The organism is Microbacterium sp. NPDC091676, assembly GCF_044756645.1.
GTDB classification, from domain to species: domain Bacteria; phylum Actinomycetota; class Actinomycetes; order Actinomycetales; family Microbacteriaceae; genus Microbacterium; species Microbacterium paraoxydans_D.
Genome location: NZ_JBIVTI010000001.1, coordinates 1,593,141 through 1,648,425 on the forward strand (window position 1 = coordinate 1,593,141; position 55,285 = coordinate 1,648,425).

A 55,285-nucleotide genomic window follows, 5' to 3' on the forward strand; every position below is an offset into this window, starting at 1 on the left:
GGGCGTCGTCCCCCCCCCCCCGCGCGCCCCCGGGGGGGGGGCCCCCCCCCCCCCCCCCCCCGGGGGGGGGGGGGGGGCCCCCCCGCGAAAGCGGGGTCTCGGGGAATCTACTCGACGAGCTTGCCGGTCGTGTCGACGTCGCGCATGAGCTCGGCGATCTCGTCGGGGATGGCGGGGATCTCCTCGCGGGTCACTCCGGCGGTCGGCGACCAGACGAGGTTCACCTGCAACGTGGGATCGGTGTCCGGGAAGTCGCTGCGGTTGTGGCATCCCCGCGTCTCCCGACGCTCCCGCGCCGCCTCCAGCGTGGCCCGGGCGGCGAGCGCGGAGGCCTTGAGGTCGAACGCGTGCGCGAGGTCCTGGAATCCGGCGATGTCCGGGTGGATGCCGATGTCCTCCATCCGCCCCTCGATCATGTCGAGGTCGGCGAGGCCGGCCTTCAGCCCGTCCTCCGACCGCACCACGCCCGCGTACTCGGTCATGAGGTTGCGGATGGCGCGCTGCAGAGCCCGCACGTTCTCGCGCCCCTCCGCCGCGAGGAGGTCGTCGATCTCGGCACGGGCGGCGGCGACCGCATCGGCCGACCGGCGCTGGGCATCGAGTCCCGCGGCGTGGGCCATGGCGGCCTGACCGACGATCCGGCCGTAGACGAGCAGCTCGATGAGGGAGTTCCCGCCGAGACGGTTCGCGCCGTGGAGTCCGCTTGACGCCTCCCCGATCGCGTACAGCCCGTCGACGTCGGTCTGGTGGTCGTCCGGCCGCACCCACACACCGCCCATCGAGTAGTGCGCGGTCGGCGCGATCTCGATCGGGTCCGCCGTGATGTCGAGCATCTGCAGCTCCATCATCGTCTGATAGACGCGCGGAAGCCGGGTCATGATGGTCTCGCGCGGCAGGTGCGACACGTCGAGCCAGACGCCGCCGTTCGCGGTGCCTCGCCCTTCCTGGATCTCGGTGTAGGCGGCGAGCGCGACCCGGTCCCGCGTCGACAGCTCCATCCGCTCGGGGTCGTACTTCGCCATGAACCGCTCGCCCCGGGCATTGCGGAGGATGCCGCCCTCCCCGCGTGCGGCCTCGGAGATGAGCGTGCCGGCGGCGTTCTCGGGCTCGATGATGCCGGACGGATGGAACTGCACCAGCTCCGGATCGCGGAGTCGCGCCCCCGCCTCGACCGCGAGTCGGAAGGAGTCGCCGGTGTTCTCGTCGCGCCGCGACGACGTGCGACGCCAGATGCGGTTGTGCCCGCCGGCGGCGAGGATCACGGCGTCCGCATGGATGAGGTAGCGCGTGCCGTCCGCCTGGTCGAAGCCGTAGGCGCCGAAGACGACGTTGTCGCGCACGAGCAGACGCGTGATGTAGACGTTGTCGAGGATGGGGACGTCGAGCTGCTCGGCGCGGGCGACCAGCGTCCGCTGGATCTCGAGGCCGGTGTAGTCGCCGGCGAAGGCCGTGCGGCGGTAGGTGTGCGCGCCGAAGAAGCGCTGCGAGATGCGACCGTCGCCTTCGCGGGCGAAGTCCATGCCCCAGCGCTCGAGGTCGCGGATGCCGCGTTCGGCGCCCTGGGTGACGATCTGGACGGTGTGGGGGTTGGCGAGGAGGTAGCTCTCCTTGATCGTGTCCGCGGCGTGCTGCTGCCAGCTGTCCTCGGCGTCCATCGTGCCGAGGGCCGCGTTGATGCCGCCGGCCGCGAGCGACGTGTGCGCGTCCTGCCGGGGGCGCTTGCCGACGGCGAGCACGTCGACACCGTGCTCGGCGACCTCGATCGCGGCGCGGAGCCCGGAGCCTCCGGTGCCGATCACGAGGACCGTGGTGGAGATCTGTCGTTCGGGTGCATTCATGCTCTCGACGCTAGTTAGGCGATCCTAATAACTCCAATGCATAGTTCGTCTGGAAACCATGCGGGTACGCTATGGATATGAACCTCGAGCAGCTCCGCGGGTTCGTCGAAGTCGCCCGCCTCGGCCACTTCACCCGCGCCTCCGAGCACCTCCATCTCGCGCAGCCCTCGCTGAGCCGTCAGATCTCGACCCTCGAGCGGGAGCTCGGCGCCGAGCTGTTCCATCGCGCTCGCGGCCACATCGCCTTGACGGCCGCCGGCGAGACGGTCCTTCCGCACGCGCAGCGCATGCTCGCCGAGGCCGACGCCATCCGTGACGAGGTGGCCGAGCTCGCCGGCCTCCGCCGCGGCCGGGTGCGCCTCGGCGCCCCGCCCACTCTCTGCATCAGTCTCGTCGCGGAAGCCCTCAGCACGTTCCACGCCGCGCACCCCGGCATCGACCTGCACCTCACCGAGGGCGGATCCCGGCTGCTCGTCGAGCAGCTCGCGGTCGGCGCCGTCGACATCGCCCTCGTCACCCAGTCCGAGGGTCCGGTGCCTGCGGGGGTCAGCCTCACCCACGTCCCGCTGCTCGCCGAGGAGCTCGTGGTGATCTCGTCGGCGGCTGCACCTCCGGTCACCCACGGCCCGTCCGTGAGCCTGGCGCACCTCGCCACCCTCCCGCTCATCCAGTTCGACGAGAGCTACGAGCTGCGCGCCGCGATGGACGCCGCCTTCCGCGCCGCCGACCTCACCCCGACCCTCGCGCTGGAGGGTGCGGAGATGGATGCGGTGCTGCGCTTCGTCGAACGAGGCGTCGGGGTCGCGGTGGTCCCCGCGATGGTGCTGTTCGAGCGCCCCGCGCTGCGGTCGGCGCGCCTCGCCCACCCCGCGATGTCGCGGACCATCAGCCTCGCCCACCGCTCCGACGTCACACCCGCGGTCGCGGTCGCGGCGATGCGCACCGCCATCATGGCCACGGCGGCCGACCTCGCCGCGCGCGACCCGGCGATCACCAGCCTGCTCTGACCGGGGCACGGGCCCGGGACAGCGAAAACCCCCGCCGCTTCCGCGACGGGGGTTCCGTACTGTCTCAACACAGTGTGCGCCTCGAGGGACTCGAACCCCCAACCTTCTGATCCGTAGTCAGATGCTCTATCCATTGAGCTAGAGGCGCAGGACCCGCGGTGTTTTACCGCCCAGCGGGCCGACGACCAGCCTACAACAGACGAGAGCGGAAAGCGAAACGAGGGCTCAGTCCGCCTTGGCGGCCGTCTTCTCCTGCTTCTTCCGCCGTTTCTCCTTGGCCCGCTGCTGCGAGGAGAGCGCCTGGAGATCGACCAGTCGCAGCGCCTGCATCCGCGCCTCGCGCATGCGCGCGTAGTCCGGGTCCTGATCCGGTCGCATGCCCTCGACGCGCAGCCGGCGGTCGAGATTGTGCCGCACATCGGCCCAGGCCGCGGCGCGCGCCTCCTCGACGATGCTCTCCAGCTGGGCACGGTCGTCCATCATCTCGCGCAGACGCTGTGCGACGCCGAGCGACTGCTTGGCCCGCCGCCGGAGGTTGCGCACATCGCGGTCACGGTAGTCGTGGGTGCCCACCGGATCGGAATGCCGACCGCGGGCGCGCTTGCGCAGAGCCGTGACCGTGGCGGCGGCCTCCTCCGACTCCGCAGCCATCGCCCCGAGGGCAGCCCTCGCGTCCTCGACGTACTTGTCGAGGTCGAAGACGCCGTCCTCCGCGATGGTGCCGATGAGGATGTGATTCTTCACGGCGAGGCGCGCAGCGGCCGTCGCGATCGCGACGCCTTCGGCGATGGCATCCGCAGTCCGTCCCACCGGCACCTCCTTCTCTCGAGCGTACCGGTATCGATGCCGCGCAGTCTCGGCCGGAATGGCTCCGGAACAGCATGCCGCAGACGTCCGACATCGGCAGGCGGCATCGGACCGTGCTCAGCCGACGACACCGACCCAGATGCCCGAGGCCCAGGCCTGCTGCTCCCCGGAGCACCCCACCGACCCGGGGAAGCCGCGGACCACGGCCATGCAGTTGGCGAGGAACTCCGGATCGCCGCCGAACATCGCCCCGTACGCGCCCGAGGACGTCAGGGTGCCCCAGACCCGGAACTGATAGATGTGAGCCAGCTCATGCGCCATCGCCCAGTTCAGGCGCCCCTCGCTCCAGCCGGTGATGTCGGCGCGGTACTTGATGTAGCCGTTGCTGTTGGCGCAGGCCGGGGCTGTGCCGCCCGCGCACGACGACGACTCGTACAATCCGACGCCCCCGCCACCGACCCTGTCGAGGGCGGCGCGCACCCGCGCGTAGCCGTCCGGCCCACTCGACGCCCAGGCGGGTCCGCCGGGACCGGCGCTCTGCGACGCCTGCCATCCGGCGACCTCGGTGCCGACCTTCTGCGTGAGGGCCTCCACCGTCGCGGTCGCCGCGACCACGGTGTCCGGGTCATGGCGCTCGGCGCGCACGGTCTCCTGAGCCGACCGGGCGGAAGCGAGATGCGCCGCCGTGTCGACCTTGCCGTCCGCGCCCTGGAGGACAGCGGCCAGCGTCGAGAGCTCCTCCAGGAATGCCGGCCGCACCGCCAGGACGGAGGCGCGATCCTCCGCGTCCTGCTCGGCCCGCGCGACGGCGCCGGCCAGGTGGTCGGTGCGCTGTGCGGCGTCGTGCGAGTGGTCGGCGAGGACGGAGAGCTCCGCCAGCGCCTCCGTCCGCTCGTGATCGAGCGCATCGGCGCGTGCGACGACGGCCGCGGCGAGAAGCACGGCCGCGGAGACGGTGACCGCGAGCACCCGACGCCTCACGGCAGGAAGCCCGTCGTGTCGGACAACTCGTCGTCCTGCTCGGCGATGCGGGACCGCAGAGCGGTGAGGCGCTCCGCCAGCTCGAGGTTCTCGGTCTGCGACTCTTCGAGCACCTGCTCGATCCGCGCGATCTCGGCCCTCACGGCGGCGACGCCCGCTGCACGCTCCTGGTCGGCGACCCCCAGGAGGACAGCACCCCCGAGTAGGAGGATCCCCCCGACGACGACAGCAAGACTTCGCATCTCGCTCCCCAGGACAGCGCGAACAGACCGGACCGACTCCGACCGGACAAGGATACAGCCGCCGGTGGCGCGCCTGGGGGTCGTCTTCCTCGCGGACCCCTCAGGAGGTCGCCGTGCGTGCCAGCCGGCGTTCGGCCGCGGAGTGCCCGCTCGCCAGATGCGCAGGGACGATCCGGCGCAGGACCTCGACGTCACGGGCGCTGACGGCCTCGAGGATGACGCGGTGCTCCTCCGCCATCGCCTCCAGATCGTCGTGCTGCCCGAACAGCCAGCGCAAGCGCGTCAGGAAGACGGCGATGAGCTCGCCGAGCATCTCGTTGCCCGCCAGGTCGACGGCGACCTCGTGGAACGCCGCGGCCGCCGTGCGGGCGGCCTCCGCGTCGCCGGCACGGGCCGCCGCGAGCTCGCGCTCGTACGATTCGCGCAGCCTGGCGAGCCCGTCGGAGTCGTGGCGCTCGGCCGCGAACACGAAGATGAGGGTCTCGATCGCCTCGCGCACCTCCGCGAAGTTGCGGATGTCGTCGTGGGTGAACTCGCGCACCACGGCCCAGGTCCGGGGTCGTGCGACGACGACGCCCTCCGCGACCAGCGTGCGGACGGCTTCACGCACCGGGAGCCGTGACACGTTCAGTTCGGCCGCGATGTCGCGCTCCACCAGTCGCGAGCCGGGCGCGCGCCGCCCCAGCACGATGTCGTCTCGGAGGATCCTCGTGACCCTGACCGACTCGAGTTCCCCGCCTACCCCCACAGCCCCCGCCATCCGGGCATTGTCGCACCCCGGGCCGGGATTGGCCAAGTTTGGTATCCCAGACCGGGGCGCGCGCCAGGGTCAGGGCAGACGGTTCGCCCGCGCGACGTTGGCCGTCAGCTCTTCCGCGTTCTGCCGGATGACATACGCCGGACGATCACGCTCGACCCGCCACGACTCGCTGAGCGGGCCGACGTTGACCGTGTCGAAACCGGCCTCGTCGTAGAAGCGGGTGACGAACGCCACGGCCTCCTCGTCGTCCCCGGCCGTGGCCAGCGCGCGACGGTTCGGCGTACCCGCGGGGGTGCCGTCGGTGGTGATCTCGGCGGCGTAGATGTGGTTGAACGCCTTGGCGATCTTGGACTCCGGGAGCTGCGCCTGCACGAGCTCGGACGTGGTGGTCTCGCCCTTGTCGAGGGCCTCGATGTGCCCGTCGCGCTCGAAGTAGTAGTTGTTCGTGTCGAGCACGATCTTCCCGGCGAGCTGCGCGGCGGGAAGCTGATCGATCGCGCGCAGCGGCACCGTCACCACGGCCACGTCCGCCGCGGCGGCCGCCTCCTCCGCCGTCGCCGCCTTCGCGTGCGACCCGAGCTCTGCGACGAGATCGGCCAGGGTCTCCGGCCCCCGCGAGTTCGCGATCACGACGTCATAGCCGTTGGCCACCGCCACACGGGCGACCTGGCTGCCGATGTTGCCTGCTCCGATGATTCCGAGAGTTGTCATGCTCGGGCCAACGCCGGCCAGCCGATGCTATTCCCGTCCAGAGCGCGGTCAGAGGCGTGTGAGCGCGTCCTCCGCCGCCACCCAGGCGAGCATCGCGCACTTCACGCGCGCCACGTACCGCGACACTCCCCCGAGCGCCGCGGCGTCGCCGAGCAGCTCCTCGTCCGGCTCTATCGTTCCGCGGGAGCGCATCGCCTCCCGGAACGCCGCGATGCGCACCTCGAGCTCGTCCACGGTGAGGCCCTCGGCGAGCTCCGCGAGCAGCGACGCGGAGGCCTGGGAGATGGCGCACCCGTGTCCCTCCCACGTGATCGCCTCGACGCCGCCGTCGGCGCCCCGATGCACCTGCAGCGTGATCTCGTCGCCGCAGGTCGGGTTGAGCTGATGCGACTGCGCGGGGATCTCCTCGCGGAGGCCGAAGCCGTGCGGCGTGCGCGAGTGGTCGAGGATCAGCTCCTGGTACAGGCTCTGCAGGTCGCTCATGCGCCCCTCCCGAAGAACGCGATCGCTCCGGCGACCGCCTCGATGACGGCGTCCACCTCGGACGCGGTGGTGTACAGGTAGGTGCTCGCCCTCGTCGACGAGGTCACACCCAGCCGACGGTGCAACGGCTGGGCGCAGTGGTGACCGACGCGCACCGCGATGCCCTGGTCGTCGAGGAACTGCCCGACGTCGTGCGAATGGATCCCGGCCACGTCGAAGCTCGCGAGGCCGACGCGCGGCAGCTCGATGCCCGCGCCCAGGACCCGCACGCCGTCGATCGCCCCGAGCCCTTCGACCAGACGCTGCCCGAACGCGGCCTCGTGCGCGGCGATGCGATCCATCCCGACCGCGGAGAGGTAGTCGACCGCGGCGGCGAGCGCGATCGCCTGGGACACCCGCTGCGTGCCCGCTTCGAAGCGCTGCGGCGGCGGCAGGTACTCGGCCTCGGTCGTGGTGACCGTCGTGATCATGGAACCGCCGGTGAGGAACGGGGGCATCACGGTGAGGACCTCGCGACGGCCGTAGAGCGCGCCGATGCCGGTGGGGCCGAGCATCTTGTGGCCGGAGAGGACGGCGAGATCGACCCCGAGCGCGTGGAGGTCCAGCGGCAGGTGCGGAGCCGACTGGCAGGCATCGAGCAGGGTGAGGGCGCCGACCTCCCTGGCCAGCGCGACGAGGGTCTCGACGGGGTTGATCACGCCCAGGACGTTCGACACGTGGGTGAAGGCCACGAGCTTCGTGCGCTCCGAGATGATCTCCGCGGCCGCATCCAGACGGAGGGCCCCGTCGTCGTCGAGCGGGATGACCCGGAGCGTGGCCCCGGTGCGCGCAGCGAGCTCCTGCCAGGGGATGAGGTTGGCGTGGTGCTCCATCTCGGTGGTGACGATCTCGTCCCCTTCGCGGAGCCGGAGAGGCTCGGCCGCGGCACCACCCCGGCCGAGGGAGGCGTTGGAGAGGGAGTAGGCGACGAGGTTGACCGCTTCGGTGGCGTTCGAGGTCCAGACGATCTCGTCGTCATCGGCGCCCACGAACCGGGCGAGGGTGCTGCGGGCGTCCTCGAAGAGCTCGGTCGCCTCGGCGGCCAGCGTGTGGGCGCCGCGGTGGACGGCCGCGTTCATGGTGGTGGCGAAGCGGCGTTCGGCGTCGACCACGGACTCCGGACGCTGCGACGTCGCCCCCGAGTCGAGGTACGCCAGCGGGTGGCCGTGGACGCGGGTGTGCAGGATCGGGAAGTCCTCGCGGATCCGCTGCACCTCGGTCTCGGTCAGCGGGGTGATCACGTCGACTCCGGGAGAAGCGCTCATCGTTCCAGTCTCCCATCTTCCGGCCGACCGGGGCCCGGCGGAGGCGCGGAAGGACTAGGACATGCGCGCGAGACGGGCGCGCGCGATGCAGAAGGCGCCGTATAGGGCGAAGCCGACGCCGACGGCACCGAGGATGAGCCGCCCGAACGGCAGGCTGAGCAGGCTGTGCAGCGCGGCGTCGAGACCCGCAGCGCGTTCCGGGTCCTGCGTCACGGCCGCCACCACGAACAGCACCCCGGTGACCCCCACCGCGATGCCCTTGCCGATGTAGCCCACGATGCCGAGCGCCATCACCCCGGCGCGGGCGGCTCCTGTCGGCACGTCGATGAGCTTGCGGAAGGAGCGCATGATCCCGCCGATGATGAAGCCGATGCCGACACCGATGACGCTGAGGCCGATCACCACGAGCAGCGCCACCCCGCCGGGCGCGGCGAGGACCACCTGGCTCAGGGTCTTCGACGCGTCGGAGGATTCCGCGCGGCCGCCCACGGCGTAGACGAGCGCCAGACCGGCGATCACGAGGTAGGTGCCGGAGATGCCGAAGAGCTTGAGGCGCTTGCCCCACTTCTTCGTCTCGGCGGGGTCGGCGGCGAGGAACCCGCTCGCCACCTGCCACACGGCGAGAGCGAAGAGGCCGACGGCGATCGCGAGCAGCAGCAGTCCGCCGATCGGGTTGTTGCGCACCTGCTCCATCGCGCCATCCTGGTCGGCGTCTCCGGAACCGCCTGCGGCGATCGTGATGGCGATCGCGCCGATGATGATGTGGATGATGCCGAGGACGACGAAACCCGCGCGGGCGGTCCGCCGGAACGCGGTGGAGTCCTTCGCCACGCGTGCCGCATGCTTGACGGTGCTCATGCTCGAAGAGTATCCGCCGCGCGGGATCCTGATCAGGGGGTTGCTTTCCGGACGCCCGGTGCGAAAGCGCTCAGGTGATCCGCTCGACCGGCTGCCGCAGGATGGTGCGCAGCTTCTCCGGGGCTGTCCGTCGGCGGTCGCTGAGGTAGATCTCGTGGTGCCGCCCGCGCAGCCGCAAACCGTTCTCCGGGACGAAGCGCTCGTGCAGTTCCTCCAGCGCGGGGCCCTCGTCGTCGAACGGCCCGACGTGCAGCGTCTGCACGCACAGGCCCTCGTGGAGCACCTCCCGCCGGACGGCGGCCAGCGTCGGGAGCTCTTCCCCCTTCTTCGCGACCTTGGCTGCGACGGTCTCGACGGCGCGGTCGAAGAGGGCGGGAGTGACGTGGTCGCCCACCATGATCATGAGCGTCCAGAGCCACGTCGACTTGTCGCGTCGGGTGGTGAACGACGCCATGTCGGGCGCATGCCACAGGCCTTCCAGAGGCATGACGACCTGATCGATGCCGAGCTCGGCCCGACTGGCGAACTTGAGCGTGTACGCCAGGGGGTAGAGCGCCGCGACCGCATCGAAGAAGGCCGGAGCGGTGTTCGGATCGCCGGCGCCGTCGACCATCAGATAGGTCAGCGGCGGCACGTCGAGGACACGGAAGGCGCCCCGCTTCGCCTGGTACGCGTCGAGCGTCTTCTTCGGATCGGTCGCCGTCATGGCCTGCCTCCGGGTCGTCGTGCGGTCAGTGTGCCATCGGCCACGGACATCGGGTCGAGCCCCACGGGCCCGACCCGATGCGTGGTCAGCTCTGCTCGACGGGGAGCCAGAGCTCGCAGGACGCCGTGTCGCCGGTGAACTCCCGGTAGCGGACGATCGACGGCCCGGGCCGCAGCCGCCACGGGTTCGACGGGAACCACTCGGTCGCCGTCGCCGCCCACAGATTCTGCAGGGTCTCGGGGAAGGGTCCGCTCGCGCCGAACACGGCCCAGGTGCCCTCCGCCACGCGCAGGGCGTCGAGCTCGTCGGGAACCGCGGTGTCGTCGCGCACGGCCACCCCGTGCAGGTAGGTCAACGGCGTCCCCTCCGGGGCGTCCGGATCGATGTCGGCGGTCACGGCGAGGATGCCCGCGGGCTCCTCGTTCCCGAGGGCCTTGAGTCGGGCGTGCTCCTCCGGCGGGATGCCGGCGATGTGCGCCTGGATGTGCGGATTGACGCCGACGTGGACGAGCGGGACCTCCGCGGCATGGCCGACGAGGACGAACGCGGGGCGGTGGGTGATGGTGACATCCATCGGGGTGCTCCCTTCGACGCTCAGGCGGAACCGGAGCGTGGGTTGTGTGCGGAGAGGACCCCCGTGCCGACGCGCGTCAGCCGGCCCGATGCCGTGCACGGCGCGGAACGCCCGGGCGAACGCCTCGGTCGACCCGTAGCCGTGCCGAACGGCGACATCGAGCAGACTCGGTGCGCCGGCGGCGAGCTCCGCGCCCGCGAGCGTCATCCGACGCCGCCGTACGTACACGGTCAGCGGCATCCCGGCGAGCGCCGAGAACATCCGGCGCAGGTGGTACTCGGTGGTGCCGTGCGCGCGGGCGAACGCGGCGACGTCGATGTCCTGACCGCGGTCTGCGTCGACGAGGTCGACCAGGGCGTTGAGCGTGCCGATCACGGGGGTCCTCCTTTCCCCCTCATCGTCTCGCCGCCGCCCATCCGCGCACCCGACCGTTCCGACCCGATGCGATCGGGTCGGTGATCAGAGCTCGACCGGGACCGCCGGCTCCGTGTCCTCCACCTCCGGGTGACGGGCGAGGTTCACCACGGCCGCAAGGAGGCCGCCCCACACCGTGACCATGGCGATGATCATCATGACGATCGCGGTGGTGGTCATGCGCCCGCTCCCTTCGTCTGCGCCGCCGGGACGGCGATGCTCGTCGTCTCGGGGTCGGCGGCGTACTCCTCCTGGTCCAGGAAGTCGTCGTACCCGACGTCGTCCTTGGCACGGGAGCGCCTGCTCCACGGCACCAGCGACAGCAGCACTCCGCCGACCACCAGGGTGATGACCATGCCCCAGCCGAACACGCCGAGGAACCAGCCGGGGTAGCCGCTGTACGGCTCGGCGATCTTCGTCAGGAGTTCCGTTATCAGCAGGTAGCCGAGCACGAGCGGGGCCAGGACACCCACGAGCAGGCGCCAGAGCAGCCCGACCCGGAAGCTGGACCGCCGGTTGAGATGCTCCTGCAGCTGCGGCAGCCTGTGCAGCACCCACGCCACCACGATCACCGCGACGAGGGCGACCGCCATGATGCCGAAGGCGTTGACGAAGGCGTCGGTGGTGTCGAGGACCGACAGCGCGGTGGTGGTGGAGAACAGGGCCATCGAGATGACGGCGAGCGGGATGGAGACGATGAGCGTGGTGCGCACCCGTCCCCACCCGAGCTTGTCCTGGAGGGCGGCCACGATGACCTCGAGGATCGAGATGAGGGAGGTCACACCCGCGAAGACGAGGGCACCGAAGAACAGCACGCCGATGATCGACCCGCCGGTCGCCTGCGAGACGATCGTGGGGAAGGCGACGAAGGCGAGACCGATGCCCGAGGTCGCGACGCCGGAGACCTCGGTGCCCTGCGCCTGGGCCATGAACCCGAGGGCGGCGAAGACGCCGATGCCGGCGAGGATCTCGAAACCGGAGTTGGCGAACGCGACCACGAGTCCGGAGCCGGTGAGGTCGGTCTTGCGCTTCAGGTAGGAGGCGTACGTCACCATGATCCCGAACGCGACGGACAGCGAGAAGAAGATGTGCCCGTAGGCGGACGCCCACACGGCCGGGTCGGCGAGCGCCTCCCAGTTCGGCGTGAAGAACGCGTTGAGGCCGTCCAGGGCGCCGGGGAGGAAGAGCGCCTGCACCACGAGCACCGCGAACATGAGGGTGAGCAGCGGCATCAGGATCATGTTGGCGCGACCGATGCCGCGCTTGACGCCGAGCGCCATGATGATGATGACGATCAGCCACACCGCGATCAGCGGCAGCCCCACCTGCGGCACGAACTCCCCGGACAGGCCGACCTCCGCGACGTCGGCCGACTGCAGGAAGTCGACGAAGAAGAAGTCGTTCTCGTTGCCCGCACCCCAGGTGAGCTGCGCGGAGAACCAGGTGTACATGCCCGCCCACGCGACGATCACCGCGTAGTACACCGCGATGACGACGCAGATCAGCACCTGCCACCATCCCAGGGGCTCGGCGGCCCGGTGCAGGCGTCGGAACGCGAGGGGCGCGGAGCCCCGGAACCGGTGGCCGATCGCGTAGTCGAGGAACAGCAGCGGGATACCGGCGGTCAGCAGCGCGCACAGGTACGGAATGAGGAACGCACCGCCGCCGCCTTCGTAGGCGACGTAGGGGAAGCGCCAGATGTTCCCGAGACCCACGGCCGAGCCGATCGCCGAGAGGATGAACACGTTCCGCGAGCCGAAGGCCTCGCGCTGCGGGGTCTGGGTCGGTTCAGGCATGCCCGCGAGGATACCCGAACCGGGACACCCGGGCGACTCGCCCGGCCGCGCTCACAGCATCGCGGTCAGCACCCCGCCGTCCGCCCGCAGCGCGGCGCCGTTCGTCGCCGATGCGCGGACGCTGGAGAGGTAGACGACGAGGTCGGCGACCTCGGCCGGATCGAGGAAGCGGCCCAGCAGGGTCGTCGTGTTCTGTCCGATGATCGCCGCCTTCATCGCCTCCTCGGAGACGGATCGGGCCTCGGCGACCGCGGCGACGCTCGTCGCGACCCCCTCCGAGTAGGTGGGTCCGCCCAGGACGGTGTTCACCGTCACGCCGCTGCCGCGGGTGAGCTTGGCCAGACCGTTCCCGAGCGCGATCATCGCCGCCTTCGTCACGCCGTAGTGCACCATGTCGGCCGGGACGTTGACGCCGGACTCGCTGCTGACGAAGACGATCCGCCCCCAGCCCCGTTCCCGCATCCCCTGTAGGAGAGCTCGGGAGAGGCGCACGCCGCTCATCACGTTCACCTCGAAGTAGCGCGCCCAGTCCTCGTCGGTGACGTCCGCGAAGTCGGCGAGTCCGAAGAGGCCGACGTTGTTGATGAGGATGTCGACGTCGCCGAGCCGCTCCGTCAGCCGCGCCACCTGCGACGGATCGGTGAAGTCCGCGGCGATTCCGGACACGGTCACCTCCGGATGCGCGAGGGCCAGGACGCGCACCGCCGCGTCGACGCGTCCCTCGTCACGACCGTTGATCACGACATCGACCCCCTCGGCGGCGAGAGCGGACGCGACCGCATATCCGATCCCCTGGCTCGATCCGCTGATGAACGCCCTCTTACCGCGCAGCCCCAGTTCCATCCGTCTCCCTCTCACTTCCGCGGGCGTCCCGCATGACTTGCCTGAGCAAGTCATACTAGCCACCACTCACTTTCCCAAGCAAGCGAAGAGCGCGGCCGAACCGCTACGGTGGAGGAATGTCGCCGTCCTCCCCCGCTCCCTTGAACGCCGAAGAGATGGACGTCTGGTCGGCACTCGCGACGCTCCTCGAACGGCTCCCGGCGGCCCTCGACGCGCAGCTGCAGCGCGACAGCGGACTGACCCACTTCGAGCACGGCATCCTCTTCGCCCTCGATGCGGCGCCGGAGCGCACGCTCCGCCTCAGCGTCCTCGCCGGCTACGCGAACAGCACGCTGTCCCGGCTCTCCCGCGCGGTCACCCGCCTGGAGGCGAAAGGCTGGGTCCGTCGCGAGGTCGATGCGGAAGACGGGCGCTTCACCCTCGGCATCCTCACCGACGCCGGCCACCGGAAGGTCGAGGAGTCGACTCCCGCGCACCAGTCCCTCATCCGCCAAGTCGTCTTCGACACCCTGACCCCGGCGCAGGCCCGGCAGCTCGGCACGGCGAGCCGGAAGATCTCCGCCGCGCTCTCCCCCGACCCGACCTGGATGCCGGGGACGCCGGCGTGAGGAGGGCCGCCTGCATGCGAGAACACGAAAGCCCCGGCGAGCGGACTCGTCGGGGCTTCTCAGTGCGGAGACGAGGGGATTTGAACCCCTGGTCCCCGTAAGGGGACTCCACCTTAGCAGGGTGGTGCACTAGGCCGGACTATGCGACGTCTCCAGGCATCCGGCTCGAGAGCACGGATGCACCCCACCATCATAACGGGTCCGACGCGTGGTCACGAACCGCCGGTCTCGGATGGTCCCCGGAGCGGCCCGATCGCCCTGCGATACTGGCCGCACGAGGCGGGGTCCTCCCCCGCGGACGAGAGGAGACGCCATGTCCGAGTCATCGGGAGCGCACGTCCGCGCGGGATTCGCCGCCCCGGCCGACCCGAGGCGCGGCGCCCTCGGCTATGCCGCGGTGCTCGCCCTCCTCATCGTGTCGTACGGCCTGTGCGCGGCCCAGCCCGGCACGGTCCCCAGCCCCTGGGCGTTCCTGGCGATGCTGGTCACGGTCGCGATCGTGTTCCGCGTGACCAGGGCGCACGCCCTGGTGCAGCGGGTGTCGTGGGTGGTGCTCTCGGCCGCCGGCCTGGCCGCCCTCCTCGCGGCGTTCTTCGCCACGGACAGCCCCGCCCTCGCCGTGGCGCTCTCCGCCGCCTCCATGATCGCGCTGCTCGTGGCGCCGTGGGCCATCATCGCGCACCAGGTCACCCGCCGAGGCCTCGACGTCGAGGCGCTCCTGGCCGCGGTGACCGCGTACATCCTCGTCGGCATGTTCTTCGCCTTCGTCTACAACCTGCTGTCGCTGCTGCTGCCGACCCCGCTGTTCGGCGATGCGGCGAACGACTCGCTCGGCAATCAGCTCTTCTTCTCGTTCACGGCACTGACCACGACGGGCTACGGGAACCTCGTCCCCGTCGGACCGGGCGTGCAGGCGGTGGCCGTCGCCGAGGGGATCACCGGGCAGCTCTTCCTCATCACCGCCGTCGCCCGCATCATGCGCGGTGCGAGCGCCCAACGCTCCACACCGACGCCGGCCTGATCGCGGTCACTCCCCGGTCGTCGAGCGGCGGGCGACGAGCTCCGGCCGGAACAGCACGTGCTCAGGCGCCGGCGCCACCTCGTCCTGTCCTCGCAGCAGCAGGTCGACGGCGGTCGAGCCGATGAGCGCGGCCGGCTGCCGCACCGAGCTGAGCGGGATCACGGCGGCCGCGGCGAAGTCGATGTCGTCGTAGCCCACGAGCGCGATGTCCTCGGGGACCCGGGCATCGCCGGTCATCACCAGGCTCTGCAGGAGGCCCAGGGCCAGGAGGTCGTTCGCCGCGAAGACCGCGTCCGGTCGATCCCCGGGGGCGCGGTCGAGGATCTGCGTACCGGCCCGGCGTCCCTCCTCGACGGTGAGCGCGGAGGTCGGGATGAACTCCAACCCGATCCCCGCCGCGGCCGCCGCGGCCTGCGCGCCGCTCAGACGGTCGGAGACCTGACGCAACGCGACCGGGCCGCCGACGAAGGCGATCCGGCGACGACCGACCGCCAACAGATGCTCGGTCGCGATGCGCCCGCCCTCGACGTCGTCGACGGCGACGGAGGCGAACCGCTCATCCTGTGATTCCCGGTCGACGAGCACGGCGTGCGTCCCGCGCTCGTGCATCCGCACCAGCCGCGGCAGGGATTCCGCCACGGGAGTGACGAGCACGCCGGTCACCCGCTGCTCCTCGAAGAGATCGAGATGCATCGCCTCCCGTTCCTGCTTCTCGTCGCTGTTGGCGACGAGGACGGAGAGTCCGTGCTGGTCGGCGCGCTCCTCGGCTCCGCGGATCACCTCGGCGAAGAACGGGTTGCGGATGTCGAGCACGACGAGCCCGATGGTCCGGCTGCGCCCCGCGCGGAGCTGCCGCGCCGCGTCGTTGCGCACGAACCCGAGGCGGTCGATGGACGCCTGCACCCGGGCCACGGTCTCCGCGGCCACCTTCTCCGGCCGGTTGAGCACGTTCGACACGGTCCCGACGGAGACACCCGCGTCCTCGGCGACCTCCCGCACGCTGACGGCCATCGCGCCCTCCCTCCGGTTCCCGCCGCTGAAACGACTCATCCGCGGGGATCGCCTCAGACTCTCACGCCGTATTGACACGCGTCAACACAGCCCCTAGTCTCAACTCCATCAGGGTTTGAAACGATTCATTCCCTCAATGGAGAGAGAAATGATGTCCTCACCCACGACGGCGCCCGTGCTCGAGCTCGCCGACGTCCAGAAGGCCTTCGGGTCGGTGATCGCCCTGCGCTCCGGCACCATCGCCGTCCACCCCGGCTCCATCCACGCCCTCGTCGGAGAGAACGGGGCCGGCAAGTCCACCCTCGTGAAGATCGTCGCCGGTCTCTACCAGCGCGACGGCGGGATCTTCCGCCTCCGCGGCGAGGAGGTCGACTTCACCTCGACCGCGCAGTCCAAGGCCGCCGGCGTCGCTGTCATCTATCAGGAGCCGACGCTCTTCCCCGACCTCTCCGTCACCGAGAACATCTTCATGGGCCGCCAGCCGATCGGGCGGCTCGGGCGGATCGACCGCAAGGCCATGCGCCACGAGGTCGAGCGGCTCTTCACCCGCCTCGGCGTCACCATCGATCCCGACCGCCCCGCGGAAGGGCTGTCGATCGCCGACCAGCAGGTCATCGAGATCGCCAAGGCGGTCTCCCTCGACGCCACGCTGCTCATCATGGACGAGCCCACCGCGGCACTCTCCGGCGTGGAGGTGGAGCGCCTGTTCGCGATCGCCCGGAGCCTGCGCGACGAAGGCCGCGGCCTCATCTTCATCTCCCACCGGTTCGACGAGGTGTTCGCGCTCTGCGACACCGTCACGGTCATGCGGGACGGCGCGTACATCGCGACCTCCGCCATCGCGGACACCACGGTCGACGAACTCGTCCACCAGATGGTCGGCCGCGAGGTGTCCGAGCTGTTCCCGAAGCAGGAGGCGGCGATCGGCGGTCCGCTGCTCGAGGTCGAGGGGCTGACGAGTCCCGGCCTCTTCCACGACATCTCGTTCTCCGTCCGTGCCGGCGAGATCGTCGGGCTCGCCGGCCTCGTCGGCGCCGGGCGCAGCGAGGTCGCCCGCGCGGTCTTCGGCGTGGACGGGTACCGCGAGGGCAGCGTGCGCATGAAGGGCCGCCGGATCCGCGCCCGCCGTCCGGTGGACGCGATGCGCGCCGGTCTCGCCCTCGTCCCCGAGGACCGCCGGAAGCAGGGCCTCGTCATCGAAGCCGGCGTCGGCGGCAACATCACCCTCGCGATCCGTCGGCGTCTCGCCCGCCTCGGCCTGCTCACCACCGCGATGGAGAACCGCGCCGCTCGGGAGTGGGCCTCGCGGCTCGAGGTGAAGACCCACGCCCTGGACACCGTGGCCGCGACGCTCTCCGGCGGCAACCAGCAGAAGGTCGTCCTCGCGAAGTGGCTCGCCACGCAGCCGCAGGTGCTGCTCATCGACGAGCCCACCCGCGGCATCGACGTCGGCACCAAGTCCGAGGTGCACCGCCTGCTGTCCCAACTCGCCGGTCAGGGCATGGGCATCCTCATGATCTCGTCCGAGCTGCCCGAGGTGCTCGGCATGGCCGACCGGGTGCTCGTGATGCGCGAGGGTCGCATCACGGCCGAGATCCCCCGCTCGGAGGCCACCTCCGAGAACGTCATGTTCGCCGCGACGCACGCATCGGAGCTCAGCTCGTGACCACCGCCATCCCCGTCTCCGCGCTCACCAAGCGCATCTCCGGTCTCGGCAGAGCCCGCGAGTTCGGCATCCTCCTGGCCCTCGTGCTCGTGGTGACCGCCGCGACCCTCAACAACCCCAAGTTCCTGTTCAGCGCCGACGGCTGGCGCGACCTGCTGCTGACGCCCTCGATCCTCGTGCTCGTCGCCGTGGGACAGGCCATCGTCCTCATCACGCGGAACGTCGACCTGTCCGTGGGTTCCGTCATGGGCCTGACCGCGTACCTGACCGGTCGGCTCTTCATCGACATCCCCGGCATCCCGATCGTCCTGGTCGTGGTCGCCGCGGTGGTGCTCGGCGCCCTCCTCGGCCTCATCAACGGCGCCCTCGTCGCGTACGCCAAGGTGCCGGCGATGGTGATCACCCTCGGCACCCTCTACGCCTATCGCGGCATCAACGTGCTGTGGACGGGCAGCGACCGGGTGAACGCCTCCGACATGCCGCGCGACTTCCTCGCCCTCGGCACGGGACAGCTCCTCGGCATCCCGACCCTCGCGATCGTCGCGGTCCTCGTGCTCGCCGTCGCCGCCTGGTACATGAAGAACACCCGCGGCGGCCGCGAGTTCTACGCGATCGGCTCCGACCCGGCGGCGGCCGAGCTCTACGGCCTGCAGGTCACCCGTCGCGTGCTCACCGCGTTCGTCCTCTCCGGAGCTCTCGCCGGACTCGCCGGCGTCTTCTACGCGGCCCGCTACGGCACCATCAACTCCCAGGCGGGAGCGGGTTGGGAGCTGGACGCGGTGGGCGCGGCCGTCATCGGCGGCGTCGCGATCACCGGCGGCATCGGCTCGGTCTGGGGCGCGGCGATCGGCGCCGTCCTGCTGCTGACCATCAACCGGGCGCTGCCGATCCTCGGGATCCCCGACTTCTGGCAGCGTGCCGTCGTCGGCCTGCTCATCATCGGCGCCATCGTGCTCGACCGCGTGCTCGCGGTACGGCAGAGACGGCGGCTCATCGAGGCGAGGGACGAATCATGACGACCGCGACCGCCACCGCGACCACTCGCGTCATCCGCGACTACGACAAGCCCCTGTGGCGCCGGCTGCTGCTCACGCGCGAGGCCGCGATCGTCGGCCTGCTCCTGCTCGTCGCGATCGTCTCGGCCTCCAGCATCCGCGGGTTCGGACAGCCCATCACGCTGACCTACCTGCTGCTCGACATCGCGCCGATCCTGCTGATCGCCCTGCCGATGACCCTCATCATGATCACCGGCGAGATCGACCTCTCGGTGGGCAGCATGGTCGGACTGTCCAGCGTCGTCACCGGCGCTCTGGTGCAGTCGGGGATCCCGTTCGAGCTCGCGGCCCTCGCCGCCCTCGTCGTGGGCGTGGTCGGCGGAGCGTTCAACGGCTTCCTCGTGACCGTCGTCGGCCTGCCCTCGCTCGCGGTCACGATCGGCACGCTCGCGCTCTTCCGCGGCCTCGCCGTCGGGCTGCTCGGCACGGCGGCCGTCACCGACTTCCCGGAGTTCTGGACGGCTCTCGCCAAGGCGAAGATCACGGGGACCCCGATCCCCGTCATCACGATCCCGTTCCTCGTGCTCGTCGCGGTCTTCTCGGTCCTGCTGCACTTCACGCCTTTCGGCCGCGGGGTGTACGCGATCGGTCTGTCGAAGGACGCGGCGCACTTCTCCGGTGTGCACGTCGAGCGCACGAAGCTCATCCTGTTCGTGCTGTCCGGGGCGGTCGCCGCGTTCGCCGGCATCTTCTACACGCTCCGCTACGGCAGCGCCCGCGGCGACAATGCCACCGGCCTCGAGCTCCAGGTCATCGCGGCCGTCGTGCTCGGCGGCGTGTCGGTGTTCGGCGGTCGCGGCAAGATCTACGGCGTCATCGCCGCCGCCTTCCTCATCGGGGCGCTCGCGAGTGCCCTCCGCCTGGTGAACGTCACCTCCGACGTCATCAACATCATCACCGGCACGCTCCTCGTGATCTCGGTGGTGGCCGCAAGCTTCCTGGCCTGGCTGCAGAAGGCACGCCGCCGACCGGGCAGACCCCCCGCCGGTGCCGCCACAGCGACGAAGGCACCGATGGACGCCGCATCCGCGGCATCTCCCGACGAAAGGAACGAACAATGACGTTTGCACGCAAGCGTGTCACCGCCTTCGCCGCCCTCGCGGTCGCGGCGGCGGTCGCACTGACCGGCTGCGCCGGCTCCACCGACGGCGGAGGAGACGGCGGCGGCGACGGGGCGGACGCCTCGATCACCTTCCTGCCCAAGAACCTCGGCAACCCGTACTTCGACACGTCCAGCGAGGGCGGCAAGAAGGCCGTGGAGGAGTTCGGCGGCACGTTCTCCGAGGTCGGGCCTGCCGAGGCCACGCCCGACGCCCAGGTCAGCTACATCAACACGGCCACGCAGCAGGGTGTCGGCGCCCTCGTCGTCTCGGCCAACGACCCGCAGGCCATCTGCGACGCGCTGAACGAGGCCAGGGACGCCGGCGTCAAGGTCGTCACCTTCGACTCCGACACCAACACCGACTGCCGCGACCTGTTCATCAACCAGGCCGACTCCGAGGGCATCGCGAAGGTGCAGATCGACCTCATCGCCGACCAGATCGGCGGCGCCGGGGAGATCGCCATCCTCTCCGCCTCGGCCAACGCCACGAACCAGAACGCCTGGATCGAGCTGATGGAGGAGTACGTCGCGAGCGAGTACCCCGACATCACGATCGTGGAGACGGTCTACGGCGACGACGACGACCAGACGTCGTTCGACAAGACGGCCGCGCTGCTCCAGACGCACCCGGACCTCAAGGGCATCGTGTCGCCCACCACGGTCGGCATCGCCGCCGCGGCGCGCTACCTGTCGACGTCCGACTTCAAGGGCCAGGTCGCGCTGACCGGACTCGGCACGCCCAACCAGATGCGCGAGTACGTGGAGGACGGCACCGTCACCGCCTTCGCGCTGTGGAACCCGGCCGACCTCGGCTACCTGGCCGCCTACGCCGCGCAGGCCCTGATCGCGGGTGACATCACCGGCGAAGAGGGCGACAGCTTCGAGGCCGGCGACCTCGGCGAGTACACCGTCGGCGCCGACGGCGTCGTCCTGCTGGGCGACCCGTTCGTGTTCGACGCCGACAACATCGGCGACTTCGACTTCTGAGTCGCCCTCCGGCCGGCGCTCCCCGCGAGCGCCGGCCGGACCCCGAGAGGAATCGCATGACCCGCGTCGCCTTCCAGCTCCAGGTGAAGCCCGAGCTGCTGTCCGAGTACCTCGCCCGCCACACGCCGGTGCACGCGGAGATGCTCCGCGAGATCGCGGCCGCCGGACGGCGCGACTACAGCCTCTTCCTCGGAAGCGGCGGCGTGCTCTTCGGCTACTACGAGACCGATGACGACGCGGCCGCGCAGGCGTACCTCGCCGCCTCCCCCGTCGCCGCACGCTGGGAGGCCGAGATGGCCCCCTTCTTCCTCGACCTCGACGGCCGTCCCGATCAGGCCGCCACCCCTCTCACCGAGGTGTTCCACCTCGAAGACCAGCTCGCCGCCGCCGGCGAGAGCGTCACACCCGCCACCGACAACGAAGGCCGTGCATCGTGAGCATCCTCACCCCCGACATCCTCGCCGCACTCGAGAAGCAGAGCATCGAGCTGCCCAGCTGGGCGTTCGGCAACTCCGGGACCCGGTTCAAGGTGTTCAGCACTCCCGGCACGCCCCGCGACCCGTACGAGAAGATCGCGGACGCCGCGCAGGTCCACGCCCACACCGGGCTCGCCCCCACCGTGGCGCTGCACATCCCGTGGGATCTCGTCGACTCCTTCGACGACCTGCGCCGTCATGCCGAGGACCACGGCGTCTCCCTCGGCACGGTGAACTCCAACACCTTCCAGGACGACGACTACAAGTTCGGCGCTCTCACCCACGAGGATGCGGCTGTGCGCCGCAAGGCCATCGACCACCACCTGGCCTGCATCGACGTCATGGATGCCACCGGCAGCCGCGACCTGAAGATCTGGCTCGCGGAGGGGTCGAACTACCCCGGGCAGGCCGACCTGCGCGGGCGGCAGGATCGCCTGCACGACTCGTTGCAGCAGATCTACGCACGCCTCGGCGACCACCAGCGCCTCGTGCTCGAGTACAAGTTCTTCGAGCCGGCGTTCTACCACACCGACGTCCCGGACTGGGGGACGTCCTACGTGCAGGTGACCGCCCTCGGCGACAAGGCGATGGTCTGCCTCGACACCGGTCACCACGCGCCGGGCACCAACATCGAGTTCATCGTGATGCAGCTGCTGCGCCTCGGCAAGCTCGGCTCGTTCGACTTCAACTCCCGCTTCTATGCGGACGACGACCTCATCGTGGGTGCCGCCGACCCGTTCCAGCTGTTCCGGATCCTGTTCGAGGTGATCCGGGGCGGCGGGCTGAACAACCCCGACGTCGCCTTCATGCTGGACCAGTGCCACAACATCGAGGACAAGATCCCCGGACAGATCCGCTCCGTCCTGAACGTGCAGGAGATGACCGCCCGGGCGCTGCTCGTCGACCGCGAAGCGCTGGCGACCGCGCAGCGCAGCGGCGACGTGCTGACGGCGAACGCCGTCTTCATGGACGCCTTCTCCACCGACGTCCGCCCGGCCCTGGCCGCATGGCGAGAGGAGCGCGGTCTCCCCGCCGACCCGATGGCGGCGTATGCGGCGTCCGGGTACGGGCAGCGGATCGCGCAGGAGCGCGTGGGTGGCGTGCAGGCGGGCTGGGGAGCCTGATCCGATGACCGTCGACGACATCCGCGACCACGTCCTCGACGGGCCGCACGGTGCGCTGCGTGTGCGCGTCTACTCCCCGGGGCTGCCGAGCCGTCACGGCCTGGTCTGGGCGCACGGCGGCGGATTCGCGGGCGGCGACATCGACATGCCGGAGGCCGACGCCGTCGCGCGGGCGTTCGTCGACCACGGGATCGCCGTGGTGAGCGTGGACTACGCCCTCGCCCCGGTGACGACGGCGTGGGCCGCACGCCTCGATGCGGACGAGCGCGACGGGGTGCACTACCCCGTCCCCCACGACGAGCTGGTGGCGGCCTTCCTCTGGGCCGCGTCGTCGGGCATCGCCTCCGGGTCGTGGGCGATCGGAGGTGCCAGCGCGGGCGGCAACCTCGCGACCGGCGCGGCCCTCCGCCTCGCCCACGAGGGCGGCGTCGTGCCCGCGCTCGCCGTCCTCGCCTACCCGACGCTGCAGGCGGTGCAGGCCGCCCCCGACCGGGAGCTGCGATCGCTGCTCGACACCGATCCGGCGGCCGACGTGTTCCCTCCGGACTTCGTGCGCGGCATGTACGAGAACTACCTCGGTGGCGACCCGGCGCAGGCCGACGTCTATGCCGTCCCCGGCACCGCTGAGCCCGCGGCGCTCGCCTCCTTCCCGCCCACCATCATGGTCAACGACGAGACCGACGAACTCCGCGTCTCCGGCGAGGCGTTCGCCCGCTCCCTCACCGCCGCCGGCGTCGAGGTGGCCGTCGCTGTCGAGCCGGGCACCACGCACGGCCACCTCAACCGCCCCGAGGAAGCCGCCTTCGCCGCGACGATCGATCGGTTCGCGGCGCGGATCCTGCAACTCCCCTGACTCCCCGGCGTCGACCGGGCTTTTTCACTCACGAACCGAGGACTCGCATGACGAACCCCACCGCCGCCGCACTGATCGCGCGGAGCAACCGCCTGGGCGCCGACCCGAAGAACACGAACTACGCGGGCGGCAACACCTCCGCCAAGGGCACCGAGATCGACCCGGTGACCGGGCAGCCGGTCGAGCTCCTCTGGGTGAAGGGATCCGGGGGCGACCTCAGCACCCTGACCGAGGCCGGCCTGGCCGTCCTCCGCCTCGACCGCATGCGCGCGCTCGTCGACGTCTATCCGGGCGTCGAGCGGGAGGACGAGATGGTCGCCGCCTTCGACTACTGCCTGCACGGCAAGGGCGGAGCCGCCCCTTCCATCGACACCGCCATGCACGGCCTGGTCGACGCCCCGCACGTGGATCACCTCCACCCCGACTCGGGCATCGCGATCGCCACCGCCGCCGACGGCGAGGAACTCACGACGACGATCTTCGGCGACCGCGTGGTCTGGGTGCCGTGGCGCCGCCCCGGCTTCCAGCTCGGACTGGACATCGCGCAGATCAAGGCCGCGAACCCGCAGGCCATCGGCACGATCCTCGGAGGCCACGGCATCACGGCGTGGGGCGACACCTCGGAGGAGGCGGAGGCGAACTCCCTGTGGATGATCGACACCGCCGCCGCGTACATCGCGGAGCACGGGTCTCCCGCACCGTTCGGCAGCACCCGATTGGGCTTCGAGGCCCTGCCGGAGCCGGAGCGCCGCGCCAGGGCCGCCGCCCTCGCCGGGACCATCCGCGGTCTCGCGTCGACGGACAAGCCGATGGTCGGCCACTTCACCGACAGCGACGTGGTCCTCGACTTCCTGGCCTCCGAGAAGGCTCCGGCCCTCGCCGCCCTCGGCACGAGCTGCCCCGACCACTTCCTGCGCACCAAGGTCAAGCCGCTCCTCCTCGACCTGCCCGCGACGGCGACCGTGGAGGAGCAGACGGAACGCCTGCGGGAGCTCCACGCCGCCTACCGCGCCGACTACCAGGCCTACTACGACGCGCACGCGACCGCCGAATCGCCCGCGATCCGAGGGGCGGATCCGCTCATCGTCCTCGTGCCGGGCGTCGGCATGTTCTCGTACGGGGCGAACACGCAGACCGCGCGGGTCGCCGGCGAGTTCTACGTGAACGCGATCAACGTGATGCGCGGCGCCGAGGCGCTGTCGAGCTACTCCCCCATCTCCGACGCCGAGAAGTTCCGCATCGAGTACTGGGCGCTGGAGGAGGCGAAGCTGCAGCGGATGCCGAAGCCGAAGTCCCACCAGGGCCGCATCGCGCTCGTCACCGGCGCCGCGAGCGGCATCGGCAAGGCCATCGCCACCCGCCTGGCCGCGGAGGGCGCCTGCGTCGTCGTCGCCGACCTCGACCTGGACAAGGCCAGGGCCGCGGCCGCCGAGCTCGGGAACGAGGACGTCGCGATCGGCGTGGCCGCCGACGTCGCCGACGCCGATGCGGTGCAGGCCGCGATCGACGAGGCGGTGCTCGCGTTCGGCGGCCTCGACCTCGTCGTGAACAACGCCGGCCTCTCGCTGTCGAAGCCGCTGCTGGAGACGACCGAGAAGGACTGGGATCTCCAGCACGACGTGATGGCGAAGGGCTCGTTCCTCGTCTCGAAGGCGGCAGCCCGGGTGCTCATCGATCAGGGGCTCGGCGGCGACATCGTCTACATCTCCTCCAAGAACTCCGTCTTCGCGGGCCCGAACAACATCGCGTACTCGGCGACGAAGGCCGACCAGGCGCACCAGGTGCGGCTGCTCGCGGTGGAACTCGGCGAGCACGGCATCCGGGTCAACGGCATCAACCCCGACGGCGTGGTCCGCGGTTCCGGCATCTTCGCCTCCGGCTGGGGAGCGAACCGGGCGGCCACGTACGGCGTCAAGGAAGAGGACCTCGGCCAGTTCTACGCCGACCGCACGATCCTCAAGCGCGAGGTCGTCCCGGAGAACGTCGCGGACGCCGTCTTCGTGTTGACCGGTCCGGAGCTGAGCCGGACCACCGGGCTGCACATCCCCGTCGATTCCGGCGTCGCCGCGGCGTTCCTGCGATGACCGACGACCGCTCGCCCGCGACCGCACGGCACGTCCGTGCAGTCGCGGCGGTGGATCTCGGCGCCACGAGCGGCCGGGTGATGATCGGCCGCGTGGGGCCCGGGGTCCTGGAGCTCGAGCCGGTCTCCCGCTTCCCGAACGGCCCGGTCGTCCGCGCCGACGGTCTGCACTGGGACCTCGACGCCCTCGTCGCCCATGTGCTCGACGGCCTCGCCGACGCCCTGCGCCGGGAACCGGCCATCGAGTCCATCGGGATCGACTCGTGGGCGGTCGACTACGGCCTCCTCCGCACCGGCGAGCTGCTCGCCGAGCCGTTCCACTACCGCGACGAGCGCACCGCTCGCGGCGTGCACGAGGTGCACGCCCTCGTCCCCTTCGACGAGCTCCACGCCCGCAACGGCCTGCAGTTCCTCCCGTTCAACACGCTCTACCAGCTCCGGGCGGACGAGCTCCGTCACGACGCCGACACCGCGCTCCTCATCCCGGACCTCCTCGCCTTCCTCCTCACCGGCGCCCGCGTCGCCGAACGCACCAACGCCTCGACGACGGGGCTGCTGGACGTGACGGCCGGCACCTGGGACCGGGCGCTCGCGACGCGCCTCGGCATCGACGCCTCTCTCCTGCCGGACCTCGTCGATCCCGGCACGGTCATCGGTCGGCTGCGCCCCGAGGTCGCGGAGCGCATCGGCGCGGATCTGCCGGTGATCGCCGTCGGCTCGCACGACACCGCGTCGGCGGTGGTCGCCGTCCCGATGACCTCGCCCCGGGCCGCGTACATCTCCTGCGGCACCTGGGGGCTGGTCGGGGTCGAGCGGATCGAGCCGATCCTCACGGCGGCGGCGAGGAACGCCAACTTCACCAACGAACGCGGGGTGGACGACCGGTTCCGCATCCTCCACAACGTGACCGGGCTGTGGCTGCTCAGCGAGACGGTACGGGCCTGGGAGGCCGAGGACGGAGCCCCCATCGACCTCTCGGAGCTGCTCGCCGAGGCCGCCGCCGCGGCGCCGCCGTCGGCGGTGTTCGATGCGAACGACCCCGCGCTCTCGGCCCCCGGCGACATGCCGGTGCGCATCAGCGATCTCCTGCGTGCGCACGGCGCCGCCGCCCCCACCTCGCGGCCGGCGTTCGTCCGGCTCGTCGTGGAGAGCATCGCGGCCGCGTTCGCCGATGCCGTGGGGAAGGCAGGGCGGCTGTCCGGGCAGTCCCTCGACGTCGTCCACCTCGTCGGCGGCGGGTCCCTCAACAGACTGCTGTGCCAGGCGACGGCGGACCGCACCGGGCTTCCCGTCCTGGCCGGACCCGTCGAGGCGACAGCCCTCGGCAACGTCCTCGTGCAGGCGCGGGCGCTCCAGGCGGCGCCGGCCGAGCTCTCGGAGCTCCGCGCTCTCGTGGCGACGACGCACCCGCCGACGGTCTACCGCCCGCGGAGCGCCTGAGGGCCGATCAGCGCACGTTGCCGTTCGAGCAGGTCTGCTGCGCGGCGGAGTTGCCCTTGATCGAATCGGGCAGCGCCACGACGTCCGGAGCGGTCGTCGGGGTCGGCGTCGCCTCCTGCGTCGGCGTGGTGGGCTCGGCGGGCTCGGTCGGAGTCGTCGGGTCCTGCACGACGACGCCGTCGTTGCTGGTGTTCTCGTGGGTGATCTGCAGCTGGGCGTTGGCCTCGATGGCGTCCCAGAGCGCGACGGCGGCCTCCTCGTTCGGCACGACCTTGTTCGGGTCGTTCCAGTCGGTCAGCGTCGGGTACTGCACGAACACGATGTCCTCGAAGGGCACCGACTTCACGGCGAGCGCGATCTGCACGATCATCATGGGATCGGCGAGCGACGTGCTCGTCTCCAGGTTCTGGATGCCGGTGTTGGCGAGCTTCAGCATGACCGGCACGTTGCCCAGCACCTCGCCGCTGATGAGCTTGCGGGCGAGGCTGGACATGTACTGCTGCTGGTTGCCGATGCGGCCGAGGTCGCTGCCGTCGCCGACGCCGTGACGGGTGCGGAGGAACTGCAGGGCTTCGAGGCCCTGCACGGTGTGGGTCCCGGCGGCCATGTCGAGACCGGTGTAGCGGTCGCGGATCGGATTGGCGAGGCAGACGTCGACGCCGCCGATCGCATTGGTGATCTCGATGACGCCGCCGAACGTCACGGAGGCGGCGAACTGCACCTCCTGGTCGGTGAGGGCGGAGATCGTGCGGACGACGCAGTTCAGTCCGCCGTCGGTGTACGCGACGTTCAGGGGCTGCTTGCTCATCGCGGCGGTGGCGTTGCCGTCCTCGTCCTCACAGGACGGGATGGGGATCATCAGGTCGCGGGGGAAGCTGACGACCGTGATCCGCCGCGGCTCCTCCGAGACGTGCACGAGCAGGTTCACGTCGTTGAGGGTGCCCTCGGCGTCGCCGCCCGTGCACCGATCGCCGAAGTACTGCTTGTAGTCGTCCTCGCACGTGTCGACGCCGGTGAGGACGAGGTTGAAGCCGCCCTTGTACTCCCCGATGTCCGGCGGCAGGTCTTCCTGGCCGTCGAGGTCGACGGCGTTCGCCGAGACCGTGCTCGAGAAGTCGAACCAGATGTAGGCAGCGACACCGATGCCGCTGACGAGAACGACCGCCATGCTGATCGCGAGGAGCTTGAGGAGCTGACTGGCGGCGCCGGGCGAGCGCAGCTGACCATGTCGTGCGACGGTGCGGCGGCGTCGGGTGTTCTCGCTCACTCGGGCCCTTTCGAATTCAGCGACGGCGGGGGTACCGCGCTCAGGAAGCGGAGGGTGTGGGATTCGAACCCACGAGACATCTCTGCCCACTGGTTTTCAAGACCAGCTCCATCGGCCGCTCGGACAACCCTCCCGACAGAAACATCTGCCGACCAGGCGCGAGTCTAGCCGAGTTCTATTCTCCTGCGTCGACCTGGGCGGGTGCTGGAAGCGTGTTCAGAGCCGCCGCCAGCCCTCCCTGCTCGACGTCGGCGGTCACCTCGCCCGCGGCGTCCTTGACCTCGGCCGGCGCCTGACCCATCGCCACGGCGCGACCGCCGCCGATGCGCGCCCAGCCGAACATGCCGATGTCGTTGCGTCCGTCGCCGGCGACGAGGACGCGGGCCGCATCGAGGCCGAGCTCGTCGCGCACGCGCTCCAGCGCCGTGCCCTTGTCCACGCCCTGCGGGGCGATGTCCAGCCACGCCGTCCAGCCGATCGCATACGAGACCTCGTTGAGTCCGGCGTCGGCGACGAGACGGTGGAAGTCGTCCTCGTCGTGTCCCGGCGAGACGACCACGATGCGAGAGACGGGGAGGGCCCCGAGCTCCTCGAAGTCGACCTGTCGTCCGCCGTCGAGCGTCCAGTCGTCGAGCTGCTCGGTGAACAGCCGCTGCCCCGACCCGAGCTCGACCATGTAGCGGGCGTCCGGGAGGCGCTCCTGGAGCAGTGCGAGCACCGGCGTCGGGTCGAAGGTCTCGACGTGCCAGCGCTCCCACTCGTCGCCGTCGCGCCGCATCGTCACGGCGCCGTTGGAGCACACCACGTAGTCGGCGGTCAGCCCGAGCTCCTCCACGTAGCGCCGCGTCGCCATCCAGCTGCGGCCCGTCGCGATGGTCACGACATGACCGGCGTCCCGCACACGGGCCACGGCCTCGGGCACGCCGGGGCTCATCGTCTCGTCCTGCAGCAGGATGGTCCCGTCGACGTCGAGGCCGACCAGCCAGGGGGCCGTCATCGGGTGGCCTGCTCGTCGGCGAGCGGGCGGATCACCTCGAGTCCGCCGAGGTAGGGGCGCAGGACCTCGGGAACCCGCACCGAGCCGTCCGCCTGCTGGTGCGTCTCGAGCAGGGCGACGATCCAGCGCGTGGTCGCGAGCGTGCCGTTGAGGGTCGCGACGTGCTGGGTCTTCGCCGCCGTGCCGCCCTCCTCCGCCGCGGGGCGGTACCGCACGTCGAGACGCCGTGCCTGGAAGGTCGTGCAGTTCGACGTGGAGGTCAGCTCGCGGAACGCGCCCTGCGTGGGCACCCAGGCCTCGATGTCGTACTTCCGCGCCGCGCTCGACCCGAGGTCTCCCGCGGCGACGTCGATCACCCGGTAGGCGAGGCCGAGCGAGGTCAGCATCTCCTCCTGCAGCGCGACGAGCCGCAGGTGCTCCGCTTCGGCGTCCTCGGCGGTCGTGTAGACGAACATCTCCAGCTTGTTGAACTGGTGCACGCGGATGATGCCGCGGGTGTCCTTGCCGTGCGAGCCCGCCTCTCGGCGGTAGCAGGTCGACCATCCGGCGTAGCGGAGGGCGCCGGGCGCGAGGTCGACGATCTCGTCCTTGTGGTACCCGGCGAGAGCGACCTCGCTGGTGCCGACGAGGTAGAGGTCGTCGTCCTTGTCGAGGTGGTACACCTCGTCGGCGTGCTCGCCGAGGAAGCCGGTGCCCTGCATGATCTCCGGACGCACGAGCGTGGGCGTGATCAGCGGCACGAAGCCGTTCTGCAGCGCCTTGTCGAGGGCGAGGTTCATGAGCGCGATCTCGAGGCGCGCACCGATCCCGCGCAGGAAGTAGAAGCGCGCGCCGGAGACCTTGGCGCCGCGCTCCATGTCGATCGCGCCGAGCATCTCCCCGAGTTCGAGGTGATCCCGCGGCTCGAAGTCGAACGCCGGCACCTCCCCCACGCGACGAAGCTCGACGAAGTCCGCCTCCCCGCCGGCGGGGACACCGTCGATGACGACGTTCTCGATCCGGGCGAGGGCCGCGGCCGCGGCGTCGGCGGCCTCGTTGGCCGCGTGCTGGGCCTGCTTGACCCGGTCGGCGAGGTCCTTGGCCTGCGCGACCAGGGCGGCCTTCTCCTCCTTGGGCGCCTTCGCGACCAGCTTGCCGAACGCGTTCTGCTCCGCACGCAGCTCCTCGAAGGCGGCCAGTGCCGCGCGGCGCGATCGGTCGGCCTCGAGTGCGACGTCGACGGTGCTCTGGTCGTTGCCACGGGCAGCCTGCGAACGGCGGACGATCTCCGGGTTTTCGCGGAGGAGTGCGAGGTCGATCATTCCGCAAGTCTACGAGGTGCGCGGCGAGGGACCGGGCGGTGGGGTTTTCCCTCCACCGGCGTCCCGCCCCTCGGACGATGCCGGTCTAGAGTAGCGCCATGGCCACGAGTCCTCCCGTTCTGAAGCAGGCGGCGCTCGTGTACAACCCCGTGAAAGTCGACGGGAAGCGCCTGCGGGCACAGGTCCGCGATCTGTCCCGTGAGGCCGGGTGGGACCACCCCGCCTTCTATCCCACGACGGTGGAGGATGCCGGCCAGGGAGCGACGGCCGAGGCGCTCGCGCGCGGTGTGGATGTCGTGCTCGTGGCCGGCGGAGACGGGACGGTGCGCGCCGTCGCGGAGGCGATCGCCGACACCGGGGTCCCCCTCGCCATCCTGCCGAGCGGCACCGGGAACCTGCTCGCCCGGAACCTCGGCCTTCCCCTGGCCGACCCGGCGGAGATGATCCGCGCCGCCCTCGGCGACTTCCGTCACCCGATCGACATCGGCTGGGCGCGGATGACCAGGGCGGACGGCTCCGAGGAGGAGCATGCCTTCGTCGTGCTCGCCGGCATCGGTCTCGACGCCGACATGATCGCGAACACGCGAGCCGACCTGAAGAAATCCGTCGGCTGGATCGCCTACGTCGACGGCGCCGCCCGATCCCTCCCGCGCGCCAAGCCCTTCCGGGCGGTGTACCAGATCGGCACGGGGCGCCTGCACTCCACGAAGGTGCACAGCATCCTGTTCGCGAACTGCGGCACTCTTCCGGCCGGCATCTCCCTCATCCCGGACGCCTCCATCACCGATGCGACCCTCGACGTCGCGGTCATCCAGCCGACGGGCGTGCTCGGCTGGCTCGGAGTCTGGCGCAAGATCTGGTGGGACAACTCCGTGCTGCGTCGCTCACGCGCCGGCCGGTTCGTGCTCGAACGCCGTGGGACGGATGCCTCGGTCCACTACTTCCGCGGCGCTCGTGCCGAGGCCGCTGCGTCGGCGCCCACACCGGTCGAGCTCGACGGGGACGAGTTCGGCGAGGCCGTCCACGTCACCTGTCGGGCCGATCCGGGCGCGCTTCTGCTCGCCCTGCCCACCGGTCACCCGGTGCACATCCTCTGACGAGGGCGTCCGGCTCAGCGGACCTCGACCGTGCCGTCGAGACCCCCGCCGACGAGCGTCAGCTCGAACGGGGCGTCATCGTCGACCTCGTCCTCGGGGAACTGGATCACCGTGGCCCGCGGCGCCATGTCCATGGTGCACACCTGATCCTCGTCCGTGACGAACGTCGCCGTCCCCGTCGTGCCTTCCGCCTCGACCGACTCGACGACCGGAGCGCAACTGGAGGAGCCCCAGGTCAGGAGGACCAGACCGCCGTCGTCGAACCAGGCCGCAGACGGCTGGTACTCGGTGGACGAACCCGGGGTCGCCGTGGCCGCGGGGTCGCCGTCGACATCGATCTCGTCGATCAGATCACCGTAGGTCACCACCAGCGTCACGTCCTTCGTCGGATCGACTCCGTCCGGCAGCGCACCGAGGCTGGCTCGCGGTGCGAGGTCGGCCGTGCAGGCCTGCTCCGTCGCGCCGTCGCCTTCCGGCTCGACGAGCGTCACGGAGACCCGCTGCCCCTCGGCGGAGACCTCGTCCACCTGAGGGAGGCAGGTCGACGACCCCCAGCTCACGACGGCGAACATCCGTCCGTCGTCGAGGAGCGCTCCATCCATGTCGTCCTGGTCGTCGGTGCTCCCGGCGCTTCCCGGGCCGCTGGAGGGGTCGGACGTCGAGTGCGGTGCGGCTCCGCCGGGGCCCACCGTGCAACCGGCGAGGACGAGTGCCGCGGCGAGCGCGGAGGACACGGCGAGCACGAGCCTGCGGGGAGTCATGTCCTCAGGCTAGCGGCGGGTTCCGCTCCCCGGAACCGGGGTTGACGGATCGAGAGATCACTGCAGCGCGGACGTGAGCCGCGCGAGGTTGTCGAGCACGGTGGAACGCAGCGGCTGCTGCAGCCACTCCTCGAGCGTCAGCTCCCGGCTCAGCGACCGGTACTTGTCCTCGACCTCGCGCATCTCGGCGACGAACTCCTCGCCGCGTACGAGCATCGACACCTCGAGGTTCAGGCCGAACGAGCGCATGTCCATGTTGCTGGAGCCGATGACGGCCACCTCGTCGTCGATCGTGAGGCTCTTGGTGTGGAGGATGTAGGGCTTCCGATACATCCAGATCCGCACCCCCGCCCGGAGCAGCGCCTCGTAGTAGCTGCGCTGGGCGTGGTAGACCATCGCCTGGTCGCCCTCTTCCGAGACGAAGAGCTGCACCTCGACACCGCGATCGACGGCCGCGGTGACCGCGAGCAGCAGGGCCTCGTCCGGGACGAAGTACGGGCTGACGATCATGATCTGCTTCTTCGCCGCGTACAGGAGGGCGAGGAAGAGCCGCAGGTTGTTCTCGACCTCGAATCCCGGGCCTGACGGCACCACCTGGCAGTCGAGGTCGCCGGAGCCGATGTTGGCGTGCGAGATGTCGATCTCCTCGAGCACGACGTCCGTCTCGCTGTACCAGTCGCTGAGGAAGATCGCGTTGACGCTCAGCACGACCGGTCCGTCCAGGCGGACCATCAGGTCGACCCAGTGCAGTCCCCGCCGGATGTTCTTCGGCAGGTTGTAGGTCGAGTCCGTGATGTTCTGCGATCCCAGGAAGGCGATGTTGCCGTCCACGACGAGGAGCTTCCGGTGGTTGCGCAGATCGGGGCGCTGCATCTTGCCCTTGAGCGGCTGCACGGGGAGCATCAGGTGCCACTCCGCGCCCATCTCGTTCAGGCGGGCGATGGTCTGGCGATAGCGCGGTTTGCCCCGGTTCGCCCAGTGGTCGAGGAGCACGCGCACGGCGACACCCCGCGCGGCGACCTCTTCGAGGGCGCGGAAGAAGTTGTCCGTCGAGTCGTCGGACTGCAGGATGTAGAACTCGACGTGCACGTAGTCCTGCGCGGTGCGGATGGCCTCCGCCATCTCGTCGAGCGACTCCTCGTAGTCGGAGATGAGATGGGCGCCGTTGTCGCCGGAGAGCGGCAGGGCCCCGAGACGCTGGTTCATCTGCACGATCGGCCCGAACCAGGCGGGGGCGTTCGGCCGCAGCGTCCCGAAGTGGAGGTGCTCGCTCGTCTCCGCGATGTACTGGTTGATCTGCTCCTGCTTGCGGCGCCGTGCCCGCGGCAGGCGCGGGTTGCCGATCAGGAGGAAGAGGAAGACCCCGACCACCGGGATGAAGAACACGGCGAGGAGCCAGGCCATCGCCGCGGTGGGGCGGCGATTGCGCGGGATCACGATGATCGCGGTGACGCGGATGATGATGTCGAGCACCAGGACGAAGGCGGCGACCCACCATCCCCAGGATTCCGCGGTCATCACGCCCCCTCACCCACACCGGGGATCGTCGTCACCCCGGGTCGCGCCGGACCCGGCGCGCTCGCTTCACAGTAGCGGATGGGTCGGACTCAAGCGCGCGGCGGCAGCCCGCGCGCGGCGCGTTCCTCGGCCTCGATCTGCGCGTGCACCTTGCGCTCGGTGCGATCGAACCGGAGGATGCCGCGGAGAACAACGAAGAAGACGATGCTGACGCCGACCGTCGGCAGGAGCGACCATGCCGCGGCGAGCCAGAAGTTGTCCATGCCTCCATCGTACGCGAGCGACTACTCGTGCACAGGCGCCGCTTCCCAGGAATCTCGTCCACAGCGCTCCCCGGGGAGCCCCCGGAGAGCGGGGACCCGCGACCCTCTCCTCATGACAACCGTGCTCCGCGCCTCCGACTCCGCCCAGTTCCTCGGCATCGTGCCCGCCCTCGCCGGCTTCACCCCCCGGGAGAGTCTGGTCCTCCTCCCCTTCCACGGCACACGCAGCGACGGGGCCATGCGCCTCGACCTCCCCGATCACGTCATCCCCGTCCTGCACTACGCCGCGGCGGCGGTCGATCTGGCCGTCCGTGTGCCGGGGACGGACGCGATAGCCGTCGTGGTCTACACCGGCGACGCGGCGCAGCACACGCCCGACGGCCTCGTGCTGCCGCACGCGGTGGCCGTCGACACGCTTCTCGGCTGTGCGGAGGCGGCGGGCCTGCGCGTGGTCGAGGCCCTGTGCGTGACGCCGGAGGGCTGGTGTCGATACGACGAGACCGATCCGCAGCTGCACCCCTTGACGGACATCGTTCCGCCGCCCGGGGCCGCTGCGCTCGGCGACGTCTCGGGCGACCAGTTCGCCGGAGCGGCGCTGCCGGCCGCCTCCGCCGCGGAGGCCCGGCGGGTCGCCCGTATCCTGCGCGGCCTCGACCGCACGCTCGGCCCGGAGCGCACGGCGCACGCCGGCGAGCCGCAGGTGATCGCGGCGGTCGCCCTGCTCGACGACATCCCCGCGTTCCTCGAATCGGTACTCGAGGCACCGGATCCGCTCCCGCCCCTCTCCACCGCGGCACTCGTGTGGTGTCTGGGACGACCACCGGTCCGCGACACGGCGATCGCCCAGTGGGCGACCGATCACCGTCAGGGCATCCGCACCATGGAGGCGCAGCTCGCCTTCGCCGCCGCCGGGTCCCCCGTGCCCGACGACGTCGGGCGCGTGTTCCTCGGTCGCGGCACGGCACCGGACGGCGAGCGGCTCCGCACCGCGCTCCGTACCGTGCGCCAGGCCGCAGCACAGGCGCCGCGGGAGGCTCGCCCCGGCCCGCTGACCGTCGCGGCCTGGTTGTCCTGGGCTCTCGGGCGCGCCACGCATGCGGGCCGCTACCTCGACATGGCGCGCGACATCGACCCGACGTACAGTCTCGCGTTGCTGCTCGACGCCATGATCGGCGGGGCGGTGCTGCCGGAGTGGGCCTTCCGCAGGGGGCGCGGAGAGTGAGCGCCTCGCCGCTACTTGACCAGCGGGAAGAGGATCGTCTCGCGGATCCCCAGACCGGTGATCGCCATCAGCAGACGATCGATGCCCATGCCCATCCCCCCGGACGGCGGCATGCCGTGCTCCAGAGCCCGGAGGAACTCCTGGTCGATCGGCATGGCCTCGACATCGCCTCGGGCGGCGAGCTTCGCCTGCTCCTCGAACCGCTCACGCTGGATGACCGGGTCGACGAGCTCGGAATACCCGGTCGCCAGCTCGAAGCCGCGGATGTAGAGGTCCCACTTCTCCACGACGCCCTCGATGGACCGGTGCTCCCGCACGAGCGGGGAGGTGTCGACGGGGAAGTCCATGACGAACGTCGGCCGGACGAGGTCGCCCTTCACGAAGTGCTCCCAGAGCTCCTCGACGAGCTTCCCGTGCGTGGCCTGAGGCGGCACGTCGACGCCGTTCGCCTCGGCGAAGGCGATCAGGTCCTCGACGGCGTCCGTCGGCGTGACGGTGCGCCCGGAGGCGGCCGACAGCGACTCGTACATCGAGATGCGGTCCCACTCGCCACCCAGGTCGTACTCGGTGCCGTCCGCCCAGGTGACCGTGGTCGACCCGGCCACGGCGATCGCGGCCTGCTGCACGAGTTCCTGCGTCAGTGCCGCCATCTGGTTGTAGTCGCCGTAGGCCTGATAGGCCTCGAGCATCGCGAACTCCGGGCTGTGCGTCGAGTCGGCACCCTCGTTGCGGAAGTTCCGGTTGATCTCGAACACCCGCTCGATACCGCCGACGACCGCGCGCTTGAGGTAGAGCTCCGGGGCGATGCGGAGGTAGAGCTCCGTGTCGAACGCGTTGGAGTGGGTGACGAACGGGCGAGCGGACGCGCCGCCGTGCTGCACCTGCAGCATGGGCGTCTCCACCTCGAGGTAGCCGTGGGCGGCGAACGTCGCCCGCAGGCTCGCGTTCACCGCCGCACGCGCACGCACGGTCGTGCGCGCCTGCTCCCGCACGATGAGGTCGAGGTAGCGACTGCGGACACGTCCTTCTTCGCTCAGCTCGGCATAGGCGTTGGGCAGCGGGAGGATCGCCTTCGACGCGATGGCCCAGTCGTCGGCCATGATCGACAGCTCGCCGCGGCGGCTGGAGATGACCTCACCGTGCACGAAGACGTGGTCGCCGAGGTCGACGTACTCCTTCCAGTCCGCGAGCGACTCCTCGCCGACGTTGGCGAGCGAGACCATCGCCTGGATCCGGGAGCCGTCGCCGGCCTGGAGCGTCGCGAAGCAGAGCTTGCCGGTGTTGCGGCTGAACACCACGCGACCGGCGACACCGACGACGACGCCGGTCTCGGCGCCGGGCTCGAGGTCTCCGTACTCCGCGCGCAGAGCGGGGATGCTGTGCGTCACAGGCACCGCGACCGGGAACGCACCGCCGCCGGCGTCCGCGCGCTTCTCGATCAGACGCTCGCGCTTGGCGAGGCGGACGGCCTTCTGCTCGTGGATGTCCTCTTCGGCGGAAGGGGCGGCCGAGGCCGTTTCGGGCGCGGCGGGCGCGTCAGTCATGTGCGGGGCTCCTTGGAAGTCCTCCCCAGTTTACCGAGATGGCGCGGCGGGCTCCGGACAGGCGGCGAGGACAGGCGCGGGACGTCCTCACCGCGCCACGTGCTGGGTAGCCTCGAGGCATGGCCCCCACTCGGATCCTCCGCGCGAGCGCCGTCGTCGCTCTCGCCACCGTCCCTGTCCTCGCGCCGGAGATCGCCGTCGCGGCGGCCCCGGCGAAGGCGACCACCATCGTCTCCGCCGCCGACGTGGACGAGTTCTCCTACGCCTCGTGGGACGCGGTCTACGACGTCGGGCTCGACGAGGACGGGCGGGCGCGCATGCAGGTGACGGAGACCGTCGTCGCGCGATTCCCCGACGCCGACCAGAACCGCGGCATCGTGCGGGGACTGGCGACGACCTACAAGGACGCCACCCTCGACACCCGGGTGCTGGCGGTGACCGACGAAGACGGAGCCGCCGTCCCGTACGAGACCGACGAGGACGACGGGACGCTCTTCGTCCTCACGGGCGACGACGACTTCGTCCACGGCCTGACCACGTACGTCATCGAGTACGAGATGCGCGACATCATCGTCGGGAGCGCTCCGGACGCGTCGGGTTCCCGCACCGCGGACGAGTTCTACTGGGACCTCCTCCCCCTCGACAGCACACAGCCGATCGAGGCGTTCCGAGCCGACATCCGCTTCGACGCCGCACTCACGGCTCAGCTCACCGGTGCGACGGCGTGCTACATCGGCCCCTCCGGATCCACGGAGCTCTGCGACCTGGAGGGACCGGTCGCCGACGGAGAGGCCGCGGCTTTCCACGTCGAGGCCCGGTCGCTGCCCGCCGGGGACGGGGTGACGGTGGCCATCGGCTTCGCACCGGGGACGGTGACCCAGCCCGCCGCCCGCCTGCCCGATCCCGTCGCCGACCTCGGGCCGGTGCTCGCTGCTGTCGGCGCCGTCGGTCTCTCCGCGGCCGGCTGGGCGGCCGCGGTGGGCTCGGGACGACGTCGGCGTCGCGCCACCGGGATCATCGTGGCGCAGTACGAGGTCCCCGACGACCAGCCGCCCCTCCTCGCGGCCGCACTCCTGCCCGGAGCCAAGAACGTGGTCCCCGCCGAGATCGTGCACCTTGCCGTCCGCGATGCGCTGCGCATCGAGGAAGGTGCGTCAGCCGAATCGCCACGGCTGCGACGACGACCCCACGGCATCGCCCCGAGTCTCCTCGATCAGGCTGCGCTCGACGCGCTCTTCGTCCACGCGGATGCGGACGGCGTCGTTGACCTGCCGACCGAGAGCGAGGCCTTCGCCGCACGGATGACGGGCCTGACGACGAAGGGCGAGGAGGAGGCCGCCCGCCGGGGTCTGACGACCAGGGCGCGCAGCCGCGCGGCCGTCGTCCTGCAGGGCGTGGCCATCGCCGTCGCCGTGGCGGGTCTCGTCGTCGCCATCGTCGCCGTGGCGTCCGGACGGTTGTCCGCCGGCCCCGCGCTCCTGGCCATCTCCGTCGGGGCACTGCTCGTCGCGGCCTCGAGCTTCTACACCTTCTCGCGGCACACGGTTCTGACGCCGGAGGGTGCACAGGCGTACGAGCACCTGCAGGGGGTGCGCGAGTTCATCCGCGTCGCGGAGGAGGATCGGTTGCGGATGCTGCAGTCCTACACCGGCGCGGAACGGCGCACCGAGGAGGGGGCGGACGTCATCCATGTCTACGAGCGCCTCCTCCCCTACGCGATGCTGTTCGGCATGGAGGACGAGTGGGGCCGGGTGCTGGAGAGTGCGTACAGCCGGGCGGCGCACGGACCGACGTGGATCGGCGACCCCACGTCCTTCGCTCTCCGCACGTCACTCGTGGCGTTCATGAGCTCGTCCACGGCGTCCGCGACCTACTCCGCGCCGTCCACCGGCACCTCGTCGGCCACCGGTGGCTCGTTCGGCGGCGGTTTCTCCGGAGGCGGGGGCGGAGGCGGCTTCTCCGGCGGACGCTGAGCCCGAGACGCCGCGCCGGGAAGGCGATCAGACCAGCGGTGGCGGATCCGAGGCGTCGCGCAGCGCCCGCTCGACGGTCGACTGCACGAGCGCGGAGAGGAACCCGCCCGGATTCTCGACGCCGATCTCGCGGAGCCGCGAGGTCGACTGGCCGATGATCGAGCGGGAGAACTCCGTGGCCGTGGCGATCGCATCGGCGTAGGCGGCACGGTCGGCCTCGGCGATGACGACCGGTTCGCACCCCATCTCCACGGCCAGCGCCTGGGCGATCGGGAGCACGGCGGCGGGAGCGGTGACCGCCGCGAATCCCGCCTGCAGCTGCCGGAGGTCGATCGAGGTCCCGGTGAACGTGATCGCCGGATGCACGGCCAACGGAATGGCGCCGCGCTCCGCCGCCGGGCGCAGGACCTCGATGCCCTGTGCCGGATCGGTGTGCAGGACGAGCTGGCCGATCTGCCACCCGCCGACCTCCGCGATGCCCGAGACGAGGGACGGCAGCTCGGAGGAAGGCACCGCGAGGATCACGAGCTCGGCGCGCCGCACGACCTCCTGCGTGTCCAGCACCGGGACGCCCGGGAGAACCGCGGACGCACGCTCGTCGTCCGATCCGCTCGTGATCCCGACGATCGCATGTCCGGCTCCGGCCAACGCGGCGCCGACCACAGGGCCCACACGCCCCGCGCCGACGATGCCGACGCCGAGACGGCCGTCACGCACCACGCTCACTCCTCGCGCGGCGCGTCCGGTCGCGCCGGCGTCGGAGGCACGACCGAGCCGGGCGGCGCCGGCGGGGCGGAAGGGGCCGCCGTCTGCGGCGGTGGCGGCGCCACCGGGGGAACGGAGGGCGGAGCGACCGGAGGCGCCGTGACGGGCGGGACCGGCGGCGGAGCGACCGGAGGCGCCGTGACGGGCGGGACCGGCGGCGGAGCGACCGGAGGCGCCGTGACCGGAGGCGCCGGTGCGCCCGTGGGCGGAGCGGGCGGGACCGGCGGAGCGGCCGGGGCCGACGCCGGACCGCCGAACGCGGGAGACGCCGCCGTCGCGGGACCGCCGAACACCGGCGGAGCGGGCGGCGCCACCGGATCTCCCGCGGCGTGCTCGCTCCAGCGGTGGGTGTGGTCTCGGGACGCCGCCTCGGCTGCGGCGACGCTGACCTCGTTGAGCAGCGCGAGCGCGTCGGCCCGCTCGAGCCCGGAGAGGAGGCCGGTGATCGGCCCGGGCACGGTGTGCACCTGAGCACCGGACACTCCCTGCGCCCGGTCGATGGGCCCCTGACTCAGCGACACGCCCTGAAGACGCGCGAGCGGGAAGACCGCGAGCTTGCGCCACACGATTCCCCGACGCAGCAGCAGTCCGTCCGTCGTCACCGTGTATCCGTGACGCTTCCAGGAGAACGGTCGCCGCCACCAGGCCCGGCGCGGCATCGTCCGGTAGGGGTCGGCATCGGTCGGACCGACGACACCCTGGTCCCACAGCGCGGGGATGCTCTCGGCGGGCACGTCGGGCAGCACGAGCGACAGCACCCGCTCCACGTCCGCGCGCTTGCCGACCGGGAGCACGACGTTGAACTGCTGACCGCTGCTCGACGACTGCTGGGCGGCGCTCTTGCCGCTCATCCGGTTGATCTTGATGGTCCACCACCCGAACGGCCGCCAGAGCAGCGACTGCGACACCTCGACCGCGAAGATGCGGCCGGGCGGGAGGGTCTCGGTGACGGTGGTGAGCAGCCCGTAGGTGATGCGCACGCCGTCGGGAGTGGGCGCGATGGAGTACCGCAGCGACTTGGAGATCTGCGCCCAGGTGATGCCGACCACGGCGATGACCATGGGGACGCCCATGCCGAGACCGATGCCGAGGAGGACGATCCCGCCATCGGGTTCCCCGTCGATGAGGATCCCGATGAGGGTGCTGCCGATCGCGATGGCGAAGATCACGCCGAAGAACACCAGCCACAGCAGTCCGGAGATGAGCTGCGAGCCGATCAGCCGACCGGCCGGGATCTTGACGACGCTCTCGGGCACGACGTCCTGCAGGTCCACCCCGGCGAGCAGGCCGTTGACGCCCTCGTTCATCGAGCCGACGAGCTGTGCGCGGGCGGAAGCCGGAGCGGTCCCGCCGGGCGTCGCTGCGCTCTGCGGATCCAATGCCGCGTGCCGAGCGGCACGCGCCCCGGACGCCAGGCGCAGGATCTCGGCGCGCACGCCTTCGGCGCGCGGCGTCGCCAGGTATTCGAGCGCGACGTTCGCGTCGGTGCCCGCGCCGACGACCTCGAGCTTCGCGAGGCCGATGATGCGTGCCGGGAACGGCCGGGTGAGGTTCACACCCTGCACGCGGTCGAGGGGCGCACGGCGATGGGAACGGAAGATGATGCCCTTGCGCACCTCGACATGGTCGCCGGTGATGCGGAACTGCTGGAAGCGCCAGACGAACCAGAAGATCGCCACGAGCACCACGACGAGCGCCAGGACACCCAGCAGCGCGATCAGGGCGAAGTTGTTCGCGAGCACCCAGTCCACCGGGTCGCCGCCGGTGTAGTCGTCGTAGTGCGCCTCCTCCGGCGCGAATTGCCCCACGAGCCAGGCGATGACCCGATCGCGCATGTTCGCGATCACGATGCCGCCCACGATGATGAGCGCCAGGCCGCCCTTGAAGAGCGGGGTCAGCGGATGCATCCGGTGCCATTCACCGTCCGCGAGGTGCGTCGACGGTGTGCCCGCGGAGGTCTGCCCTGGCGCGGCGGTGGGGAGCTGCGACTCGCTCACAGGCCGGTCCGACGGGTCTCGGCGACCTGGATGAGCGTGTCGCGCAGCGCCTCGGCCGCCGCCTGGGCGAGGCCGGGGATCTGCACACCGGTGGTCGCCGCCGCGGTGACCATCTTGAGCTGGGAGATGCCGAACGCCCGGTCGAGCGGCCCCTGGGTGATGTCGACGAGCTGCATGCGACCGTAGGGCACCGCGATCATGCGCTGCCAGAGGATGCCCTTGCGGAACACGATGTCGTCCGCCCGCAGCATGTAGCCGATCGCCCGGGCCTGACGCGGGAGGATGACCAGCGTCACGAGGGTGATGAGGATGATGACCCCGGCCGGGATCCACACCCAGTCCTGTTCGAGCACGATGTTCAGCACGACGGCCGCCGCCACGACGATCGCCAGGAAGATGACGTTCTGCACGATCTGCGACACCACATAGCGCGGCGAGATCTGGTGCCAGGTGCCGTCGAGCTCGAGGCGGGCCTCGTTGCGCGCCGTGCGCAGGCCCGTGTACGTGCCCTGGTCGAGGGCGCCGAGGTCAGTGCCCTCCGCCGGGTTCAGGGGCGCGGTCTCTGGGTTCTGAGTCATCAGGATCCTTCGGCAGGGTGCAGAACTGTTCGGCGACGAGAGCGGCGACGACGAGCACGACCGCACTCGCGATCAGCGCCACCATGGCCACAGTCGACCCTATCGGGGGATCGATGGGGCGCGTGAGGAGGAAGGCCAGCAGCCCGGCGCCGAAACCCGCCATGATCGCCCCCAGCAGGCTGGACGCCCGCGCGAGGGTCGCGGCCCGGAGGGCACGGAACGGGTCGATGCGCACCCCCGACCGGACGCTGCGCCGCACCGGCCAGGCCACCCCGAGCGACGCACCCGCGATGAGGACGAGCAGCACCGGGAGGAAGAGGGACGGCGTGAACGTGGCCCGCCCCGTCGCCGTCAGCATCTGGTCGAGGACGAAGCCGGCCCCGGCGCCGACGAGTGCGAGGACGGCGAGAAGTCCAGCGGAGGTGCGCTTCATCCCTCGCCTCGCGCGTGAAGGTCCGCCGCCAGATCGGCGACTCGGCCCCGGCCCACGAGCTCGGCGTCGGGGTCGAGGTCGAGCCACGGCTCCAGGACGAACAGCCGCTCCGCCGCCCGCGGATGGGGCAGCTGGATCCGAGGGTCGTCCGACACGACGTCGCCGTAGGCGATGAGGTCGAGGTCCAGGGTGCGGTCACCCCACCGCTCGCCGCGCACGCGGCCGTTCTCGTCCTCGATGGCGTGCAGCATGCCGAGGAGGATCTCGGGAGCGAGCCGGGTGGTCACCAGAGCCACCGCGTTCACATACCCGGGGGCGTCCGGATCGGGGCCGTCCACGCGCAGCGCCACCGTCTCGAACAGGCGCGACAGGCGCACGTCCGAGACGAGCGGGAGCCGTCCGATGCGCGCGGCCGCGGCGCGGATCGTGTCCTCGCGGTCTCCGAGGTTGGCGCCGAGCGCGACCACCGCCACCGTCTCGGGGTGCGGAGGTCGGGGGCCGGGCACCTCCGGGGCCTGCGTGAGGTTGCGGCTCATGTGGTGATGTCCTCCAGCGACTCCGGAGCCCGCGTCCGATGCACCGTCACGGCCACGTCGTCGAAGGTCAGGGCGATCGGCGCCTGCGGCTTGTGCACCGTCACGGTCACCTGCTGCACGCGGCGGTCACCGAGGGCGACGTCCGCGATCCGCTCGGCCAGGGTCTCGATGAGGTTCACCGGCTCCCCCGCGACGACGGCGGCCACCCGCTCCGCGAGCTCGCCGTAGTGCACGGTGTCGGCCACATCGTCGGAGGCGGCGGCCTGTTCGAGGGAGAGCCGCAGGCGGAGGTCGACCGTGAACTCCTGCCCGTTCTCCCGCTCGTGCGGGTAGACGCCGTGGTGGCCGAACACGGTCAGCCCTGTCAGCACGATCTCGTCGAGGAAGTCCATGCCTCTAGGGTACGGCGACGCTCCGACCTCGCACTCAGCCTTCCCAGGCGCGGGTGATCGCGAGGGCGTCACGGGTCGCCGCGACGTCGTGCACGCGCACCGCCCAGGCGCCGGCGCGCATCGCGAGCGCGCTCGTCACCGCGGTGGCCAGGTCCCGGCGCTCCTCGGAGACGCCGTCACCGCCCGGCTCCGCCGCCTGCAGCACGTCGGCGAGGAAGCGCTTGCGCGACGTCCCGACCAGCACGCGGAAGCCGAGGCCCACGATCTCGTCGAGGCCCCGCAGCACGTCCCAGTTCTGGGCACCGGCCTTGGCGAACCCGATACCGGGATCGACGATCAGGCGGGAGGGCGCGATCCCGGCGGCCGCTGCCTCCCCGATGCGCTCGCGCAGCTCGCCGGCCACCTCTCGGGCGACGCGGCGGTAATCGGCGTTCGCGTACATGTCGGCGGAGAAGCCGCGCCAGTGCCCGATCGCGAAATCGGCTCCCGAGTCCGCCACGGCGGCGCGCATGTCCGGGTCGGCGAGTCCGCCGGAGACGTCGTTGACGATGCGCGCCCCCGCGCGGACGGCGGCCGCGGCGGTCGACGCGTTGAGGGTGTCGATGCTGACGACGGCGCCGGCCGCCGCGAGCTGTTCGACGACCGGAAGGACGCGCCGCTGCTCCTCGTCCACCCCGACGCGCTCCGCACCCGGCCTGGTCGATTCGCCGCCGACGTCGAGGACGGACGCCCCCTCTGCGCGCAGGCGGAGGCCGTGGGCGACCGCGCGGTCCGCGTCGAGGTACCGCCCGCCGTCGCTGAACGAGTCGGGCGTCACGTTGACGATGCCCCAGATCCCGGTCATGCGCGCGACGTCCCGACCCCCGGCACGGTCATGCCGATCAGGGTCACCAGCTCCGCACGCGCCACGGGATCCGTGTAGACCCCGCGCGCCGCGATGGTCAGCGTCGAGGCTTCGGTCTGCCGCCCGCCCCGCATCGTCACGCATCCGTGGCTGGCATCGAGCACGACGAGCACGCCGCGCGCGTCGAGGTTCTCGGCGATCGTGTCGGCGATCTGCTCCCCCAGCCGCTCCTGCACCTGCGGCCGCGCGGCGAGGATCTCCACGACGCGCACGAGCGCACCGAGGCCGACGACCTGCTCGCCCGGAAGGTAGGCGATGTGCGCATGCCCCGCGAAGGGCAGGAGGTGGTGCTCGCACACCGAGCGGAAGCGGATGTCGCGCAGCAGCACCGCGCCGGACGGCAGGGTGTCCGGCGCCGGCCCGCGGGTCACGCTGATCGTGTGGGCGAGCGGCTCGGCGGGATCCTCGCCCACCCCGGCGAAGAACTCCGCGTAGAGCTCGGCCATCCGGGAGGGTGTCTGCTTGATCCCCGGACGATCGGGGTCCTCGCCGATCGCCTCCAGGAGTTCCCTGGTGAGCCGCTCGACGCGTCCCTTGTCGACGGTCACGTCACGCCGTCGCGGGACGAGGGTTGCCCGCTCCGGCGGAGCCCTGCTGCGGACGCGGCGGGGCCGTCGGCGCCTCGACGGAGGCGGCGAGCGAGACGTCCTTCTTCGGGACCTCGATCGGCGGCCGCTCCGAGACCGGACGGTCCTCGCTGGACAGCCACAGCGGACGCTCGGGGAGCTTCTTCACCTCGGTGAAGATCTCCGCGATGCGGTTGTGGTCGAGGGTCTCCTCCTCGAGGAGCGCGAGGGCGAGACGGTCGAGGATGTCCCGGTTCTCGCTGAGCACCGCGTACGCCTCGTTGTGCGCCTGCTCGATGAGCGCCCGCACCTCGGCGTCGACGCGCTCCGCGACCTTCTCGGAGTATTCGCGGCCACGGCCCATGTCGCGCGCGACGAACATGTCGCCGCCCTCGGTGCCGAGCTTGACGGGGCCGACCTGCGTCGTCATGCCGTACTCGATGACCATCTTGCGGGCGATCGAGGTCGCCTTCTCGATGTCGTTGGAGGCACCGGTGGTGGGGTCGTGGAAGACGAGCTCCTCGGCGACGCGGCCACCCATCGCGTAGGTGAGCTGATCCTGCAGCTCGTTGCGGGTCACGGAGTACTTGTCGTCCAGCGGCAGCACCATCGTGTAGCCGAGCGCCTTGCCGCGGGGCAGGATCGTGATCTTCGTCACGGGGTCGGTGTAGTTCATCGCCGCCGCCGCGAGCGCGTGTCCGCCCTCGTGGTACGCCGTGATGAGCTTCTCCTTGTCCTTCATCACGCGGGTGCGGCGCTGTGGACCGGCGATCACGCGGTCGATGGCCTCGTCGAGGGCGCGGTTGTCGATGAGCTGCGCGTTCGAGCGGGCCGTGAGCAGCGCGGCCTCGTTGAGCACGTTCGCCAGGTCGGCACCGGTGAAGCCGGGGGTCTTGCGGGCGACGACCTCGAGGTCGACGTTCTTCGACAGCGGCTTGCCCTTGCTGTGCACCTCGAGGATCTTCTGGCGGCCCTTGAGGTCGGGGGCGTCGACGCCGATCTGACGGTCGAAGCGGCCGGGGCGCAGCAGCGCGGGGTCGAGGATGTCGGGACGGTTGGTGGCCGCGATCACGATGACGTTCGCGTTCGGGTCGAAGCCGTCCATCTCGACGAGCATCTGGTTCAGCGTCTGCTCGCGCTCGTCGTTGCCGCCGCCCATGCCGGCGCCGCGGTGACGGCCCACGGCGTCGATCTCGTCGATGAAGATGATGGCCGGGGCGTTCTCCTTGGCCTGGCTGAACAGGTCCCGCACGCGGGAGGCGCCGACGCCGACGAACATCTCGACGAAGTCGGAACCGGAGATGGAGTAGAACGGGGCTCCGGCCTCACCGGCGACGGCGCGGGCGAGGAGGGTCTTTCCGGTTCCGGGAGGGCCGTACAGCAGCACGCCCTTCGGGATGCGGGCGCCGATGGCCTGGAACTTCGCCGGGTCCTGCAGGAACTCCTTGATCTCGTGGAGCTCCTCGATGGCCTCGTCGGCGCCGGCGACGTCGGCGAAGGTGACCGTCGGGGTCTCCTTGTTGACGAGCTTGGCCTTGGACTTGCCGAACTGCATGACCTTGCCGCCGCCGCCCTGCATGGAGGACAGGAGCCACCAGAACAGCAGGCCGAGCAGCACCAGGGGAAGCAGCAGGGAGAGGAAGCCGTCGAACCAGGTTGCGCGCGGCACGGCGTCGTTGAAGCCGTCCTTCGGAGCGGCTGCATCGATCGCGGCGACCACCTCGTCGGCGCGGGCCTCGACGTAGTAGAACTGGACGTTCTCGGAGCCCTCGAACGGCTTCGACAGCGTCATGTCCACGCGCTGATCGCCGTCGGTGGTGACGACCTCGGTCACGGTCTTGCCGGAGAGCAGCTCGAGCCCCTCCTGCGTCGTGATCTGCTTCGGCGCACCGAGGTTCGAGATCAGCAGGAATCCGCCGAAGAGCAGCACGCCGATCAGAGCGACGTAGATCAGCGGATTGCGGGTGAGCTTCTTCACATCCATGGTCGGATCAGCGTATCGCCTCCGTGCTAGGGGGCCGCTGTGCGTTCACCCACGGCGCAACGCCCCCGACGCTGCGGCCTGGGCCGCTGAGCCCACCTGGGTCGCTGAGCCTGTCGAAGCGTCAGCTGTAGACGTGCGGCGCCAGCACGGCGACGTCGCGGAGGTTGCGGTAGCGCTCGGCGTAGTCGAGTCCGTAGCCGACGACGAATTCCACGGGGATGTCGAAGCCGACGTACTTGCAGTCGATCTCGACCTTCGCGGCCTCCGGCTTGCGCAGCAGCGCGAGGACCTCGATCGACTCCGCACCGCGGGACTCGAAGTTCTCCAGGAGCCAGCTCAGCGTGAGGCCGGAGTCGATGATGTCCTCGACGATGAGCACGTGCTTGCCGTGCAGGTCGGTGTCGAGGTCCTTCCGGATCTGCACGACGCCGCTCGACTTCGTGCTGGCGCCGTAGCTCGACACCGCCATCCAGTCCATCGGCGCGTGGAACGGCAGCGCTCGCGCGAAGTCCGCCATGACCATGACCGCGCCCTTCAGCACGCCGACGAGGATGAGGTCCTTGCCCTCGTAGTCCTTCGCGACCTGCGCCGCGAGCTCGTCGAGCTTGGCGTGGATCTCCTCCTCGGTGACGAGGATCTGTGCAAGGTCGTCCTGGATCTCCGCGGCGCGCATGGATCGATTTTAGGCGACGCGGCGGTGTGCTCCGGTCGCGGGCGCGTACCTCCCCTGCGCGGGCGGCACCGCACTACTCTGACGGTGATGCGGGCGCACGCCCCGACGGAAGGAGATCCCCATGGCGACTCAAGACATCCTCAGCCAGGTCCCCCTCGACGACATCGCGCAGAAGCTCGGAGTGTCGCGCGACGAGGCCAAGGTCGCGGTCGAGCAGGGCGGCGCCGTGCTCCTCGGCGGGCTGGCCAGGAACGCGGAGAGCTCCGAGGGGTCGGCGGCCATCGAGAAGGCCCTCGGCAAGCACCGCGGTGCGTCGAGCCCGGCGACGGTCGACGACATCGATCAGGAGGACGGCGAGAAGATCGTCTCCCACATCCTCGGCGGGAAGGAGAAGGAGGTCACGAAGGAGCTGACGGAGTCGAAGGCGACCCCGGGCATCGACTTCGGAAAGCTCCTCCCCATCCTCGCGCCGATCGTGATGGGTCTCATCGCCAACGCGACGAAGGACAAGACGGCGAAGGCGGACGCGGGCACGGAGGGCTCCGGCGGGATCGGCGACGTCATCGGCGGCATCCTCGGCGGCGGCGACTCCGGCTCCGGTGGCGGGCTGGGTGACGTGCTGGGTGGCCTCCTCGGCGGCGGCAAGAGCGGCTCCGGCGGCGGCATCGACCTCGGCGGGATCCTCGGCGGCCTCTTCGGCGGCAAGAAGTAGAACGCGACGCCGCCGCGGCCCGCGATTCAGCGGGTCGCGGCGGTGAACACGATCCGACCGCCCTGGCGCACGGCAGCGCACCCCGGGAGGTCGATCGGCCCTTGACCCGACCAGTCGGTCACGAGGCGGGCGACCTCGATCGTCTGCGCGCGGCTCAGGCTCGCCCCGAACTCGCTGTCGACCACGAGACGGATGATGCGGTTGCGCAGCGCGGCCGGGTTGGCGGCGAGCGCGGCGACGCTCACCGAGATCCCGGCCTCGGCGTGCTCGACGATGTCCTCGATCGTCTCGTGGATCATCTCGTCGAACGCCTCCGCGTCCTCCCGGAGCTGCTCGGCGGTGCGGGCCAGCGCCTCGGCGATACCCGGGCCGAGCTGCGTCTCCAGCACCGGGAGCACGTGGCGACGCACCCGCACCCGCGTGTAGCGGTCGTCGGTGTTGTGCGGGTCGTCCCAGGGCTGCAGCTCCGCCGCGGCGCAGAACGCACGGGTGGTCTCGCGGCGCACGCCGAGCAGCGGGCGCAGCCACCGGAGGCCGTCCTCGTCCTCCCGATCCGGCGCCATGCCCTGCAGGCTCGTCGCCCCGGAGCCGCGCGCGAGCCCGAGCAGGACGGTCTCGGCCTGGTCGTCGAGGGTGTGTCCGAGCAGGACCGCCCGCGCGCCGATGTCGCCCGCGGCGTCCCGGAGCACGCGGTAGCGCGCATCCCGCGCGGCCGCCTCGGGACCGCCGTCGCCGTCGACCTCGACGCGGACGACGAGCGCCTCGAGCCCGAGCCGTCCGGCGACGCGTGCCGTCTCGGCGGCGACCTCGGCGGACCCCTGCTGCAGACCGTGGTCGACCGTCACCGCGGTCGCACGCACCCCGCGTTTCGCGGCCTCGAACGCGGTGGCCGCCGCCAGTGCGAGCGAGTCGGCACCGCCTGACACCGCGACGACGACGGTCGAGCCCTCGGGCAGGTCGGCGAGCGCGGTGCGCACGGCGAGGCGGATCTCGGCGACGGCGGGGTCGAGGGAGGGCATCCCTCCACGCTAGGGCACCGTCTCGGCTGCCATGTCGCCCAAAACCGCGCAGGGCTATCCTGGCGCCGTGACCGGTCGCTCCCCTGCTCCGTCCTTCCGCCCTGAGCGCTTCAAGGCGTTCGTCGATGCGGTCGTGGCGATCGCGATGACCTTGCTGATCCTGCCGCTCACGGACTCGGTCGCCGAGGCGGCCGCCGATCACCTGGATACGGCAGAGTTCCTCGCCGCACACGCCGGCCAGCTTCTGAGCTTCGGATTGAGCTTCCTCCTCATCGCGGTGTTCTGGATGGGGCACCATCGTCAGTACCGGGAAGTCCAGGCGGTCACGCCCGCGCTGCTGTGGATCAACGTGACGTGGATGGCGACCATCGTGTGGCTGCCGGTGCCGACGGCGATGATCGGTCAGATGGAGCCCGACCCTCTGCAGGCGGTCCTCTACATCGGCACGCTCCTTCTGACGCAGGTGACGACACTCGCCGGCTGGCTCTATCTGCAGCGGCACGAGGAGCTCATCACGGCACCCCCGGCGGTGATCCGCGGCGGAATCGCCGGTGATCTCGCGGCGATCGTCCTTTTCGCGGTCGCCCTGGTCATCGCCGTCGCCGCGTCGCCGAACGGCTACCTGGGGCTGCTGGTCCTCCTGTTGAGCAGTCCTCTCTCACGCCTCCTGAGCCGGATCGTCCAGCGTCGGCACCGGGACAGCCATCCCGCGGCCCCCGAGTAGGCTGGTCCGCGGCATCCAACCGATCTTCCTGAGGAGCACACGCATGGGCGCACACGACGCCGTCATCGAGATCCCGCGCGGCAGCCGCGTGAAGTACGAGGTCGACCACGAGACCGGGCGAGTGCACCTCGACCGCGTGCTCTACACGACCTTCGGCTACCCGGCCGACTACGGCTACTTCGACAACACGCTCGGCGAGGACGGCGACCCGCTCGACGTGCTCGTGCTGCTGGACCACGCCATCTACCCGGGCGTCGTCGTCGAGGTCCGCCCCGTCGCCGTGCTGAAGATGAGCGACGAGGCCGGCGGAGACGACAAGCTCGTCGCCGTGCTCTCCAAGGACCCGCGCTGGGCCCACATCCAGGACATCGACGACATCGCCGAGTACACGAAGAAGGAGATCGCGCACTTCTTCGAGCACTACAAGGACCTCGAGCCCAACAAGTGGGTCAAGGTCGACGAGTGGGGCAACGCCGCCGAGGCGCAGCGCATCCTCGACGAGGCCATCGTCCGCTTCGGCGAGCAGGGCCACTGACCTGACCCTCTCCGGGTCGCCGACCTCCCTGGGTCGCTGACCTCTCCGGGTCGCCGACCTCTCTGGGTCGCTGAGCCTGTCGAAGCGAAGACCCCCGGACGCCAGGCGTCCGGGGGTCTTCCGCTGTCCAGCCGTCCGTCAGACGGAGATGCCCTTGCCCGCCATGAAGTCGATGGGGTTCGTGTAGCGGCCGTTGATGTAGACCTCGAAGTGCAGGTGGCAGCCGAAGGAGCCGCCGGTGTTGCCCGCGTACGCGATGACCTGTCCGGCCTCGACCCACTGGCCGCTGCGCACCGCGAACCCGCCGGGCTTGATGTGCGCGTAGCCGGTGGCGATGCCGCCGCCGTGCTGGATGCGGACGTAGTTGCCGTAGCCGCCGTTGTAGAAGGCCGCGTCGACGGTGCCCGAGTGGGCGGCGTAGATCGCCGCGCCGCAGCCGTTCGCGAGGTCGACGCCGTAGTGCCAGCTCGAAGAGCAGCCGTTGGCGTTGCACTGCTGCGAGCGGGGGCCGTAGCCGGAGCTGCGGTACCCACCGTGCGGACGCACCCAGCCGCCGCTTCCCGGGGTCCCGCCTCCGCCGCTGTTCCCTCCGGCGTTCGCGGCGGCCTCGGCGGCCTCGCGGCGCTTGCGCTCCTTCTCGCGCTCCTCGACGCCCTTCTGGTAGCCGGCGACGGTGGTCGCGGTGGTGTCCTTCAGCGCGGCGAGCTGCGCCTGCATCGTGGCGAGGTTCGCCGACTGCTCGTCGAGAGCGGCCTGGGCGGCGTCGGCGGCCTGCTGCGCCGCGACCATCTTCTCCTCGGCGATCTTCTGGAGCCGGTCGCGCTCGTCCCGGGCGACGACCGCCTGGTCGCTGAGCGACTGGGCGGAGTTCCGCGCGGCGACCGCGTCGTTGTAGACGGTCTGGTTGTACTCGAGGAGCTTGTCCATCGAGCCGAGGCGGGCGAGGAGCTCGTCGGCGTTGGCTGCGGAGCCCGCGAAGAACAGCTCCAGCGAGGTGTCGTCACCGCCATTGCGGTAGAGCTGGGCGGCGACCTGACCGGCCTTGCGGGCGGACTCGTCGGCGACGGCGGCCTGCGCGTCCGCCTTCTCCTGCAGCGAGTCGGCCTCCGCGATCGCGGCGAAGTAGGCCTGCTGCGCGTTGTAGAACTCGGTCGAGGCGACCTCGGCGGCGGCCTGCGTCTCGGAGACCTTCTGCGTGAGCGACTGGATCAGCCCCTCGATGCGCTTCACCTCTGCGGCCTTGGACGCCTCGTTCTGCTTGGCCTTCTGCACGTCGTCCCAGCTCGGGTACGACGCGGCGTGGGCGGCCGTGACTCCGGACGTGATGCCGAACGCGCTGAGGGCGACGACGCTGAGCGCGCCGAGTCCGAGAGCGCCGCGGCGGCTGATGCCGTCGCCGAAGAGGGTACGTCGCTCCGTCGGGGTGGGCGCACACCCGCAGTCCGCGGATGCCGCGAGTGCCGCATCCTGCGTGGTCTTGTCGTTCACACGGCCCCTTCCGCCGGTTTCACAGATGCCACAGTAACAACAACTTTCACACCAGCACCAGACTCCTGGAGCGGCGCGAACGGCATCCCCGGCCCCTCCATGGTCCCGCTCGAACACGCCCGGGGGAAGCGGGTTCCGGGCTCGATTCGCGATTTGCCCGGATGATCCCTTATGCTTGAGCGTCGGCAAGGAAGTCCCCCGGGACTGACTCGGCCCCATCGTTTAGCGGCCTAGGACGCCGCCCTTTCACGGCGGTAGCACGGGTTCGAATCCCGTTGGGGTCACTCCATCCGATACAATTGAAAACACCAGTATGGCCCTGTAGCGCAGTTGGTTAGCGTGCCGCCCTGTCACGGCGGAGGTCGCGGGTTCAAGTCCCGTCAGGGTCGCTCCGTGCGACGAGCTCTTTCTTCGGAGAGGGCTCTTCGTCTAGGACGCGGCAGCATCATCGCCGCGCGGCTCTGTAGCTCAGTTGGTAGAGCGTTCGACTGAAAATCGAAAGGTCACCGGATCGATGCCGGTCGGAGCCACAAGGCTGATCATTACAATCAGCCCAGAAACCCTCGCCTAGCTTCTACATGGCGGGGGTTTTGCTTTGCCCTGCGGCGACCGCGTGCGGCAGCGCGTGGGTCACGAGGCTCACGAGGAACTTCCCGGGCTCCTCGAACATGCACAGGTGCGCGGAGTTCTCGAACCACACGACGTGCGTCGAAGGTGACGTCACGGTCTCCAGCCAGCGGGCGACCGGTCCGGTGGGGGTCGTCCAGTCGTGTCGTCCGAGGAACTGGAGCATCGGCACCTCGAACGCCGTCTGGTCGCGGGCGTCGAAGCCGAGCAGGGCGGGCAGCACCGCGGGCATGGTCGCCCGCTGCCCGACACCGATGAGGTCCAGGTCGGCGTCGGTGTAATACGGGGACAGCTCCTGCGACTCGGTGAAGTACGCGAAGTCGGAGCGATACGCCGAGAGGCCGCCGTAGTACTGCGCCCATCTCCGGCAGGTCACGATGCGTTCGACGGTCAACGGCTCCTCACCGGGGTACTCCCCGAGGGCCCGCAGCTCGGAGATCGCCTGCTCGTTCCTGTCCGCGACGGCACTCCGCATCGCGTGGCGGAAGCTCTCCTCCTCGTTCTCGGGACCGGAGATGACCTGGCCGACGCCGACGTACGCCCACAGCAGGTCGGGACGCCGCCGCGCGAGGGTGAGCCCGAGGACCGTCCCCCAGCTGTGCCCGAGCACCCCGACCTTCTGCACGCCCAGCTCGCCCTGGAGCCACGCGATCAGGTCCACGAGATCGTCGACGTACCGGTCGACGCTGAGGTCCATGTCCTCGGACACGGAGCCCGCGGACTTGCCGCTCGCGCGCTGGTCGTAGTTGACGACCGTGAAGTAGTCCTCCACGCCTCGTTGCCAGACCCACGACGAGGGCAGCGACGGCAGGGCAGGGCCGCCGTGACAGACGACGAGCACGGGGTTCCGTGTGCTGCGACCGCGGATCGAGACGAACTGGGCGACGCCGCCGAGCTCGACGTACGCCGTCCGGTCGATCGACTCCGGGTTCGGGATCCGGCACAGATCCGCGATCACCGCGCGGCCGAGGTCGTCACTCATGTCGATCACCCTAGGAGAATCAGACCGGCGGAACGGTCACCCGAGCGCGCACTGCCACACACCCCGATGCGCGGTGACGTAGTCGAGCACCGCCGCCCAGTGCGCCCCGTGACCCGTGCGGTACATGGTCCCCCACGGCTCGCGCCCCACCTCCGCTGACGAGCGCAGCAGATCGAGCATCGCCTGCGTGCGTCGGCGCATCATGTCCGGGAGCACCGCGCGCAGTTCCTCGTCGGCACCGTATCCGTCGACGAAGGCCGCGAGGTCTTCGGCGGAGCGCTGCGGGTCCCTGGTCGGATCCGGAAGCGCGAACGTCTGCGCGGAGAAGGCGAGGTCCCACGACCGGGTGCTCGGGGAGGCGCCGTCCCAGTCGATGAAGACCCAGCGGTCGCCGAGCATCAGATTCCACGGCGCCAGGTCGTTGTGGCAGATGAGCTCCTGCGCGGGCGCTGAGAGGGGTGGTTCCCAGATCGCGTCGGCAGCAGGGACGTACCGCGCCGAGACGTCATGGATGCGGCGGACCATCCCACCCACGCGACCGAGCTCGGCGGCGGAGAGCGGAGCGGCATCCATCGCGAGCGTGCCGGGGAGGAACTCGATGATCTGTCGGCCCTGCGGGTCTCTGCCGACCGGCTCCGGCGCATCGACGCCGCCGTCCCGCAGCGCCCGCACGTAGGCGATGACGTGCGGGGTCGCGGGTGTCCACCTCTTGCGGACGGTGTCACCGACCCGCACGACGGGTCCGCTCGCATTGCCGCCCTCGAGGACTTCCTCCCGCATCCCCCGAGCTATCGGAGACGCCTCCGGCAGAGATCACTCCTCCGGGTGACGAGGGATACCTCCCCCGACGGACGCCGCCCGCGAGCCTTGCCCGCAGAGTGGAGGTATGACACGACGACACCTCCTCCCCGCTGCCGCCCTGCTCCTCGGCGGCACCCTGCTGCTCGGCGGATGCGCCGCCGTGGAGGGTCTCGCGCACAAGCAGTCGACCCGGACCTTCGACGACGCCGACGCCTTCCGGGCGGACACGCCGGTCGACGCGGACTGGGTTCCGGACGACGCGACCGCTCTCACGCTCCGGACGTCGACCCTCGACGACGCCGACGACGCCGTCCTCCTGCTGACGAGCTCACAGACGCTGCCGGACGACTGCGTGGAGACGGAGCGGACCTCCGCCCCGACCTGGACTCTGGACGACGGCCCCTCCGCGTACGAGGCGAAGACCGTCTTCGTCTGCGGAGACTGGAGCATCATCCCGTCCGACGACGGCTGGTTCGGATGGACGCCGAACTCCGACGAGGAGAAGGCCTCCGCCGGGAGCTGAGGCCCGCTCAGAGGTCCGCGAGGGCCTCGCGCGCCGCCTCCACGGCCTCGGCAGCGGCGTCCCTCTTCTCCGCGGCCGCCGTGCGCCGCTGCTCCGCGGCGGGACGGTCGCGCTCGACGCGGTCGGCCTCCTGACGCAGCTTCTCCAGCTGCGCCTCCAACTCGGCGATGCCGTCCGCGAGCTCCTCGACGCGGTCACTCAGCGCCCGCACCGCCTCGTCCTCCTTCGTGAGAGCCCGCTCCGCCGCGGCCAGGGCCTTCTCCGCCGCAGCCACCTGCCGCTCCGCGTCCCGCCGCTTCCGCCGCTCCTGCAGTTCGTCCCGCGGGCGCGGGGGTTGCGGCTGCAGGGTGGGG

The 55,285-nt window shown here is 70.8% G+C and carries 56 protein-coding genes and 6 tRNA genes (1 of these 62 running past the window's edge); 22 read left to right on the forward strand and 40 right to left on the reverse strand.

What is annotated here, in order from left to right; translation table 11 throughout:
• Positions 1-107: 107 nt before the first annotated feature.
• Complete coding sequence (locus ACIQID_RS07865) at positions 108-1,838, reverse strand: FAD-binding protein (RefSeq protein ID WP_312673721.1); 1,731 nt, start codon at positions 1,836-1,838, stop codon at positions 108-110.
• Positions 1,839-1,909: 71 nt separating this feature from the next.
• Between ACIQID_RS07865 and ACIQID_RS07870 the strand changes: the two genes are divergently transcribed.
• The gene (locus tag ACIQID_RS07870; RefSeq protein ID WP_312673723.1) at positions 1,910-2,845 is read left to right on the forward strand and encodes a LysR family transcriptional regulator; all 936 of its coding nucleotides are present in this window, start codon (positions 1,910-1,912) and stop codon (positions 2,843-2,845) included.
• A 75-nt stretch (positions 2,846-2,920) separates the two neighbouring features.
• On the opposite strand, the gene ACIQID_RS07875 is transcribed toward ACIQID_RS07870, so the two are convergent.
• From ACIQID_RS07875 to ACIQID_RS07940, 14 genes are all read right to left on the reverse strand, one after another.
• Positions 2,921-2,993: transfer RNA gene (locus ACIQID_RS07875), tRNA-Arg, on the reverse strand.
• Between the two features lie 77 nt (positions 2,994-3,070).
• A complete protein-coding gene (locus ACIQID_RS07880) occupies positions 3,071-3,655 on the reverse strand; it encodes an asparagine synthase (protein WP_312673725.1) in 585 nt (194 codons plus the stop codon).
• Between the two features lie 114 nt (positions 3,656-3,769).
• Positions 3,770-4,621: a hypothetical protein gene (locus ACIQID_RS07885; protein ID WP_331202262.1), complete on the reverse strand. Its 852-nt coding sequence runs from the start codon at positions 4,619-4,621 to the stop codon at positions 3,770-3,772.
• An 8-nt stretch (positions 4,622-4,629) separates the two neighbouring features.
• A complete protein-coding gene (locus tag ACIQID_RS07890) occupies positions 4,630-4,875 on the reverse strand; it encodes a hypothetical protein (RefSeq protein WP_312673728.1) in 246 nt (81 codons plus the stop codon).
• A gap of 100 nt (positions 4,876-4,975) precedes the next feature.
• Entirely contained in the window at positions 4,976-5,635 is a 660-nt protein-coding gene (locus ACIQID_RS07895) for a GntR family transcriptional regulator (protein WP_400283564.1), read from the reverse strand.
• Between the two features lie 69 nt (positions 5,636-5,704).
• On the reverse strand, positions 5,705-6,346 hold the full coding sequence (locus ACIQID_RS07900; protein ID WP_400283567.1) for an NADPH-dependent F420 reductase: 642 nt from the start codon (positions 6,344-6,346) through the stop codon (positions 5,705-5,707).
• 48 nt (positions 6,347-6,394) lie between these two features.
• The gene (gene sufU, locus ACIQID_RS07905; protein WP_400283570.1) at positions 6,395-6,829 is read right to left on the reverse strand and encodes a Fe-S cluster assembly sulfur transfer protein SufU; all 435 of its coding nucleotides are present in this window, start codon (positions 6,827-6,829) and stop codon (positions 6,395-6,397) included.
• Positions 6,826-8,133, reverse strand: coding sequence for a cysteine desulfurase (locus ACIQID_RS07910; protein WP_400283573.1), 1,308 nt, complete (start codon positions 8,131-8,133; stop codon positions 6,826-6,828). Before ACIQID_RS07910 ends, sufU begins: the two co-directional genes overlap by 4 nt.
• A gap of 54 nt (positions 8,134-8,187) precedes the next feature.
• Positions 8,188-8,991: a DUF1206 domain-containing protein gene (locus tag ACIQID_RS07915; protein WP_136051316.1), complete on the reverse strand. Its 804-nt coding sequence runs from the start codon at positions 8,989-8,991 to the stop codon at positions 8,188-8,190.
• 70 nt (positions 8,992-9,061) lie between these two features.
• Complete coding sequence (locus ACIQID_RS07920; protein WP_400283576.1) at positions 9,062-9,697, reverse strand: GyrI-like domain-containing protein; 636 nt, start codon at positions 9,695-9,697, stop codon at positions 9,062-9,064.
• An 85-nt stretch (positions 9,698-9,782) separates the two neighbouring features.
• The gene (locus ACIQID_RS07925) at positions 9,783-10,646 is read right to left on the reverse strand and encodes a GyrI-like domain-containing protein (protein WP_400283580.1); all 864 of its coding nucleotides are present in this window, start codon (positions 10,644-10,646) and stop codon (positions 9,783-9,785) included.
• Between the two features lie 84 nt (positions 10,647-10,730).
• A complete protein-coding gene (locus ACIQID_RS07930) occupies positions 10,731-10,865 on the reverse strand; it encodes a methionine/alanine import family NSS transporter small subunit (protein ID WP_083391612.1) in 135 nt (44 codons plus the stop codon).
• Positions 10,862-12,481: a sodium-dependent transporter gene (locus tag ACIQID_RS07935; RefSeq protein WP_312673740.1), complete on the reverse strand. Its 1,620-nt coding sequence runs from the start codon at positions 12,479-12,481 to the stop codon at positions 10,862-10,864. Before ACIQID_RS07935 ends, ACIQID_RS07930 begins: the two co-directional genes overlap by 4 nt.
• Positions 12,482-12,532: 51 nt before the next feature.
• Complete coding sequence (locus ACIQID_RS07940) at positions 12,533-13,324, reverse strand: SDR family NAD(P)-dependent oxidoreductase (protein ID WP_400283585.1); 792 nt, start codon at positions 13,322-13,324, stop codon at positions 12,533-12,535.
• Between the two features lie 116 nt (positions 13,325-13,440).
• On the opposite strand from ACIQID_RS07940, the gene ACIQID_RS07945 reads away from it, so the two are divergent.
• Positions 13,441-13,932: a MarR family winged helix-turn-helix transcriptional regulator gene (locus tag ACIQID_RS07945; RefSeq protein WP_312673744.1), complete on the forward strand. Its 492-nt coding sequence runs from the start codon at positions 13,441-13,443 to the stop codon at positions 13,930-13,932.
• A gap of 65 nt (positions 13,933-13,997) precedes the next feature.
• Here ACIQID_RS07945 and ACIQID_RS07950 read toward each other — a convergent pair.
• Positions 13,998-14,086 (reverse strand) — tRNA-Ser (locus tag ACIQID_RS07950).
• Positions 14,087-14,245: 159 nt separating this feature from the next.
• Between ACIQID_RS07950 and ACIQID_RS07955 the strand changes: the two genes are divergently transcribed.
• Positions 14,246-14,953: a potassium channel family protein gene (locus ACIQID_RS07955; RefSeq protein WP_312673746.1), complete on the forward strand. Its 708-nt coding sequence runs from the start codon at positions 14,246-14,248 to the stop codon at positions 14,951-14,953.
• A 6-nt stretch (positions 14,954-14,959) separates the two neighbouring features.
• On the opposite strand, the gene ACIQID_RS07960 is transcribed toward ACIQID_RS07955, so the two are convergent.
• A complete protein-coding gene (locus ACIQID_RS07960) occupies positions 14,960-15,964 on the reverse strand; it encodes a LacI family DNA-binding transcriptional regulator (RefSeq protein WP_312673748.1) in 1,005 nt (334 codons plus the stop codon).
• A 148-nt stretch (positions 15,965-16,112) separates the two neighbouring features.
• Here ACIQID_RS07960 and ACIQID_RS07965 point away from each other — a divergent pair, with 148 nt between their 5' ends.
• The 9 genes from ACIQID_RS07965 to ACIQID_RS08005 are packed head-to-tail and all read left to right on the forward strand — an operon-like array spanning position 16,113 to position 26,750.
• A complete protein-coding gene (locus ACIQID_RS07965; protein WP_400283590.1) occupies positions 16,113-17,630 on the forward strand; it encodes a sugar ABC transporter ATP-binding protein in 1,518 nt (505 codons plus the stop codon).
• Positions 17,627-18,646, forward strand: coding sequence for an ABC transporter permease (locus tag ACIQID_RS07970; protein WP_400283593.1), 1,020 nt, complete (start codon positions 17,627-17,629; stop codon positions 18,644-18,646). The genes ACIQID_RS07965 and ACIQID_RS07970 overlap by 4 nt, the downstream gene beginning before the upstream one ends.
• Positions 18,643-19,746: an ABC transporter permease gene (locus ACIQID_RS07975; RefSeq protein WP_400283596.1), complete on the forward strand. Its 1,104-nt coding sequence runs from the start codon at positions 18,643-18,645 to the stop codon at positions 19,744-19,746. Before ACIQID_RS07970 ends, ACIQID_RS07975 begins: the two co-directional genes overlap by 4 nt.
• Positions 19,743-20,774 (forward strand): rhamnose ABC transporter substrate-binding protein, encoded by a 1,032-nt coding sequence (rhaS, locus tag ACIQID_RS07980; RefSeq protein ID WP_312673753.1) that lies wholly within the window; start codon positions 19,743-19,745, stop codon positions 20,772-20,774. The genes ACIQID_RS07975 and rhaS overlap by 4 nt, the downstream gene beginning before the upstream one ends.
• Positions 20,775-20,830: 56 nt before the next feature.
• Positions 20,831-21,211, forward strand: a complete 381-nt coding sequence (locus ACIQID_RS07985; RefSeq protein WP_312673754.1) for an L-rhamnose mutarotase — start codon at positions 20,831-20,833, stop codon at positions 21,209-21,211.
• On the forward strand, positions 21,208-22,374 hold the full coding sequence (gene rhaI / locus ACIQID_RS07990) for an L-rhamnose isomerase (RefSeq protein ID WP_312673755.1): 1,167 nt from the start codon (positions 21,208-21,210) through the stop codon (positions 22,372-22,374). Before ACIQID_RS07985 ends, rhaI begins: the two co-directional genes overlap by 4 nt.
• A gap of 4 nt (positions 22,375-22,378) precedes the next feature.
• Complete coding sequence (locus ACIQID_RS07995; RefSeq protein ID WP_400283601.1) at positions 22,379-23,227, forward strand: alpha/beta hydrolase fold domain-containing protein; 849 nt, start codon at positions 22,379-22,381, stop codon at positions 23,225-23,227.
• A gap of 47 nt (positions 23,228-23,274) precedes the next feature.
• Complete coding sequence (locus ACIQID_RS08000) at positions 23,275-25,311, forward strand: bifunctional aldolase/short-chain dehydrogenase (protein ID WP_400283604.1); 2,037 nt, start codon at positions 23,275-23,277, stop codon at positions 25,309-25,311.
• Positions 25,308-26,750: a rhamnulokinase family protein gene (locus ACIQID_RS08005; protein WP_400283607.1), complete on the forward strand. Its 1,443-nt coding sequence runs from the start codon at positions 25,308-25,310 to the stop codon at positions 26,748-26,750. The genes ACIQID_RS08000 and ACIQID_RS08005 overlap by 4 nt, the downstream gene beginning before the upstream one ends.
• A gap of 7 nt (positions 26,751-26,757) precedes the next feature.
• On the opposite strand, the gene ACIQID_RS08010 is transcribed toward ACIQID_RS08005, so the two are convergent.
• From ACIQID_RS08010 to serS, 4 genes are all read right to left on the reverse strand, one after another.
• Positions 26,758-28,017, reverse strand: coding sequence for an LCP family protein (locus ACIQID_RS08010; RefSeq protein WP_312673759.1), 1,260 nt, complete (start codon positions 28,015-28,017; stop codon positions 26,758-26,760).
• Positions 28,018-28,065: 48 nt separating this feature from the next.
• A tRNA-Ser gene (locus ACIQID_RS08015) sits at positions 28,066-28,150 on the reverse strand.
• A gap of 42 nt (positions 28,151-28,192) precedes the next feature.
• Positions 28,193-29,014 carry an HAD hydrolase family protein gene (locus tag ACIQID_RS08020; protein WP_312673760.1) on the reverse strand — a complete coding sequence of 274 codons (822 nt, stop codon included), beginning with the start codon at positions 29,012-29,014 and terminating at the stop codon, positions 28,193-28,195.
• Positions 29,011-30,315 (reverse strand): serine--tRNA ligase, encoded by a 1,305-nt coding sequence (gene serS, locus ACIQID_RS08025; protein WP_331202246.1) that lies wholly within the window; start codon positions 30,313-30,315, stop codon positions 29,011-29,013. The genes ACIQID_RS08020 and serS overlap by 4 nt, the downstream gene beginning before the upstream one ends.
• A 98-nt stretch (positions 30,316-30,413) precedes the next feature.
• On the opposite strand from serS, the gene ACIQID_RS08030 reads away from it, so the two are divergent.
• Positions 30,414-31,412 carry a diacylglycerol/lipid kinase family protein gene (locus tag ACIQID_RS08030; RefSeq protein ID WP_400283612.1) on the forward strand — a complete coding sequence of 333 codons (999 nt, stop codon included), beginning with the start codon at positions 30,414-30,416 and terminating at the stop codon, positions 31,410-31,412.
• Positions 31,413-31,426: 14 nt separating this feature from the next.
• Here the strand turns inward: ACIQID_RS08030 and ACIQID_RS08035 are convergent, their stop codons facing one another.
• The 3 genes from ACIQID_RS08035 to ACIQID_RS08045 form a co-directional block, all read right to left on the reverse strand.
• Positions 31,427-32,173, reverse strand: coding sequence for a hypothetical protein (locus ACIQID_RS08035; RefSeq protein WP_400283615.1), 747 nt, complete (start codon positions 32,171-32,173; stop codon positions 31,427-31,429).
• Between the two features lie 57 nt (positions 32,174-32,230).
• Positions 32,231-33,691: a cardiolipin synthase gene (cls, locus tag ACIQID_RS08040; RefSeq protein ID WP_312673767.1), complete on the reverse strand. Its 1,461-nt coding sequence runs from the start codon at positions 33,689-33,691 to the stop codon at positions 32,231-32,233.
• An 89-nt stretch (positions 33,692-33,780) separates the two neighbouring features.
• On the reverse strand, positions 33,781-33,954 hold the full coding sequence (locus ACIQID_RS08045) for a hypothetical protein (RefSeq protein ID WP_167627854.1): 174 nt from the start codon (positions 33,952-33,954) through the stop codon (positions 33,781-33,783).
• Between the two features lie 112 nt (positions 33,955-34,066).
• On the opposite strand from ACIQID_RS08045, the gene ACIQID_RS08050 reads away from it, so the two are divergent.
• Positions 34,067-35,176, forward strand: a complete 1,110-nt coding sequence (locus ACIQID_RS08050) for a DUF4192 family protein (protein ID WP_400283619.1) — start codon at positions 34,067-34,069, stop codon at positions 35,174-35,176.
• An 11-nt stretch (positions 35,177-35,187) separates the two neighbouring features.
• Here ACIQID_RS08050 and lysS read toward each other — a convergent pair whose 3' ends face one another.
• Positions 35,188-36,720, reverse strand: a complete 1,533-nt coding sequence (gene lysS, locus ACIQID_RS08055; RefSeq protein WP_312673769.1) for a lysine--tRNA ligase — start codon at positions 36,718-36,720, stop codon at positions 35,188-35,190.
• A gap of 119 nt (positions 36,721-36,839) precedes the next feature.
• On the opposite strand from lysS, the gene ACIQID_RS08060 reads away from it, so the two are divergent.
• Positions 36,840-38,693, forward strand: a complete 1,854-nt coding sequence (locus ACIQID_RS08060; protein WP_400283622.1) for a DUF2207 family protein — start codon at positions 36,840-36,842, stop codon at positions 38,691-38,693.
• A 27-nt stretch (positions 38,694-38,720) separates the two neighbouring features.
• Here the strand turns inward: ACIQID_RS08060 and ACIQID_RS08065 are convergent, their stop codons facing one another.
• The 10 genes from ACIQID_RS08065 to hpt all read right to left on the reverse strand — a co-directional run bounded on the left by ACIQID_RS08065 (position 38,721) and on the right by hpt (position 47,521).
• On the reverse strand, positions 38,721-39,413 hold the full coding sequence (locus ACIQID_RS08065; RefSeq protein ID WP_400283625.1) for a DUF2520 domain-containing protein: 693 nt from the start codon (positions 39,411-39,413) through the stop codon (positions 38,721-38,723).
• 2 nt (positions 39,414-39,415) lie between these two features.
• Positions 39,416-41,455, reverse strand: coding sequence for a PH domain-containing protein (locus ACIQID_RS08070; protein WP_400283628.1), 2,040 nt, complete (start codon positions 41,453-41,455; stop codon positions 39,416-39,418).
• Positions 41,452-42,033: a PH domain-containing protein gene (locus ACIQID_RS08075; protein ID WP_400283631.1), complete on the reverse strand. Its 582-nt coding sequence runs from the start codon at positions 42,031-42,033 to the stop codon at positions 41,452-41,454. Before ACIQID_RS08075 ends, ACIQID_RS08070 begins: the two co-directional genes overlap by 4 nt.
• Positions 41,984-42,466, reverse strand: a complete 483-nt coding sequence (locus ACIQID_RS08080; RefSeq protein WP_136050852.1) for a DUF3180 family protein — start codon at positions 42,464-42,466, stop codon at positions 41,984-41,986. The genes ACIQID_RS08075 and ACIQID_RS08080 overlap by 50 nt, the downstream gene beginning before the upstream one ends.
• Complete coding sequence (folK, locus tag ACIQID_RS08085; RefSeq protein ID WP_400283634.1) at positions 42,463-43,002, reverse strand: 2-amino-4-hydroxy-6-hydroxymethyldihydropteridine diphosphokinase; 540 nt, start codon at positions 43,000-43,002, stop codon at positions 42,463-42,465. The genes ACIQID_RS08080 and folK overlap by 4 nt, the downstream gene beginning before the upstream one ends.
• Complete coding sequence (folB, locus tag ACIQID_RS08090) at positions 42,999-43,394, reverse strand: dihydroneopterin aldolase (RefSeq protein ID WP_071327673.1); 396 nt, start codon at positions 43,392-43,394, stop codon at positions 42,999-43,001. Before folB ends, folK begins: the two co-directional genes overlap by 4 nt.
• 34 nt (positions 43,395-43,428) lie before the next feature.
• Positions 43,429-44,238 (reverse strand): dihydropteroate synthase, encoded by an 810-nt coding sequence (gene folP, locus ACIQID_RS08095; protein WP_331202238.1) that lies wholly within the window; start codon positions 44,236-44,238, stop codon positions 43,429-43,431.
• Positions 44,235-44,846 carry a GTP cyclohydrolase I gene (gene folE / locus ACIQID_RS08100; RefSeq protein ID WP_071327675.1) on the reverse strand — a complete coding sequence of 204 codons (612 nt, stop codon included), beginning with the start codon at positions 44,844-44,846 and terminating at the stop codon, positions 44,235-44,237. Before folE ends, folP begins: the two co-directional genes overlap by 4 nt.
• A 1-nt stretch (position 44,847) precedes the next feature.
• Positions 44,848-46,848, reverse strand: coding sequence for an ATP-dependent zinc metalloprotease FtsH (gene ftsH, locus ACIQID_RS08105; protein WP_259981931.1), 2,001 nt, complete (start codon positions 46,846-46,848; stop codon positions 44,848-44,850).
• 121 nt (positions 46,849-46,969) lie between these two features.
• Entirely contained in the window at positions 46,970-47,521 is a 552-nt protein-coding gene (gene hpt / locus ACIQID_RS08110; protein WP_017204674.1) for a hypoxanthine phosphoribosyltransferase, read from the reverse strand.
• Positions 47,522-47,642: 121 nt separating this feature from the next.
• Between hpt and ACIQID_RS08115 the strand changes: the two genes are divergently transcribed.
• Positions 47,643-48,233, forward strand: coding sequence for a DUF937 domain-containing protein (locus tag ACIQID_RS08115; RefSeq protein WP_400283641.1), 591 nt, complete (start codon positions 47,643-47,645; stop codon positions 48,231-48,233).
• A gap of 26 nt (positions 48,234-48,259) precedes the next feature.
• Here ACIQID_RS08115 and tilS read toward each other — a convergent pair whose 3' ends face one another.
• Complete coding sequence (gene tilS / locus ACIQID_RS08120; protein WP_400283644.1) at positions 48,260-49,252, reverse strand: tRNA lysidine(34) synthetase TilS; 993 nt, start codon at positions 49,250-49,252, stop codon at positions 48,260-48,262.
• Between the two features lie 67 nt (positions 49,253-49,319).
• On the opposite strand from tilS, the gene ACIQID_RS08125 reads away from it, so the two are divergent.
• Complete coding sequence (locus tag ACIQID_RS08125) at positions 49,320-49,976, forward strand: TMEM175 family protein (protein ID WP_331202235.1); 657 nt, start codon at positions 49,320-49,322, stop codon at positions 49,974-49,976.
• A 43-nt stretch (positions 49,977-50,019) separates the two neighbouring features.
• The gene (locus ACIQID_RS08130; protein ID WP_017204665.1) at positions 50,020-50,511 is read left to right on the forward strand and encodes an inorganic diphosphatase; all 492 of its coding nucleotides are present in this window, start codon (positions 50,020-50,022) and stop codon (positions 50,509-50,511) included.
• A gap of 138 nt (positions 50,512-50,649) precedes the next feature.
• Here the strand turns inward: ACIQID_RS08130 and ACIQID_RS08135 are convergent, their stop codons facing one another.
• A complete protein-coding gene (locus tag ACIQID_RS08135; protein WP_249521777.1) occupies positions 50,650-51,999 on the reverse strand; it encodes a M23 family metallopeptidase in 1,350 nt (449 codons plus the stop codon).
• Positions 52,000-52,210: 211 nt separating this feature from the next.
• Between ACIQID_RS08135 and ACIQID_RS08140 the strand changes: the two genes are divergently transcribed.
• The 3 genes from ACIQID_RS08140 (at position 52,211) to ACIQID_RS08150 (ending at position 52,529) form a co-directional block, all read left to right on the forward strand.
• A tRNA-Glu gene (locus ACIQID_RS08140) sits at positions 52,211-52,283 on the forward strand.
• 31 nt (positions 52,284-52,314) lie between these two features.
• Positions 52,315-52,388 (forward strand) — tRNA-Asp (locus ACIQID_RS08145).
• 68 nt (positions 52,389-52,456) lie between these two features.
• A tRNA-Phe gene (locus ACIQID_RS08150) sits at positions 52,457-52,529 on the forward strand.
• Positions 52,530-52,573: 44 nt separating this feature from the next.
• Here the strand turns inward: ACIQID_RS08150 and ACIQID_RS08155 are convergent.
• Complete coding sequence (locus ACIQID_RS08155; protein WP_400283649.1) at positions 52,574-53,608, reverse strand: alpha/beta fold hydrolase; 1,035 nt, start codon at positions 53,606-53,608, stop codon at positions 52,574-52,576.
• Between the two features lie 36 nt (positions 53,609-53,644).
• Positions 53,645-54,388 (reverse strand): phosphotransferase, encoded by a 744-nt coding sequence (locus ACIQID_RS08160; RefSeq protein WP_400283652.1) that lies wholly within the window; start codon positions 54,386-54,388, stop codon positions 53,645-53,647.
• A 106-nt stretch (positions 54,389-54,494) separates the two neighbouring features.
• On the opposite strand from ACIQID_RS08160, the gene ACIQID_RS08165 reads away from it, so the two are divergent.
• On the forward strand, positions 54,495-54,932 hold the full coding sequence (locus tag ACIQID_RS08165) for a hypothetical protein (RefSeq protein ID WP_400283655.1): 438 nt from the start codon (positions 54,495-54,497) through the stop codon (positions 54,930-54,932).
• Positions 54,933-54,939: 7 nt separating this feature from the next.
• Here the strand turns inward: ACIQID_RS08165 and ACIQID_RS08170 are convergent, their stop codons facing one another.
• Positions 54,940-55,285: the final stretch of a transposase gene (locus ACIQID_RS08170; protein WP_400283658.1), read on the reverse strand. 500 nt of this gene lie beyond the right edge of the window; only the last 346 of its 846 coding nucleotides appear in the window; the start codon falls outside the window, past its right edge; it ends in the stop codon at positions 54,940-54,942.

Coding starts and splice junctions, on each gene's coding strand:
- ACIQID_RS08030 (WP_400283612.1), top strand. CDS start 30,414: ATGGCCACGAGTCCTCCCGTTCTGAAGCAGGCGGCGCTCGTGTACAAC.
- ACIQID_RS07945 (WP_312673744.1), top strand. CDS start 13,441: ATGTCGCCGTCCTCCCCCGCTCCCTTGAACGCCGAAGAGATGGACGTC.
- ACIQID_RS07930 (WP_083391612.1), bottom strand. CDS start 10,865: ATGACCACCACCGCGATCGTCATGATGATCATCGCCATGGTCACGGTG.
- ACIQID_RS07870 (WP_312673723.1), top strand. CDS start 1,910: ATGGATATGAACCTCGAGCAGCTCCGCGGGTTCGTCGAAGTCGCCCGC.
- ACIQID_RS08005 (WP_400283607.1), top strand. CDS start 25,308: ATGACCGACGACCGCTCGCCCGCGACCGCACGGCACGTCCGTGCAGTC.
- ACIQID_RS08165 (WP_400283655.1), top strand. CDS start 54,495: ATGACACGACGACACCTCCTCCCCGCTGCCGCCCTGCTCCTCGGCGGC.
- ACIQID_RS07920 (WP_400283576.1), bottom strand. CDS start 9,697: ATGACGGCGACCGATCCGAAGAAGACGCTCGACGCGTACCAGGCGAAG.
- ACIQID_RS07975 (WP_400283596.1), top strand. CDS start 18,643: ATGACGACCGCGACCGCCACCGCGACCACTCGCGTCATCCGCGACTAC.
- ACIQID_RS08115 (WP_400283641.1), top strand. CDS start 47,643: ATGGCGACTCAAGACATCCTCAGCCAGGTCCCCCTCGACGACATCGCG.
- ACIQID_RS08130 (WP_017204665.1), top strand. CDS start 50,020: ATGGGCGCACACGACGCCGTCATCGAGATCCCGCGCGGCAGCCGCGTG.
- ACIQID_RS07895 (WP_400283564.1), bottom strand. CDS start 5,635: ATGGCGGGGGCTGTGGGGGTAGGCGGGGAACTCGAGTCGGTCAGGGTC.
- ACIQID_RS07995 (WP_400283601.1), top strand. CDS start 22,379: ATGACCGTCGACGACATCCGCGACCACGTCCTCGACGGGCCGCACGGT.
- ACIQID_RS07965 (WP_400283590.1), top strand. CDS start 16,113: ATGATGTCCTCACCCACGACGGCGCCCGTGCTCGAGCTCGCCGACGTC.
- folB (WP_071327673.1), bottom strand. CDS start 43,394: ATGGACTTCCTCGACGAGATCGTGCTGACAGGGCTGACCGTGTTCGGC.
- rhaS (WP_312673753.1), top strand. CDS start 19,743: ATGACGTTTGCACGCAAGCGTGTCACCGCCTTCGCCGCCCTCGCGGTC.
- ACIQID_RS08155 (WP_400283649.1), bottom strand. CDS start 53,608: ATGAGTGACGACCTCGGCCGCGCGGTGATCGCGGATCTGTGCCGGATC.
- ACIQID_RS08160 (WP_400283652.1), bottom strand. CDS start 54,388: ATGCGGGAGGAAGTCCTCGAGGGCGGCAATGCGAGCGGACCCGTCGTG.
- ACIQID_RS07985 (WP_312673754.1), top strand. CDS start 20,831: ATGACCCGCGTCGCCTTCCAGCTCCAGGTGAAGCCCGAGCTGCTGTCC.
- folP (WP_331202238.1), bottom strand. CDS start 44,238: ATGACCGGGATCTGGGGCATCGTCAACGTGACGCCCGACTCGTTCAGC.
- serS (WP_331202246.1), bottom strand. CDS start 30,315: ATGATCGACCTCGCACTCCTCCGCGAAAACCCGGAGATCGTCCGCCGT.
- ACIQID_RS07940 (WP_400283585.1), bottom strand. CDS start 13,324: ATGGAACTGGGGCTGCGCGGTAAGAGGGCGTTCATCAGCGGATCGAGC.
- ACIQID_RS07865 (WP_312673721.1), bottom strand. CDS start 1,838: ATGAATGCACCCGAACGACAGATCTCCACCACGGTCCTCGTGATCGGC.
- ACIQID_RS07900 (WP_400283567.1), bottom strand. CDS start 6,346: ATGACAACTCTCGGAATCATCGGAGCAGGCAACATCGGCAGCCAGGTC.
- ACIQID_RS08050 (WP_400283619.1), top strand. CDS start 34,067: ATGACAACCGTGCTCCGCGCCTCCGACTCCGCCCAGTTCCTCGGCATC.
- ACIQID_RS08075 (WP_400283631.1), bottom strand. CDS start 42,033: ATGACTCAGAACCCAGAGACCGCGCCCCTGAACCCGGCGGAGGGCACT.
- tilS (WP_400283644.1), bottom strand. CDS start 49,252: ATGCCCTCCCTCGACCCCGCCGTCGCCGAGATCCGCCTCGCCGTGCGC.
- folK (WP_400283634.1), bottom strand. CDS start 43,002: ATGAGCCGCAACCTCACGCAGGCCCCGGAGGTGCCCGGCCCCCGACCT.
- ACIQID_RS08000 (WP_400283604.1), top strand. CDS start 23,275: ATGACGAACCCCACCGCCGCCGCACTGATCGCGCGGAGCAACCGCCTG.
- sufU (WP_400283570.1), bottom strand. CDS start 6,829: ATGAGCGACCTGCAGAGCCTGTACCAGGAGCTGATCCTCGACCACTCG.
- ACIQID_RS08060 (WP_400283622.1), top strand. CDS start 36,840: ATGGCCCCCACTCGGATCCTCCGCGCGAGCGCCGTCGTCGCTCTCGCC.
- ACIQID_RS08080 (WP_136050852.1), bottom strand. CDS start 42,466: ATGAAGCGCACCTCCGCTGGACTTCTCGCCGTCCTCGCACTCGTCGGC.
- hpt (WP_017204674.1), bottom strand. CDS start 47,521: ATGCGCGCCGCGGAGATCCAGGACGACCTTGCACAGATCCTCGTCACC.
- ACIQID_RS08020 (WP_312673760.1), bottom strand. CDS start 29,014: ATGACGGCCCCCTGGCTGGTCGGCCTCGACGTCGACGGGACCATCCTG.
- ftsH (WP_259981931.1), bottom strand. CDS start 46,848: ATGGATGTGAAGAAGCTCACCCGCAATCCGCTGATCTACGTCGCTCTG.
- lysS (WP_312673769.1), bottom strand. CDS start 36,720: ATGACTGACGCGCCCGCCGCGCCCGAAACGGCCTCGGCCGCCCCTTCC.
- ACIQID_RS07955 (WP_312673746.1), top strand. CDS start 14,246: ATGTCCGAGTCATCGGGAGCGCACGTCCGCGCGGGATTCGCCGCCCCG.
- ACIQID_RS07935 (WP_312673740.1), bottom strand. CDS start 12,481: ATGCCTGAACCGACCCAGACCCCGCAGCGCGAGGCCTTCGGCTCGCGG.
- ACIQID_RS08045 (WP_167627854.1), bottom strand. CDS start 33,954: ATGGACAACTTCTGGCTCGCCGCGGCATGGTCGCTCCTGCCGACGGTC.
- ACIQID_RS07890 (WP_312673728.1), bottom strand. CDS start 4,875: ATGCGAAGTCTTGCTGTCGTCGTCGGGGGGATCCTCCTACTCGGGGGT.
- ACIQID_RS07960 (WP_312673748.1), bottom strand. CDS start 15,964: ATGGCCGTCAGCGTGCGGGAGGTCGCCGAGGACGCGGGTGTCTCCGTC.
- ACIQID_RS07915 (WP_136051316.1), bottom strand. CDS start 8,991: ATGAGCACCGTCAAGCATGCGGCACGCGTGGCGAAGGACTCCACCGCG.
- cls (WP_312673767.1), bottom strand. CDS start 33,691: ATGACCGCGGAATCCTGGGGATGGTGGGTCGCCGCCTTCGTCCTGGTG.
- ACIQID_RS08035 (WP_400283615.1), bottom strand. CDS start 32,173: ATGACTCCCCGCAGGCTCGTGCTCGCCGTGTCCTCCGCGCTCGCCGCG.
- ACIQID_RS07910 (WP_400283573.1), bottom strand. CDS start 8,133: ATGAGCGCTTCTCCCGGAGTCGACGTGATCACCCCGCTGACCGAGACC.